Genomic DNA, 56824 nt, shown 5'->3' with positions numbered 1-56824 from the left:
TGAAGCCGCGGCGCGTGAGTGAAGCGGCGCTCGTCGAGTTGGTCATGGGAATTCCTCCGCTAAGCCGACCGAGGTCGGCGCTCGTCATTGAACTGTGGCGGCGGGATGGCAATGACTTTGCGAAAACTTCCCGCGATTTGTTCAAGTGTCGAGCATATCCTGACAGCGGATGAAACGGATTTCAAGCTCGACGCCCCTGCTGATTTGCGCAAAGTCCGCCGCCAGATATGCTCATGACGTGACGGGTGAAGCCGAGGGGCATCGCGGCCCGCGACCGACGCTGTCGACGGTCGCGGAGGTGGCCGGAACGAGCGTGCCGACCGTCTCCAAGGTGCTTCGCGGCGGAACGGACGTCTCCCCTGCCACTCGCATGCGCGTTCTGGATGCCGTGCGCGCCGTCGGGTACTCGCGCAGGGCATCCGCAGCTCTTGCCGCACCGCAGCAGACCGCCCACCGCCCAGGCATGGTCGACCTGGTCGTCAACCACGTCGAGGGCTCGTGGGCCAATCGCGTGCTGACCGGCGTGGAGCGCGTCGCATCCGAAGCCGACGTCGATGTGGTCATCACGCTCGCCAGGGATGGGAGCGACTGGGTGTCGCGTCTGCTCAGGCGCCCGTCTAGCGGTGCCGTCGTGGTGCTGGTGGATCCCACGTCGAGCCAGTTCCAGGCGCTCGCGGCGGCGCACATTCCGGTCGTGCTCGTCGATCCCATGACGAAACCGGCCGTCGAGGTGCCGAGCGTCGGCGTGGCGAACTGGGATGGCGGTCGCCTCGCGGCCGAGCACCTCGTCTCGCTCGGCCATCGGCGAATGGGCCTGATCGCCGGCGGCAGGACCCATGTATACAGCCGGGCGCGAGTCGACGGGTTCCGCTCGGCCGTGGAGAGCGCCGAGGTCGCGGATGCCGCCATCCACGTCGGCTACGCGAACTGGGACCGCGGTCTCGCCGAACGGGAGACACGATCGATGCTCGAGCATCATCAGGACATCACGGCGGTGTTCGCGTGCTCGGACATCATGGCGCTCGGCGTGTACGACGCGCTGGCCTCTGCGGGGCGGAGCATCCCCGGTGACGTCAGCGTCGTGGGATTCGACGACGTGCCGGAGGCGGAGTGGGCCAGACCGACGCTCACGACCATCCGGCAGCCGAGCGCGGACATGGGCGGCGCCGCCATGCGGATGCTGCTCGGCCTGGTCGCTGCCGGACCGGGCGCTGCGGGCGCCGTGCCTCGCGTCGAGATGTCGACGGAGCTCGTGGTGCGTGACTCGACGGCGGCACCCGCGGCCTGAGCGGACTCGCGGCCGCCGGTGGTGCCCGCGCTCGGGATGCCCGCGCCGACCGGATGCCGCGCCGCACGCCCGGATGCCGGCGCGCGGCCGGATGCCTGCGCCGGCCTGATGCCTGCGCTCGAGAATTGAGGAAAACCTGAGGGTTTCCCGCGCTGGCACCGCTGCCGGCCCTGGCACCATGAGACGTGCTGCTTCCCCAGCAGCATGCCTCAACCCGAAGAGCGGGCGAGCGTCCCCGAAGCGACTCGCCCCACCCCCGGCGAACGGTTCAGTTCGGCCGACGCGGTTCAGCGCTCGATCCGCCCCACGTGCATTAGACAGTGGGGCGGATCCGAGCGCGAGGCACCGGACTTTCTTGCTCCCGGTCGCTTGACGTGCCGCATCGCGCTGCACCTACGCGTTTTCCCACACGAAGGCGCCCCAGTCGGCCGGCAGGCCTGGTCCGGATGACGAGACGGCTCGGACGACGAGACGGTTGCGGCTGGCGAGACGGCTACGGCGACGCTGCTCGTTACCGCCGACGCCGCTCAGTCCAGCATCACTGTTCTACGGGCGATCGCCGCTGACGATCAAAGTGTCGCCGTGCCGACGTGGGGGCGCCGCCCTCGCGCGACGTGTGGCCCGCGCGGCACCGTTGTCCACCGTCACCGCGCGAAGATGCGGTTCGCCGTCACGGCGATTCGGACTCCGCCGTCGTCACGACCAGGTCCCCGCCCGATGGGCTGACGTCGGTGATCGAGGTCGCGATCGTCCGGTCCCCCTGCACGAACGACGCGTGCATCCCGTGCGAGGTGAAGTCCGCCTCGATCGCCGTCTCGGCGCGCAGTTCGCCGAAGGAGGGGAACGACACCGTCAGGAATCGCGGCGGCTCTCCGAACGCATCCTCGTGCACGAGCGCGGAAGCGTGCAGCAGGAGCATCCCGGGCAAGTGGTCGACCTGGTGGTCGAAGAAGAACGGGTCGGCCTCGTTGATCGCCAGCCTGGCCTGCAGGTGCTCGTCGGTGCGATCGACCACCTCGATGAGCTCGGTGGGTGTCTCCCGGATCTCGTCGTCGAGGGCTTCCGCGTGACGGCGGATCGCCCGGTACTCGTGCTCCGCCAGCACGCGCGCGCCGACGTGACCCGACGCGACGCCCGGCAGCAGATAGTCGACCTCGAGGATGTAGGGCAGATCTTTGCGGTAGCGGATCTCGGCGAACGTCACCTCCAGCTGGCCCTGGAGAGCACCGAATCGTGGGAAGAACAGTGCGTCGGTCTCCACGCGCAGCGTCATGGTGGAGACGACGAACTGCACGGAGTTGCCCATGCCGAGACCCGCGACGCAGATGGCGAGCCCGGCCTGACGGAACGCCTCCGCCAGAAGTGTGACGGGAACGCGCGACGGAGCCGGGTGGCAGAGCCAATGGCTGCGCGGAATCTCGATCTCAGCGCACCAGGACTGCTCGGAGACCTGCTCGATGGCCCAGACGAGCGTCTCGGACCGAGTGGACCTGTGAGCGGCACTGCTGTCGATGAGAGGCAACGGAGGCACCCTTAACTTGTCAGGTTCGCGTGGAGGCAGCGTTCGAACGGCCCCACCGGCCCACGCCATCCCCTGGCCGCTTCGGGTACGGCCGCGCGAGGTTCTTCCACCCTAGCCGCGTGACATGTCGTAGCAGCGCTGTTCTGCCCCGAAACCACCCCAATGGGTTACGGCTGCATCGGCAGGGTGGGCAACGGAGTGGCCTCTGCACGGGCCGGGAGGTGCACGAAGAAGCTCGAGCCCACGCCCGGCTCGCTCTCGACGGTAACCGAGCCGCCGTGGGCATCCACGATCGTCTTCACGATCGTCAGCCCGATGCCGACTCCCTGGATTGCCGCCTCGCGGGCATCCCGCGCCCGGAAGAAGCGGTCGAACAGCCGCGACTGGTCGCTCTTGCTGATGCCGCGGCCGTTGTCGCTCACGACGATGAGGATGCCGTCGTCGTCGCGTTCGAGCGTGACCGTGATGGTGCCGCCCTCCGGCGTGTACTTGGCCGCGTTCGAGATCAGGTTGTCGACCACCTGCTTGACCCGGCCCCCGTCCAGATGGGCGAGCACCGTCGACGACGGCATCCGGAGCTCCAGCGTCTGGTGTGCGGCGTCGACCGTAGGCCGGAACGTGGAGACGCACTGCGACAGCATCGAGCTGACGTCGACGGGCTCGACCCTCAGCGCCAGTTCCCGTGTGCTCGTGCTCAGCAGGTCGCGGATCAGCGCGAGCATCTGCGCCGCGCTGCGCTGAATCGTGCGGAACTCCTTGCCGAAGCCGAGTGCCTCCACGTCGTACCCGTCATCGATCAGGTCGAGATAGCCCACGATCGAGGTCAACGGCGTGCGCAGCTCGTGAGACACCGTCGCGAGGTATTCCTCCCGGATCTCGATCGCGTTGGCGAGGTCGGTCACGTCGTAGGTCACGGCGGCGGATCCCAACGCCTCCCCGTTGGGTCGCGTGATGCGGTGGGCCTCGGTGACGACAGCCCTCTGCTCGCCATCCGGCGGACCGACCCAGTAGATGAGCCCTCTCTGATCGCCTTCCAGCGTCTCCGAGATGATGTTCTTGTCCTGTTTGACCCTGGTGCGACGGTCGGATGCGTAGACGTGCTTGCTGAGCCCGGTCGCCGGATCGAATCCCGTGAGGCTCAGCAACCGCTCCACCATGCGGTTGTGGAGCACGGGCTTGTTGCCGGTGTCGTAGAAGATCACGCCGACGTTCACCGCGTCGGCGATGGAGCGCACGACGACGCTGAGGTCGCCCATCTCGTTCACCAGCCGCTGCAGTTCCGCCGACGTGCGCTGCAGCTCCTTCTCGGATCGCTCCTGCCTGTCGCGCAGCCACAGCTCGGAGACGGCGCGACCGACCTGCATGCCCACGTAGGCGATGAGCGAACGTTCGAAGGTGGTGCGCCGCGCCGGTGCCACGCCATCCGCGAAGTACAACGCGCCGGTCGCCGAGTCCTCGAACCTGATCGGTACGAGCATGGCGCGCCCGACGGTGTCGTGGAACAGCGCCTGGAGCAGGTCGGCATCCTTCTCGCACGACAGGTCGGCCATCCGCTTCTCGGTCGACCACGGTGACGGCGTGGCCCACACCTCGGCCGGGTTCACACGCTCTCGCGTCCGCGACGCGACGAAATCGTAGACATCCGGCAGTTCGCCGCCGGGTGACGCCAGCAGAAGCGGCACGGCCGAGTCCTTCTCTGCCGCGGGATCCGGCGGAAGCAGGAGGGCGACGGCCTGCGCGCCGAAGATCGCCCGGATCCCGTCCGTCGCGGTCTGCGTCACGGCCGCCACGGTCTCCGCCGTGTGGATGGCCCAGGTCAGCTCGATCGTCTCCTTGCGCAGCCGCTCGGCCTCCTGGAGCCTCACCCGCTTGCGCATCACGCGTTCTCTCAGCAGCCGCGCGCGCAGAGCGAGCTGCTCGGGAACCTCGCCAACGAGAAGGAAGTCCCGGTCGATCGACGAGACGAGCATGTCCTGCTCGAGCTGCGACACCGACTCGGCGACCACGAGCAGAGGACCGGCGATGACCTGACCGTCCGCGCCAGGAGACCCACCCAGGTGCTTCTGGTCTGCACTCACCTGCACGACGCCGATCTCGGAGGCGAGCCCCGCGTCATCCAGTGCCGCCCGTGCCAGGTCGGCCGATGCCGGCGTGAAGGCGAGAACCGTCACCCGGAACGGGTCGACCGCCTCGCTGCCTCGATGCTCCCGAAAACCACTAGGAACGGATGACCCGTACATGGCGCTCCTCTCCCGACCCCGCTCGGGACGACCGCTGTCTCGTCTCATGATGTCTGCCCCCATGCAGCCACCGAGCGCTCGGCGGTGCCGAATCGCAGCGATACCTCAAGTGTGACATGCGCGCGCCGATTGTCCTGAGGGTTGTCCTGAGGGACTCTTGAGCAGTCGCTGCGCTGAATCGGTGGACTCGGACGGCAGACTGGCCATGCCGCCGAGACGAGAACGATGGTGGAGGCGCCCTCAAACCCGAATGAAGGCGCCCCCTCTCCCCGGTCCGAAACGTGCCTCAACCCGAATGTGGCCCGTCGGCACACGGCGCGTCCTTGACGACAGCAGTGTGTGGAGAACTACAGACTATCCGGCCCAGCTGCAGTTCTCCACACCATTCGCACTATCGCGGTCCAATGCCGCGCAGGGAACTACCGAGCGGAGGTACCGGGATCGACAGCTTGTTCCCGTCGCGCGGCGAGCCGATAGCCGACTCCGCGCACCGTCTCGATGAGATACGGGGACGCCGCGTTGTCCGCGAGCTTCTTGCGCAGGTTCCCGATGTGCACCTCGACGCCTCGCCTGTCGGCATCCCCGACGTACGGGTTCGCGACGTATCCCTCACCGCGCAGCAGCCGGGCGAGGTCGTCCTTGGTGCGCACCGAGCGGCCCGATTGAAGCAGCGCCTGCAACAGCTCGAACTCGCTTCGCGTGAGCTCGAGCTCTTGCCCGTCGCGCTCCACGATGCGCGAGTCGGGGTCGAGCACGACGCCGTTGTGCTCGAGCAGGCCGCTCCTGCCGGGAACCGCCTGGGCGGCATCCGGTGCCTGCGCGGGTCGGTTCGCCCCGGCGGACACCGCAGGCCCCGCGAGTCCGGCGACGGGCGGCTCCACAGTGCGCGGCCTGCGCAACATCGCCTCGGCACGCGCGCGCAGCTCTCTCGGACGGAACGGCTTCAGAACGTAGTCGTCCGCGCCGACCCCGAGCCCCTGCAGCGCATCGATCTCCTCGTCACGCGCGGTCACCATCATGATGTACGCGTTGCTGATGGCCCGGATGCGTTTCGCCGTCTCGAATCCGTCGATTCCGGGCATGCTGACATCCACCGTCACCAGCACCGGCGCACGCTCGGACACCATGGCCACGCCGTCGATGCCGTTCGAGACGGCGATGACGTCGAGACCCATCTGCTTCAGTACTGTGCCGATCAGTTCGCGGATGCCATCGTCGTCTTCGATGACGACCGCGCACTCCCCCTCGATCGCTCCCATGTGCGAAGCGTAGCAACGCAGGGCGCAGACCATTCTGTGCGCCGCCGTGCGGAATCACGCGCGACCGACGCGGGACAACGCACATCGGTCCTAGGCCGTACCCCCATCGGGGGACCTAGGCTGGTAGCACGATGAAACAGGCGCGAGCCGCTGCCCGGCGCGATCAGATCCTCCACGCCGCTGCCGCCGAGTTCGACGAGGTGGGCTATGCCGCCGCCTCGTTGTCGAGCATCGCCGCGCGGTTGGGCAGAACCAAGGGCGCCATGAGCTACCACTTCTCGTCGAAGGCGTCCCTCGCCCAGGAAGTGGCGGCCAATCAGTACGAGCACTGGGGCGAGGTCATCGAGCGCGTGCGAGCGGATGGCTACGACGGCATCGACGCCCTCGTGATCCTCTCCTTCGTCGTCGCTGCCCGATTCCGGGACGACGTCGTGGTCCGCGCCGGCATCCGCCTGCAGCAGGATGCCGGGCTGCACGGCGTCGATCTCCCGACGCCGTTCGTCGGCTGGAACGACCTCACCCAGCAACTGCTGGAGAACGCATCAGACGCGCAACTGCCGCCGGGCCTCGACGCGGAGGGAGTGGCCGAGGTGATGGTGCAAGCCTTCGCCGGCCTGGAGCAGGTGTCGTATCGCCTCGCGCACGCGAAGGACATCAGCGATCGCGTGCGCCGGTACTGGCTGCTTCTGATGTCGAGTTTCCGTATCGACGATGCCGAGAACCGCATCGCGAGGCTCTCCGTGGAGGCCGAGCGGTACTAGCGTGAACCCCGAGTCGCGCGTCGATTTTGCGCGCATTCAGACGATCGTCTAGATTGAGCCAGGATTCAACCGGCGACGAAGGGGAGGCGACCGCATGAGCATGCCCGTGGATGCGCGCCTGACCCCGCCACCGGCACGTCGGGCGCCTGCAGTCACCGGAATGCGATGAGCCCGCGCGACCAGCGCAACGCGGTCGTCATCGAGGACGACGCCGGAATCCGCGGCCTCATCGCCGCGGTGCTCGAGCGCGCCGGCCTTCGTGTCGTGACCGCGGCGAACGGGCGCGACGGAGTGGCCGCCGTCCGTGGCTCGAACCCCGTCGTCATCACGGTGGACATGCGGATGCCCGGCATCGACGGAATCGAGACGATCAAGCGCATTCGCGCGATCAGCGACGCCCTCATCGTGGTGGTGAGCGCTGTCACCGCCGCGCACCAGGAAGACGAGAGTCTCGCGGCCGGCGCCGATCTCTACATGACGAAACCGTTCCGCCCACGCGACCTTCAGAAGTGCGTCGACGAACGGCTGGAAGCGCTGCGGGACGCCTGAGCCCGCGCCGGATCCGCACGAAGGCCGCTCCTACCGCGATATACCCGCGACGTGAAGACCTCTCTTACCTCGGGACGACGCCGACCCGAAGACGGCGCTCACTCGCTGAGGGGGCGGGACAGCTCCTCGAGAGAACCGAATCGGCCATCTTCCGCCACCTCGGCGAAGACGTACACCTCCTGGCCGACGACCGAGCCGTCGCGGCCCGTGACGCGGATGACGTGCCGCTCGGCATACCGCGAACCTTGCGACAGCTCGTCGAGAACCGTGATCTCCACGGCATCCACGAAACCCCGGAGCTGCTCCATCTGCTGCGCGAACGTCGCGCGGTCGATCCACTCGCCGTCCGTGCTCTGCCGGTAGTCGTCCGTGAAGTGCCGGGTGAGGGCATCCTCGACGGCGAGGTCGCGGGTGGCGAGCAGGTCGTGGAGCGCCGCGGAGATCGATGCCATGGGGGTCCTTCGTGGTCGAGTCTGAGCAGTAGCCATACCGTACCTGTTAGGAGGCCGAAGAACCAGGGCCGTCGTCGTACGCGGCGGCGGCACCATCCGCCCACTTCTGCGCGGTGTCAGGCTCGAGGCGCGAGGTCCCCTTCGATGGGCATGACCGGCCAGCCGCGCTCCTCGGCCACGTCGAGCATCACGGGGTCGGAACCCACGACGACGGGATGCCGCACGGATTCCAGCAACGGCAGATCACTGGAGTGGTCGCCGTAGCCCCAGCTCTCCGCATCCGAGGGGAAACGGTCGAGGTAGGCCTCGACCGCCCGCTTCTTGTCGTCGCCGATCATCGGGCGAGCGATCCGGCCGGTGTAGAGGCCGCCCTCGGTCTCCAGCTCGGTTCGATACAGCGTCTCGATTCCCAGGTCGTCGGCGAGCGGACGCAGCGGCGCATCGAACGAGCCGGACACGAGCACCACCTCGTCGCCGTCGGCCTGATGACGCCGCAGCCGCTCGAGCAGGTTCGGACGATAGAACCCGGGCTCAGCGGATGTCTCCGCGTACCACCGACGGCCGGCCTCGCGGACGGCGTCCTCCGGCTGCCCCGCCCACACGCTGAAGTAGAGCCGGTTGAACTCCGCGCGATCCAGTTGCACCACCTGTGCGGCGAGGTCACGCAAGCCCTCCTGCGAGATCATCGAGGGCACGAGACGCAGGTAATAGAGGAGGAACGACTCCAGGGTGCGCACCGACACCAGCGTTTCGTCGACGTCGAAGAAGGCAACGCCCCGGCGGTCGGTCACTGTCTCGCTCCTCACTGTCCCGGACTGCCTGAGCGGGACACGACGAATCCGAAGCTAACACGCCAGGCGAGCGACGGCATCCGGCCCGATAGGAGGCGCCCAGAGCACGCTCACGCCGTGAAACCGTGCGGATGCTATGCCTGCGGAGCGTCCTGGCAACCCCTTTGCGACATCCGCCTTCTCGCGTTGGCTTGCAGCACAAACGAAGGAGGAAGTCATGGCTCAGATCACCGAGAGCATCGACGTTTCCGTGCCGGTCACGACCGCCTACAACCAGTGGACGCAGTTCGAGTCGTTCCCGGAGTTCCTCGACGAGGTCGACTCGATCACGCAGACCGACGAGACGCACACGCACTGGAAGGTCACAGTAGGCGGCGTCACGCGCGAGTTCGACGCCGAGATCACCGAACAGCATCCGGATGAGCGGGTGGCATGGAACAGCGTCGGAGGCGACACGGAGCACGCGGGTGTCGTCACGTTCCACAAGCTGACCGACAACAGCTCCAGGGTCACCGTGCAGCTCGACTGGGAGCCGCAGGGGTTGGTCGAGAAGGCCGGGTCGATGCTCGGCATGGCGTCGCATGCGGTCAAGAAGGATCTCGAGAACTTCAAGAAGCTGATCGAAGCTCAAGGCACGTCGACGGGCGGCTGGCGAGGCGATGTCTCGAAGTGATCCGGCCGGCGCCGACGTATCGGCGCTGCAGGATCAGGCGAAACGCCCGCGCACGCCGATCGCCGGACCGTACGGGCATCCGTTCCATCCGTTTCTCGTCACGATCCCGATCGGCACCTGGCTGGCGAGCGTCGTCTTCGACATCGTCGCGCTGTGCGGGGTGGAGCCGAGGGCGTTCGCTCTCACGTCGCAGTGGCTGATCGCCATCGGCGTGATCGGCGCCGTCATCGCCGCCTGCTTCGGCCTCATCGACCTGTCGGGCATCCCGGCCCGCACGCGCGCCAAGCGGACGGGGCTGATGCACCTCACGTTCAACACGATCGCGCTGATCCTGTTCGTCGTGAGCTTCATCATCCGCGCGGTGCAGGGTCCCCAGCCTTCGGTGGCCGGCTTCGTGCTCTCCATCATCGGGCTGCTCGTGGTGGGAGTCTCGGGATTCCTCGGCGGAGAGCTCGCCTACCGCTACGGCGTTCGCGTCGCCGACGAGGAGACGCAGCGGACCGGATACTACGGATGACGGCGCGCTGAGAGCCGATCGAGCGCGGCGCGACGCGTCCAGACCGAGAACAGGAGGGGCCGGACATCAGTCCGGCCCCTCCTGTTCTCGGTCTCGGTGCCTCAGTTCAGCCCGACCTGGCTGGCAGCGTATTCAGCCTGCGGCTCCGTGAACTGGCTGCCATACGCGCTCGTCAGCTGATCGATCAGGCTTTGCCTGGAGAAGCCCATTCCCGTTGCGATGTACGCCTTCGCAGCCTCGACCGCTTGGGCATTCCAGTCGGCTCCCGCGTTGTCGACGCCATATTGCGCCTGATCCTGCGTGAACCCATTGCCGGACGTCGAGGTCAGTTGAGCGATGAGTCCTGCTTGCGAAAATCCCTGGCCATCCGAGAGATAGCCCTTGGCCGCAACCAAGGCCTGCGCATTCCAGTCCGCGCCGGAGTTGTCGATCGCCCACTGCGCGTCCGCTTGGGCAAAACCGTTCCCGTACTGCGACGTGAGCTGTTGAAGGAGGCCTGCTTGCGAGAAGCCTTGCCCGTCGGCGAGGTAGCTCTTGGCTGCCAGCAGCGCCTGTAGCTGCTCGGCGGTTCCCTTCGGCGCGGGCGGCTTAGTCGGTGTGACGCGGCTCGACGTCGCCTGGCTCTCCTTCGCCGGCACGGTTTCCGAAGGAGCCGACGAAGCCAGACCGACGGGAGCCGCAACCGGAGACGACGAGCCCGACAAGACGACGCCGTAAGCGCTCGCGAAAACGATTCCGAAGAGGAGCGCCACCCCTCCGAGGATCGTCCCGGCGAGAGAGCGCGTCCCCTTCCGTGCCAGACCGATGATGCCGAGCACGAGTGCGACGACACCGAGGGTGATCCCGAATCCCGAGACGGTGGGAATGAACGCGAAGACGGTGCCGGTGATGCCGAGCACCGAGGCCCATGTTCCGAGCGCGGCGCTCCGAGGCTTTGCGCCGCCCTGCAGCTGTTCCGAGGGAGCTGCCTGGGGCTCGACGGGCGCAGGCGGTCGATCGTATGACGGACCGCTCATGGCGGCCGCGGCTGGCGGCACCCGCGTGGGCGGGGCCACGCGAGTCTCGGCCCATCTCTGTCCGTCCCAGTACCGCTGCTGGCCGGTTCCGTCGTCGTAGTAGCCGGCCGGTGGTGGTGGAGGTACGGAATTCCCGCTCATTCGATGCTTCCTCTGGTTTCTGTGAACGTTGACACGTTAGTGAGCGGCACTCAAAAACCACGAGCTTGAGCGCCCTGCGAACCCGTTTTGGGGGTGGGACGCACCCGGGCCGACTCAGAGCCTCCGAGAGCCGACTCAGAGCCTCCGAGACGCGAGCGTGACGGATCAGCCGATCGTGATGGGCGTTCCGGTCGTGAACGCGTTGTCGCTGACCAGGAGCGTGGTCGGCTTCGTGCCGGCCGGCAGGTCGAAGAGCACGGGGCCCTGCACCGCGTTGCCGGGGTTGATCGCCGCAAGCCATGTGCTGGCATCTCCCGACGCATAGAGCGTCGCCGAGTCGTCTGCGCTGAAGGTCTTGCCCGAGGCATCCTTCAGCTTCAGATCGTCGGCGATGAAGGTCTGGGAGCTGCTGCCCACGTTCGCGACCTTCAGGTCGACCTGGAAGAAGGATCCCTGCGCCGTCTTCGTGAGAGGGCCAGAGCCCGCCGTCGTGCCGGCATCCTTCACGTCGAGCACGGTGAACTCGAAGGAGCCGGACTTCACCGGCGTGTTCATGCCAGGGGCCGACGGTGACGACGACTGGGACGAGGACTTCGTGTCCCCGGGCCCGGGTGACGCGGTCACGGCCGTGCCTGCCGAGCATCCGGTGAGGCCGAAAGCGAGGGCGGATGCCGCTGCCGCCATGACGAGTGCGGTGCGTGCTGTGCGAGAGAACATGCGTGTCGTTCCAATCCGATGAGTGCGGTGGGAGTGGTGCAGCCGGAGCGGCCGACATCAGAACACCAGGCAGTGGCCGGACGCCCCACGTCGGATCCGGCACGATGCGCCGACCGAAAGGAGGGGATCCGTCCTCGAGATCCCGCACGTTCGGGCGGCACGGATGCGGCCGGTGACTCCGTAGCATCGACGCATGAGCCAGCCGCCGAACTCACCACCGAGTGGTGTCGCGGCTGCGCCCGTCCAGTCCCACTCGGCGGCGACGACGCCTGTTCGCCGGGCATGGGGGCTGGTCGGATCCATCGCCCTCGCTGTGCTCTGCGGACTGCTGACGCTGTCTTCCGCCGGCCAGCACGGGGCAGGTGACTCGACCTTCCCGCCCGTCCTCCTATCATTGTCGATGCTCGGCGCGTTCCCGATGATCGCGGTCTCGGTTCTGCTGATCTGGCGCCATCGTCACCCGGTGCTCGTGTCCGCCATCGCCGCGGGTCTGACGCTGGTCATCCCGACGTCGCCGCTGCCGGCGATGGTCGCGCTCGCAGCCGTGACGTTCGCGCGCAAGGGATGGCTGCGCTGGGGGCTCATCGTCGGCGTGTATGCCGCGACCGTCGTGTCGTTCAGCTGGGATGTTGCGACGCACGAGTCGTTCACGGCCGACCTGTTCGGCAACCCGGCCGAGGGCACACCTGCGCGGTTGGCCCTGTTCTGGGTGGTGCCGCTTCTGGCCGCTCTCGCCGTCGCGCCCTTCGCCGCATACGGCATCGGACGGCGGCTGCTAGCGGAGCGCAACAGCGCCCGGCAGGACACCGCCACCGCCAACCGCACGGTCACCGCGCTGCAACGTCAGGTGGAACAGCAGCTCCAGCGACAGGAGATCGCCAGGGAGCTGCACGACACGCTCGCCGCCGACCTCAGTCAGGTCGCCCTGCACGCCGGCGCGCTGGAGCTCATCGTGGGCACCGCGGATCCGAGAGCCGTCTCCGCCGCCCGGACCGTGCGCGAAGCCACCCAGCACTCCCTCGACGACCTGCGCACCATGGTCAAGTCGCTGCGCGACCACGATCGGCCGGGAAGCAACGAGAAGGGCCTCGGCGACCTGCCCGAGCTCATCGACGAGGCATCCCGCAGCGGAGTCGACGTTCGCACGCTGCTCATGCTGAGCGATACGGCATCCTGCTCCCCTCCCGTCGGCCATGCGTGCTACCGCATCATTCAGGAGTCGATCTCGAACGTGCGACGGCACGCCCCCGGAGCAGCGCTCTACCTGGATGTGCGAGGCGGGCCCTCGTTCGGGCTGACCATCCGCGCCACCAACTGGCTCGTCCCTGGCGCCCTGCCGACCAGCCGTGGCAGCGGGCTCGGCTTGCAGGGGATGCAAGAGCGCGCCCTGCTCGTCGGCGGCACGTTCCAGGCAGGGGCGACGCAGGAGGGCGCCTTCGCGATCACCGCCTGGCTTCCCTGGACGACGCGCTGAACCGGTGCCGGGACGCCATCCCGGCCGACCGCCCAGCCCTAGACTGGCGCGGTGAGCAAGCCCGACCGCATCCGCGTTCTGGTAGTGGATGACGACAGGATGGCCGCGGCCGGCATCTCCGCGATTCTGGGCACCACCGCGGACATCGAGGTCGTCGGAACGTGCGCCGACGGCACGGAGGTGCGATCAGCGGTCGACGCGCACCACCCCGACGTGGTGCTGTGCGACGTGCGGATGCCGTCGATGGACGGCGTCGCCGTCGTTCGCCGGCTGCACGGCTCGAACCCCGACGTGCACTTCCTCATGATGACGGCGTTCGACGAAGACGGTCGCGTGCTCGAGGCGATCGGTGCGGGCGCCGACGGGTTCCTGCTGAAGGACGACGATCCGACGCGCATCATCGACGCCATCCGGGCCGTCGCCGCGGGAGACGCCGCGTTCAGCCCCCGTGCCGCCCGGCAGCTGACCGAGTGGGTGCAGGACTCGCGCACCGCCGATCTCCGGCGAGACGCCCAGGCCAAGCTGGCCATGCTGACCGAACGCGAACGGGAGTACGCCCTCGCGACGGTCACCGGAGCATCCGATAGCGAGCTGGCGAGCAGGTTCTTCGTGAGCGAGACCACGATCAAGTCGGCCCTCACCAGCATCAGGACGAAATGGGGCGTCCGCACGAGAACGGATGTCGCCGTGGTCGTCGCTCGCGCCGGCAACTGAGCCGCGACAGCCTGCTGGCCGCGCTGCGCAGCACCGGCGTCGGCGCAAATTCTGAAGCGGACCCCGGCCTCTCAAGGTCTCCGATGGGCTCAGTGAGATCCTGTGAGCGCTCGCGCGCTGCGCAGGAATGACGACGCCACCCGCTCCGGGTCGTCCAGGTATCCGGCGACCATCGCGCCGTCGCGGATGAGCATGAGGTCGTCGGCGAGTCCGCTCGGATCCTCGAGCTTCCACGGCTCCACGATCGACAGGAACGCCTCCCGCCACCACGTCCTGTGCGTGTCGACCGTCTTGCGTACCGAGCTCTCCCGGTCCGGATACTCGGCCGCCGCGTTGATGAACGGGCATCCTCGGAAGCCCTGCTCGCACGCGAGCGCCCCCAAGCCGCCTGCGAGCAGTTGGAAGACCCGGTCGGGATCCCCGCCCCCCGCCTCGATGGCGCCGTTGACCGCATCGCGCTCCTGCTGCGCCCGCAGTTCCAGGTGCGCCACGACGAGATCGTCCTTGCTCTTGAACTGCCGGTAGAAGGTGACCTTCGTCGTGCCGGCGCGTTCGATGACCTTGTCGACGCTGACGGCGCGCAGACCCTCGGCGTAGAACAGCTCGGTCGCTGCGTCGACGAGCCGATCGCGCATCGACGTCTTCACGCTCCCGATCATAGGTGCTTCCTTTCGCGTCTCTTGCGCCCGCCGACGCTTCGTGAGTAGGGTGTCATCCATGTAGAGTGACTAGTCATTCTACATATCGACCACCGATGAAGGGAACCTCATGACCACGACCGCGACCGAGGCGGCACCGGCGACCATCGTCGCGCCTTTGCGCGTCCTGTACTTCGTACGCTTCGGCTTCGCGCTAGCATGGGCGATCCTCGTCGCCCTCACCGCGGCCGCCATCACTCCGCTGAGTGCGACGTTGCTCGTCATCTACCCCGTCTTCGACGTGATCGCCGCCGTCGTCGATCACCGGACCTCGCGCGGCACGCGGCCATCGACGCTTCTGTATGTGAACATGGCGCTGAGCATCCTCGCCGCCATCGGCCTCGCGGTCGCAGCGGCATCGGGCGGGCGCACAGTGCTGCTCGTCTGGGGACTGTGGGCGATCACGGCTGGCGCGGTGCAGCTCATCGTGGGCGTCTTGCGGCGGTCGCTCGGCGGCCAGTGGCCCATGATCCTCAGTGGCGGCATCTCCGTGCTCGCCGGCGTTGTGTTCGCTCTGCAGTCCGGAAGCGCCTCGGCCTCGCTCGTCGGACTCGCCGGCTACGCGACACTCGGCGGCGTCTTCTTCCTGGTGTCGGCCATCCGGCTCGGCCGTTCCGTCACGGTGCGCGAGCGCCGAGCGTCCGACTCCCCCTCCTGACCCATCCCCTCCCACCAGCTCCTCGCGAGCAACCGACAACGAAAGAGAACCGACATGTCCACGAAGATCACCCTCATCATCGACAACCCCGCCGACGCCGCGGCGTTCGAGGATGCCTACCCCGAGATCGAGGCGGCCGCGCGGCGGCTTCCGCAGCTCCGCCGAGTCGAGGCCGCGAAGGTTTGGCCGAAGGAGGATGGCACCCCGACCCCGGCCCACCGCACGCTAGACCTGTACTTCGACAGCTACGAGGACGCCTCTGCTGCGGTCGCCACGCAGGAGGCGGGCGAGTTCTTCCAGCACCTGGCCGGCACCGGCGTCTCCTTCACCGGACTGTTCTCCGACATCGGGTCCTAACGCGGACGGCACGAAGGGCCAGAGCCGTATCCCGCGAGGGATCGGCTCCGGCCCCTTCGAGTTCGGCTTGATCCTCGCTGTCAGCCACGCCACTCTCGAAGCAGCTCCCTCCACGTGCACCACGGACACCGCCGAGACTGTTGCGTTCCTCGCGGGGCCGGGGCGCTGGGTGAACGGGCAGATCCTCTACGTGAACGGCGGGCGATCTGACGGCCGGGACCCTCGTTCGAGCAGGGCGCCGGCCCGTCTCAAAACCGCGGCTGACGGAATTGCCTGAGGAAGCGGCCGCGCCAGAATCCTCAGCTGTCGGCGTCGTTACGCCTCCGCTTTCTGCGCCGCAGCGGCGTCGCATCCGGTCGCAAGTGCAGAGCCAGCGCAAGGCAGATGAATCCGAAACCCAGCCAGTTGTCGACGATCGCCAGGCCGACGGCGACGACGAACAGCAGGAACGCGAATAAGGAGCGGCGTCGTGCAGCGCGATACGACTCTGCTGAGAACTCGGCGGCGTGCTTAAGGATCTCCGCCTCGAAGAGGTTGTACATGCCGTCGGTCGCGACGAAGAGCACGGCATAGAAGATGACCGGCACCTGTGCCAGTTCGGATTCTGCAAGCCACGCCGTCGCGAAGGGCAGGAACGAGACACAGAACAGGTGGCCGAAGTTGAGCCAGAGGAGCTTGAGCGATGGTGTGGTGATGTAGGTCATCAGGTAGTGATGGTTCATCCAGATGATCGCCACGAAGGCATAGCTGACCACGTAACTCACGACGGTCGGCCAAAGGTCCAGGAACCCTGCCCAGGTGGGCTCGGCAGGCGGCCGCAGCTCCAGGACCATGATCGTGATGATCACGGCGAAAACCGCGTCGGTGTACGCGGCAAGGCGAGAGGGCGTGCTCGGGGCCATTCTGCTCATGCGGCTCGCTCCACTTCCCGACGCGCGGTCTCCCATCGACGGCGGCCCGTCAATTGTGCTCTCTTGAGCGGACGCCCGCTCTGACGGGCTAGCCGAGCCGGAACAGCCTCGTCGCGTTCCCTGCGGCGAACGCTGCACGCTCGTCCACATCGCCGAACTCCCCGAGGAAGCTCGAGATGTCGGAAGAGGACGGCGACTGGAACGGATAGTCCGTCGAGAACATCAGCCGGTCCACGGTAGTGATTTCCAGTGCATGCCACAGAAGCGTCGGATTCAGCATTCCCGAGCAGGTGAGGTAGAAGTTCGACCGGATCACCTCGGATACGGCGCGCTGCAGGCCGGCAACGCGGGCGAGGCTGTTCGTGCGATCCGACCAGAACGGCAAGAGTTCGCCCCAGTGCCCTAGCACGATCTGCAGTCCAGGATGCCGATCGAATGTCCCGCGCACGATCAGGCGCAGCGCCGAGATCGCGGCTTCGAGATGCCAGCCCCATCCGAACGTGGCGAGCGCCAGCTCAGTCGCGTCGTCGAAGCCGGAATACGACGCGGCGCGCACCTCGCGGGGCGGAATCTGCGGGTGGATGAAGATCGGCACCCCGAGCGCGACCGCCGCCTCCCACAATTCCTCGAACGCGGGGTCGTCGAGCTGCCTGCCTCCGGCGCGGCCGTAGACCATGGCACCGACGAAGCCCGCGCCGACGCAGCGCTCCAGCTCGGCAGCGCACGCGGACGGTTCCGCAAGCGGAAGCGTCGCCATCGCGCGCAACCGATCGGGATGCCGGCCGACGGCAGCCGCCGCCGTGTCGTTCAGATCCCGGCTCAGGGGCACAGCGTCACACGGATCGAGAGGGCCCGTTCCCGGTGGGGCCAGCGAGACGATCTGCAGGTCGATCCCCTGCGCATCCATGGCCGCGATGCGTGCTGTGCCGAGGTCGAGCAGCCGCTCCAGCGCTCCGCCGTGGTCGTTGAGAGCGAGGCTGTCGTCGCGGCGCTCGGCCGGCAACGCGCCGAGTGCGTCCGCGAGTTCCGTTGTGGTCCAGTGCTCCTCGATCGCCACGAGTCTCATCACATTCCTTTCCTGAACGGGCGCACAACCAGCCGAGGAGATCGCGATGTCGGCCGCACCATCGTGCCACGCCTTCCGAGATCGACGTGCAGCCTTTCGCCCGACGCGCTCAACGGGCCAGGCTCTCGAGCACGCGGCGGGCACGAGCGGCGACGGCCTCGCTCTGCGTCATCACGGCATCCGAGAGCGCCGACGCTTCGGATGCGCCGATGTCGGCGTCGCGGAGACGCAGAGCGGCGAACACGAGCGGTCGCGCGCGCAGCAGCCCGGGTAGACGCGCAAGCTCATCGGCCTGAAGCGTCACCCGAGGTGCGTAGCCCGCGAGCACGAGGTCCGCGCGGCGCGCATCCTTCCTGGCCTCGGTCCACAGCAGGAACGCCAGCGGCCACGCACGCGGCCCGCGACCGGCACCCGTCCAGTCGACAATGACCATGGCTGGATCCGGAGTCGCAACCACGTTCGCGAGAACGAAGTCCGGGTGCACAAACGCCTCGGGCAATCCCTCACCATCGTCGGCCGTGTCGAGTGCGGCACGCAGCGCATCGATGTGGCGGCGGGATCCCCCGGGTTCAGCTGAACCGAGGTCGTCGAGGAGCACTCGAGCTGCGCCCAGCTCTTCGCGCGGATGCCCCTCCGCCAGGTGATGCCAAGCTCCGCCCGGCCGCGCGAAGGGTTCTGGCGCGCACTCGAAGGCACCCATGCGCCCGAGGAGATCGCCGAGTGATCGTAGTCCGCCCGCCGCTTTGATCGTGTCTCTGCGCGGGTCTCGAGGCGCTGCCTCCACATACCCCGTGACCAGCACGGGATGCCCGGCCACCTGCGAGACAGGCATGCGATCGATCGGCCGTTCGGCAGGGAAATCCAGCTCACCGAGCCGGCGCAGAATCGCCGCGTCCCCCTCGGCCTCAGCCATCGCCCTATCGCGCGGAAACACTCGCATGACCCAGTCCGGGCTCGCCGCGCGTCCGATGCGGAACACACCGGCGTCCAGTTCGTCGACAGAGACGACCTGTGCATCGAGTACCCGGTCGAGGTGGTCCAACAGCACCGAAAGGCCCGGGAGGGCCTGCCCGTCACCCGTCTCAGCCGCCGCCACATCGGAAGGGTACGCCGCCGCGGCGCCGAGCGGGGCCGGCGTGATCACCCGCGGCCGCCCCGTCGCTATGCCGGTCACGAAAGCAAAGCTGGACAGTCGCGCCCGGCAGGTTCACACTGATGCCGATGAGGACCGTTCTGGTTGCACTTTCCATCGGAGGCCTCAGATGTCTTGGTTCAGCAACGATTTGACGGCGCGAAGCCGCGGGCCGGTCGCCATCTTCAGCCCATCCGCGTACGCATTCGAGCGTCAGAGAACGCAGCACGTTCTCTTCCAGGGGTTCGGAGACGGAGCGGGCGACGGTCACATCCACGAACTGTGGTGGGACGGGAACTGGCACCTCAACGATCTGACCTCGCAGGCCGGAGGTCCTCTGATATCCGGCGAGATCAGCGGGTACGTCTACGAGAACCAGCCTGGTGGGTGGACTCAACACGCGGTGTTCCAGGGCCTTCGATCGGGCACCGGGCCGGATGGCCGCGTTCAGGAGTTGTGGTGGGATGAGGACGACAAGCATCATCATCAACTCACCGACGGCACACCGCGACTGATCGACCAGCCCTTCGGCTACAGCTTCGAGACCGGGCAGCACATCGTCTACCGCGCGGACAACACGTTGCGCTATCTCGACATGGAAGAGGACTTCGGGTGGCTCGACAGCGACCTGACCCCCTACATGGCCGGGACGATTCCACGGCTGTCTCCCACCGCGTACGGCTTCACGTCGCAAAGAACGCACCACATCCTGTACGCCGGCTCGGACCAGCACGTCCACGAACTGTGGAAGGGCCCCCAAGGCGGGTTCCACCACAATGACCTCACGCTCGCATCCGGCACGGCGGCTCGCACGGAGGGTCGGCCCGTCGGGTTCGCCAACGATCCCGGCAACCAACAGGTCGTCGCGTTCGCGGGCACCGACGGTCACCTGCATCTGCTGACCTGGGACGGAGCATGGCACGAACGGGACCTCACCGTGACCGCCGGCGGGGTAGCGCCCGCATCGGGAACCACACCGACCGGCTATCTGTACCCGAGCGAAGCCACGCTCCATTTCGACTACGTGGGCGTGGACAGCCACATCCACGAGTACTGGGAAGACGGCTCCGGCTGGCACCCGAATGACCTGACCGCCGCCACCGGGGTGATGCCCAGTCGCAGCTATCCGTCGGCGTACGTGATGCCCGACAACACCCAGCACGTGGTGTTCGTCGACGACAACAGGCATGTGATGGAGCTGTACTGGCTTCCGTAGTCGTCGGCATCGATCTGGTGGCTGGCGACCGGCTCGGGCTTACCTCACCCGTATGGTCGAAATGCCATGTCCTCGCGCGGTCGTCATCGAGCGAAGAAGCCGCGGTAGTACTCGTAGACCCAGCCGACGAGGCAGACGACTGCGAAACCTCCGCCGATGAATGCGAGCCAGATACCGACGACGAAGCCCAGAAAGACAAGGAAGCAGGCGGCCGCGAGGGCGAACGGCCACCAGCTCCACGGGCTGAAGTGACCCATCTCCGGGTCACCGTCGTCGACGTTGGCGGTGCCGACGTCTTCGGGAAGTTCACGTGTTTGCGACCGGTGCGTGCGGTTCAGGAAGAACGCGATCATCACGCACAGAAGCACGCAGAGTCCGAGCGGCGTGCCACCGGCCCAGTCGATGTGTCCCTGCTGCAGCAGCCCCCAGCCCGCGTAGAGGTTTCCGACGACGAAGAAGTAGCCGGCCAGCACCCAGAACATGGTCGCGTTGATCTTCATCTCAGCCAGCCCTCCCGGTGGCGGCATCGGCTGTCGCGACATCCCCCGTGTCGCTTCCCGGACCGAGCCCGATCGGCATCCCCACCTCCGGATGGTTGATGTCGAAGGCGGGCGACTCGCTGCGGATGCGCGGGATCGACGTGAAGTTGTGCCGCGGCGGCGGGCAGCTGGTGGCCCACTCCAGCGACCGTCCATAGCCCCATGGATCGTTCACCTTCACTCGAGCCCCGGAACGGGCCGTGATGTACACGTTCAGCAGGAACGGGATCATCGAGACGGCCAGGATGCCGGCACCGACCGTGGACACCTGGTTCATCCATGTGAAGCCGTCCTGCGGCAGATAGGTGTAGTACCGCCGCGGCATCCCGACGACACCGAGCCAGTGCTGGATCAGGAACGTGGTGTGGAAGCCGATGAACAGCAGCCAGAAATGCCACTTGCCCAGGCGGTCGTTCAGCATCTTGCCCGTCATCTTCGGCCACCAGAAGTAGAAGCCGGAGAACATGGCGAAGACCACGGTGCCGAACACGACGTAGTGGAAATGCGCCACGACGAAGTACGTGTCGGAGACATGGAAGTCCAGCGGCGGCGACGCGAGGATCACACCGGTGAGGCCGCCGAACGTGAAGGTGACGATGAACCCGACCGCCCACAGCATCGGGGACTCGAAGGTGAGCGACCCACGCCACATCGTGCCGATCCAGTTGAAGATCTTCACGCCCGTCGGCACCGCGATGAGCATCGTCATCAAAGAGAAGAATGGCAGAAGGACCATGCCCGTGACATACATGTGGTGCGCCCACACGGTCACGGAGAGCGCCGCGATGGCAAGCGTCGCGTACACCAGGCTCTTGTAGCCGAAGATCGGCTTCCGGCTGAACACCGGGAAGACCTCGGTCACGATGCCGAAGAACGGCAGGGCGATGATGTAGACCTCGGGATGCCCGAAGAACCAGAACAAGTGCTGCCAGAGAAGCGCGCCACCCGTTGAGGCGTCGAACACGTGCGCGCCCAGCAGTCGGTCCGCGACGGCCGCAAGCAGTGCAGCGGCGAGCACCGGGAACGCCATCAGCACGAGGATCGACGTGACGAGCGCATTCCAGGTGAAGATCGGCACCCGGAACATCGTCATCCCCGGTGCCCGCAACGTGATGATCGTCGTGATGAAGTTGACCGCGCCGAGGATCGTGCCGAACCCCGACAGCGCGAGGCCGAGCATCCACAGCGTGCCGCCGAATCCGGGCGAGAACGTGGAGGTCGCCAACGGCTGATAGGCCGTCCAGCCGAACGCGGCGGCGCCGTCGGGCGTCAGGCATCCGCCTACCACCATCGCGGCCCCGAAGAAGTAGGTCCAGAACGAGAACGCGTTCAAGCGCGGGAAGGCCACGTCCGGCGAACCGATCTGCAACGGCATGACCACGTTCGTGAACCCTGCGAACAACGGCGTGGCGAACAACAGCAGCATGATCGTGCCGTGAATCGTGAACAACTCGTTGTACTGCTCCCGGGTCTGCACGACGGCCAAGCCCGGCGCGAACAACTGGGCGCGCATGACGAGCGCCATGACGCCGCCGACACAGAAATAGAAGAACGTGGTGACCAGGTACAGGTAGCCGATCACTTTGTGATCGGTCGAGGTCAGCCAAGAGACGAGGATGTTCCCCTTGCGGCGCGCAGACGTGGTTGCGCCGGGTCGCCGCTCGGTAGACAGATCAACCGCGACCATAGAGACCTCCTCACTGACGCCCTACGGTAAGGACGGACGAGAGGCGGCCCCAAGGGGCTGACACGCGCGCACGACCGGAGTTAACTTGTCGATAGCGGCTGGTTCTCGCGCTCGAGCGCGGAGTTCCGGGCGCGGAGTTCCGGTTTCACGGCGGCGACGGGGAAAACGGCTTCTCGACTTCTCGACGGCGCGTGTTCGCGCACGACTGTCGTCACATCCGCGCCCGGCTGCCCCGCCGAAGTCGAGGCGAGACGGACGAAGCGACTGCCGAGGTCAGAAGCCTTCCGGCTCGCGCGGAGTGTAGGGCCCCTCCAGCTGGGCCAACTCGTCAGGCGTCAGCACGAGATCGACGGAAGCGATCGCATCGCTCAGGTGGGATGTCTTCGTCGCACCCACGATGGGCGCGGTCACGGCCTTCTGCTGCCGTACCCAGGCAAGTGCGACCTGGGCGGCTGAAACACCGCGCGCGCCCGCGACCGTCGCGACGGCATCCACGATCCGGCGGTTGGCATCCTGCTGCGAACGATAGAGCGTCTGCCCGAAGGCGTCGTTTGCCGTGCGGGCGGTTTCCGTGCCCCACGGCCGGGTGAGCATGCCTCGCGCAAGCGGAGACCACGGCAGCACGCCGACGCCCTGATCGAGGCAGAGCGGATGCATCTCCCGCTCCTCCTCGCGCTGCAGCAGGTTGTACTGGTCCTGCATGGAGACGAAACGCGCCCAGCCGTTCGACGCGGCGACGTGCTGCGCCTTCGCGAACTGCCACGCCCACATCGAGGATGCACCGATGTAGCGCACCTTGCCGGCCCGGACGACGTCGTTCAGTGCCTCCATCGTCTCTTCGATGGGGGTGTTCGGATCCCAACGGTGGATCTGATAGAGGTCGACATAGTCGGTGCCGAGGCGGCGAAGGCTCGCGTCGATGGCAGACAGGATGTGCGAACGCGACAGGCCTGCCTGATTCGGTCCGGGGCCCATCCGCCCGTGCACCTTGGTCGCGATGACGACCTCGTCCCGGGTGGCGTACTCCTTGAGCGCACGGCCCACGATCTCTTCGCTGGTGCCGTCGGAGTAGACGTCGGCTGTGTCGAACGTGGTGATACCCGCCTCGAGCGCCTGCTTGATGAACGGCTTGCTCTCCTCTTCGGGCAACGTCCAGGCGTGATTCCCACGCTCTGGCGTTCCGTAGCTCATGCAGCCGAGAACGACCGCCGAGACCTCGAGACCAGTACCGCCCAGCCGTACATACTCCACGCGCGCTTCCTCTCGTCAGACCCGCGTTCACCCTACCGTCGCGGCCAAGTGCGGGCAGCGGGATTTCGAGGCTCGTCGATCACATCGCATCGTCCTCGATGACTGCGATTGTTGGACCTTTGCGGGGCTCGGCGGACACGGAGTAAACAGCGGGTCATCAACGGCATCTCCCGATTCGACCAACAGGACCGAAAGAACAAGCTGATCAGCCGGCCACCACGGGCCCGGACTGAGGCCACCCAGGCCAGTTCCCCCATTTCTCAGACGAACCCGGATAAGAGAGAACCCCCGGATCCCTTGTAAACGCTGGGATCGCGGGGGTTCTTCGTGGCGGTACCGGTGGGATTTGAACCCACGGTGGAGTTGCCCCCACACATGTTTTCGAGACATGCTCCTTCGGCCGCTCGGACACGGTACCGCCGTCTACTGTACGCGACGCCCGGTCGCCGAGCCAATCCGCGGCATCTCGCTGACGGGGTCGGCAGACGTCCCTAACGCCCAATGGACGGCGATCGTGCGATGACCGGTTTCACCCGCATACGCTGGGGCGGTGCGTAGTCGTGGGGCGATGCACGCGACGCGTGTGGCGAAGCTCGTCGCGGCATCCTGTGCAGTCGTCGCCGCGGTCGGCATCGCGCTCGTGCGGTCGCTGACCAAGCGGCGCACGCTCGCGGCCGCGGCGCTGAACGAGACCCTTCCCGTGAACTCGGCGTGGTGGCGCGCACGCGCGAAGGCGCACGGCGAGCTGCTGTACGTCGCCCTCGGCGACAGCGTGGCGCAAGGGATCGGGGCGAGCGAGCCCGCACGCGGATACGTCGGCATCCTGGCCGAGCGCATCGCTCATCGAAGCGGACTCACCGTGCGCACGGTCAACCTCAGTGTGTCGGGGGCTACCGTGACGCAGGCTGTCGGCTATCAACTGCCACGGTTGGCCAAAGTGCGGCCCGACATCGTGACGGTCTCGATCGGGGCCAACGACATTGCCTCGTGGGATGCCCGGACGTTCGAGACCGGGTTGACCACAGTCTTCGACGCCCTGCCGCCGCACGCCATCGTCGCCGACCTGCCTTACTTCTATCTGCCGGGCAATGAGCGCAAAGTCGCTGAGGCCAACGCCATCGTTCAACGCCTGGCGGCCCGACGTGGACTGACCGTCGCGCCACTGCATGCATCGACGAAGCGCCCGGGCATCCTCGGCGCCCTCACGCTTTTCGCGGGCGACCGCTTTCACCCGAATGACCGGGGATACGAGGTGTGGGCCTCGGCGTTCGCGCCGCTGGTCGACGAGCGCGTCGATGAAGTCGTCACTGAGCGGGCGGCTGCGTCCGGTCAGTGAGGAACTCGAGCACGCGAGCCCACGCGGGCACGATCACGAGGTGGCCGATTCCGTCGACGTCGTGCCGAGAGACGTTCGCGAGCTGCGACGCGTACCAGTCGCCGTGTTCGGGTCCGATCTCGTCGGCACGCCCGTAGACGAGAAGCGTCTCGGCCCGCACGTCGCTCAGGTCGAATCCCCACGGATGCGCCGTGTACGCGAGCAGGTCCGTCACCTGCCCGATCGGCCCCTGACGCACGGCATCCTCGAGCATCATCTCCAGTCGGTCACGCGCACCGGGAGCGAGCAGCACCTGCTCGTCCACGTCGCGGATGCCGAGCATGGCAAGGGGCGGCGGGTCGGACGGCCGAAGGCCGGCGGCCGTTGCCTGGTGCGCGAAGGCATCCGTCAGCATCTCGAAGGCCCGGTCGGCCGGGAGCTGCGACAACGCGTCGCTCTGCTCAGCGAGCGGCTTCGGAATCCACTCCACTGCATCGTTCGGCGCCGGCGTGCCGACCACCGCCACGCGCGAAATGAGCTGCGGATGTCTCGCGGCGAGCGCCAGCGCGACCCTGCCCCCGGCAGACCACCCCACCGCGCAGACGCCCTTCTCGGCGCCCTCGCCGAGCGACATGCCGGCTTCGGACCTGGCACGCAAGAACTCCGCGATGTCGTCGGCTGCTCTCGCCACCGAGGGCCACACCCCCGGCGGAAGCGGGTCTGAGGAACCGTATCCGGGCCGGTCGATGGCGACGATGTGCGCATCCGATGACTCGGACACCGTGGGATCCGGATCGAACACACCGCTCCCCGGTGCTGGGTGGCAGAAGACGACGACGTGATCCGCCACCGGATTGCCATGGGTGGAGACGCCGAGACGGCGCCCGTCGGCCAGGGTGAAGAGCTGATCAGCCATGCGCTCATTGTGCGACCCACGACCGACAGTGCCCAGGCCTTGCGCTTCCTGGCGAGCCCGTCGAGTTGTCCACAGCGCCCCGGCATTCCACAACACAGGGAGCGGCGGCCGTCGCCGTCCGCGGTGCCGCATAACCTGAACCCGTATCGAACGCAGTTTCGAAGCGGCGGCAAGGGCTCGGAGGATTCATGGCGAAAGCGCAGGGCGGATATCGCTGCACGGTGTGCGGATGGACCACCGCCAAGTGGGTGGGCAAGTGCGGCGACTGCCAGGCGTGGGACACCATGGGCGAGGTGATGCAGACATCCGCTCGTGTCACGCCGGTCCGCATCGCCGATGATCGCACAGCTACGCCGATCACCGAGATCGGAACGGATGCCGCCTATCACTGGCCCAGCGGGATCGGCGAGTTCGACCGCGTGCTGGGCGGCGGCATCGTGCCTGGGGCGGCCATCCTGCTCTCCGGCGAGCCCGGTGTCGGCAAGTCGACGCTCCTGCTCGAGGTCGCGTCCCGTACGGCCGCGGCGAAGTCCCGGGTGCTGTACATCTCGGCCGAGGAATCGGCGGGCCAGGTGCGACTGCGTGCCGAGCGGACGGGCGCGTTGCATCCGAACCTGTTCTTGGCAGCGGAGACCGACCTGGCATCGGTGATCGGGCAGATCGACGCTGTCGACCCGCAGCTCGTGATCGTCGACTCCGTGCAGACGGTGGCCAGTGCGTCGATCGACGGCATCGCCGGCGGCCCGAGTCAGGTACGCGAGGTGGCGTCCTCGCTCATCCGGGTGGCCAAAGATCGCAGCCTGCCGATCCTGCTCGTCGGACATGTCACCAAGGACGGCCAGGTCGCGGGTCCTCGCGTGCTCGAGCACCTCGTGGACGTCGTGTGCCAGTTCGAGGGCGACAGACAGACGGCCCTCCGGTTCGTTCGGGCGTTGAAGAACCGGTTCGGGCCGACGGACGAGGTGGGATGCTTCGAGATGTCCGGCGACGGCATCGTCGAGGTTCCCGATCCGAGCGGTCTCTTCCTCAGCCGCTCGTCCACGCCGGTGTCTGGCACGTGCGTGACCGTCGCCATGGAGGGTAAGCGCGCCATCCCGGTGGAGGTGCAAGCGCTCGTGGTCGACACGTCGGCGCCGAACCCGCGCCGCGTCACGAGCGGAGTGGATGCGGCCCGCCTCGCGATGCTCCTGGCCGTGCTCGAGAAGCGGGCGGGCATCCGCGTCTCCGACAAGGACGTGTACGTGTCGACTGTGGGTGGCGTGAGGCTCAGCGAGCCGGCGGCCGACCTGGCGATCGCGATCGCCGTGGCGTCGGCTGTGCGGGAGCGAGCGATCGGGCACTCGACCGTCGCGTTCGGCGAGATCAGCCTTGCGGGCGAAGTGCGCAACGTCACGGCGTCCCGGCAGCGCACGGCGGAGGCCAGTCGCATGGGCTTCCGCGAACGGATCGACGGTGACGTCGGCAGTATCGGCGCTGCGCTTCGTCTCGCCTTCGCGAGCGGGTTGAGCGATCGGGAACGGGAGCTCGATGCAGCGTTCTGAAGGTCGACAGCGGGATGGCGCTCCGCTGCGGGTCAGCCACGCGTTCCGGGCGCGCCCATCTCCTCCTGCACCCACGCGGCGTTCAACACGATGTTGTCCGTCACGAGCAGGAGCTGTTCGCGAATGTCGGTATGCGGACTCGAGAAGCTCAGCAGGCAGAGCCCGCGCTTGTCGGGAAACTCCAGCCAGTAGTCGGCGACCAGAAGCGTGGTTCCCTCTCCGCCTACCTCGGCTGCCCCTGACACCTGCCGGGTGTGCCTGACGAAAGGCCCTGCTTCGGTCTCCGCACCGAGGAGTTCACCGTCGCCGAGTTCGCCGCGGAGCTTCCTGGTCATGGCATCCAGATGCCTGTCACCGAGCGGCGGACCGAGGTCCTGCCAGTACATGGTCAGACTCAACGCGAGAGCAGTCTTCTCGTTGCGCTGCAGCAGATATGCCTGGAAGCGTCCACCGGCGCTCGCCGCGCGAGCACAGCTCGCGCGAAGCCACTTGGCGAGTTCTTGCCTGAGCACGGGGGCGGCGCCGATCGTCTTCAGCTGTCGCGAGACGAGTTCGTCGATCTCGCGATTTCGCTTCTGCTCGTCGTTCAGCGTGATCACGAACCACTCGCGCGAGAGCGGAACATCCATGCCCACTGTGCGCAGGTCGTCCTGGACCGGCGCTGCGACCTCACCGGCAGACCACGCCACCTCGTCGTCCGACGGTGTCGGCTGCAGGGACCAGAGAACATCCTCTGGGCTCGCCTGCATCGGGTGCGGTCCGGCGGGATCGAAGTAGACCCGTTCCAACGACGAGAGGTTCGTGCGCAGGAACGGCTCCAGCGATGTTCCGCGGCGAAGATCGAACTCCCGCACGGGACTGTCGGCGAGGTAAGCGGCGAGGGTTGCAGTCGAGGAGAAGAGCGCCAGCACGTAGGGCTTCTCCGCGTTCGCCTCGTGTGGCGGAAACACCCGCACCTGCCGCTCACGGGAGCCCTCAGCAGCGTCCGACGAAGACGCCGGCACCATCGGAACGACCACGAAATCATGTCTCAGCGCCTGACCGATGGCCGCGACATCGTGCGCCGCGAGTGCCGCCGCGAGACGCTCCGAGCCGACCTCTGTCGTCGCGTCGACGACGATGCGGTCGACGTGCTCCGCGTCAGCCATGCTCACTCCTCACCGATCTCCTCACCGAGGATGTCTCGACGGGAACCCACCGTGAGTCTCATCGCGGGTCTTCGTCTGCGGCTCAGGATGTCGTGCCGAACGCGCTCGGGATCCGACCCGGAGAGCGCGTAGACGTCAACGATAACGGGCGGTCGTTCCGGCGACGGCGCGGGGTGCGCGTCGTCGAACGGCACAAGGGCGAACGATGTGCCGGCCGCCACCCCCGGTCCGTCGCCCAGCACCACGAGGTCGGGCAGCCCGAGCGGAACGGAATTGCCGATCGAGACCGGGAAGACGGGTCCCGTTCCGGCGCTGGCCCAGAGCCGTGGGCGCGCACGCGGAGCCGGTTCGGCAGAGGCCCGATAGGCGTCATGCTCGGCCACCGCGCGTTCGATCGTCTCGACGGCTTCGAACTCGCCCAGCGGCCGGAACCGCTTGTCGCCGCCAGGCAGTCGCTTCACGGCTGTGACCGGCGTATCGCCGTCGACGGCGTAGACCAGCACGCTCGACCAGAGCGACCCCTTCCACTCCGCCGCCACCATCGAGCGAACGTAGTAGTAGCCGGCGCTCCAGCCCTGAACATCGGAGTCGAGCGCGGCGAAGGTCGTGAACGATTCCGCACTCGGTGCGGTCTGCGCACGCATCAGCACGGCAGGGGACCCTCCCCCGGCGCCGTACACGGCGACCGAGTGGTCGAAGTCGAGGTCGCGGACGCGGGTCTTCATCGCACCTGGAACGGCGTATCCGTCAGCAGCTGGACACCCTTTCCGGGTCCGAACTCGCCCGGGAAGATGTACTCAGGAGCGCCGCCCGGGTTTCCGTCGAGCGGAAGAGCGTGCCGCGTGACAACGGCCTTGCTCGGGTCGGTCACCTCGCCGACGATGAGGCGATCGGCGGCGTTCTGGTCGGGAAGCCCCAGCACCTCCCGTGGGTTCGCGACGGCCCGCGGGTCCATGGTGCCGTAGGAGGCGCCCGTCGCCTTGGCTGCGTCCTCTCCCGCCCCGCCGTACAAGCGATAAACGGTGGAGTCCTCCGTGATGGTCGCCACCGGCTTCGCCCAGAGCTTCTCGGATTGCACCAGCACCGACGGGCGCAACCTGATGGCCTGGGACGCCGTGAGTCGCGTCGCATCCGTCGCGCCCACTTCAAGAGCCGCCCTTGCGTTGATGCGAGCTGCGGCCGCGACATTGCCCACGACGCGCACAGCGCCGCCCAGCCCGACGACGGCGAGCACCGCGCCCGCGATGCTGATGAGGGCGGTCGTCCAGGATCGGTCACCCGTGGCGGCCAGCACCACGTTGCCGATCGCGTTGACGATGGCAGCGACCCCGGCCACGATCAACAGGGCGGCGGCCAGCGCCTGACCCACGACGGGGATCCAACATACACACAACGCAAGCACGCCCGCGATCGACGAGACCCAGCCCGCGATATCCGTGATGGCCTCGACCAGGTTCTTGCCCCAGTTGTCCCACCAGCTGTCGTGAAGTCCGTCGTGCTCGGTGATCGCGTGGATGCCGTCGATCGCGCTCTCGGCAGCACGGTCTCGGGCGGATGTCGCCTGCGAGAGCTGATCCTGGGCCGCGGTGAGCGTGCGCTGCGCATCGGCGGCATCGGATTCGCTCGTGTCCGCGAGGTTCTTGTACTGCAGAGCCTGCGCGGGATCGGTCTCGGTCGTCGACAGATGCAGATAGTGGCGACGCTGCTGGTCTGCACCGTCGGCTGCTTCCGTCGCGGAGCGTGCGAGTGCGAGTGCCGACGCCGAGTCGGTCTGCGCCTGTTCGAGCACCGGCGCATACGCGATCAACGCTTCGCCGGCCGCACGGTAGCGTGCCTCCGCCTTGCCGATGGAGTCGGCCACCTTGTGCGCGGTGTCCTGCAGGGCGTCGACAGCCTCGGAGACCACGAAGTCGCCAAGGTCGATGGTGTGCAGGGTGTTCTTCGCGGAGCCGATGGCGTCGGCGACGTCGAGATAGTCGCGCCCACCGGCCGCCACCGTGCTCGGATCGCCGGGTATGGGATCGGACGACAATCCGAGTGGGCTCCAGTCGCCCGGTCTCACTGCGCCACCGGACCCATGCCGTGAACCGGAGGCTGTGCATGGCCGGTGCTCGCCGGCTGCTCCAATGCTTTCGCGAGACCGTCATCGGTCTGCTCGAAGCCGTCGGCGATCACGCCGGCAGACTGCGACAGCGCCTTGATGTCCGACACCATGCCCTCCCGGGTGTCGTCCCACTCGTGGGCGAAGTCGTGAATCGTGTCGTGCAATCCGGGATGCCCGACGGCGGCAGCGATCTTGTCGCTATGCGCATTCGCGTCGGAGAACTCGGTCGCCACGTGCTTCAGGCGTGACGAAAGGTCGCGAATGGCGCCGATGTCGACGTACAGATCGGCCACGTACACCCCCTCGATCGTGCGGCGTGGACTCGATCCTATGAGACGCGTGCAACCTCGACGATGGGGACCGGTCCCCATCGATGCTGCGGAGGTCTCGGATCAGTTCAGCAGGAACTGCTTCGTCGTCTTCGAAGTGACGCCGTCGACCTGCACTTTCAGGTGATACGAGGCGCCCGCGCCAGGGACGGCCTGCCGCTGCTTGTCGCCGCACGTCGCGGGATCCGATCGCGTGCGGTCCCACGCGATGGGGTTCGACGTCAGAGTCTTGCCCGGCTCGAGCAACACGACCGTGTCGACCGGCCCGGTCTGGCAGTCGGTCGACTTCCAGTAGACCTCGGTGCCGCTCGTCACGGTGAACACCTGCTTGGCCGTGCCCACATCGAACGTGCAGGCCTTGGCGCCGGTGTTGGTGATGGAGAACGCGAGCTGGGGCTGCACCCCGGCTCCGTAGCTGTTCGAGTCTGTGATCGCCTCGATGTCGATGGCGGATGCCGCGCACGCCTTCCCGCTCGCCGTCGCCTTCGTGGTCGGCACGGTCGTGGGGTTCGTCGTGGACTTCGGCGTCGCAGTGGTCGCCGTGTGGGTGGCGACGGGCGCGGAGGCATCCGATTTGCCGCGCGGCGCGAACACGATCAAGAGAATGACGACGATCACCGCGAGCAGCGCCAGCCCCACGACGAGGCGGCGCCGCCAATACACCCTGCCAGACTGCGGTCCGACCGGATGCTTCAGGCTCGACATGCCATCAGGCTAAGCGGCACTCTGGCGGCACCTGAGGCAACTCGCCGTACGCGTGCGGCATTCTCCCCTCGCTCCGTGATATCGGAGCGGGCCGCGCTACAGGTGCTTGATCATCCGGGTGTTGCCCAGCGTGTTCGGCTTCACGCGAGCGAGATCGAGGAACTCGGCGACGCCCTCGTCACGGCTGCGCAGGAGCTCGTTGTAGACATCCGGATCGACCGTCGCATGCCCCATGTCTTCGAAGCCGTGACGCGAGAAGAACCGCACCTCGAAGGTGAGGCAGAACAACCGGCTCAGTCCGAGACCCGTGGCGTCGTGTTCGAGGCGCTCGAGAATGGCGTGCCCCACTCCGCGGCCCCGCCATTCGTCCGCGACCGCGAGCGTGCGGACCTCGCCGAGGTCTTCCCACAGCACGTGCAGGCCCCCGCACCCGATCAGTCGACCCTCGAGGTCTTCGGCGACGCGGAACTCCTGCAGCGATTCGTACAGCGCGACACGCTCCTTGCCGAGCAGGATGCGCCGCTCGACCAGGGGCTGCACGAGTTGCTGCACGCCGGGAACGTCGCTCGTGCGGGCTCGGCGCACGCGGAACCCGCGTAGTTCGGTCGTCGAGATCGGCTCGGTGAGGAGGTCTGCCACGCCGTTCAGCCTAAGGGCGATTGAGGCTCGGTGGGTGGGAGCTTGCTTCCACCCACCGAGCCGATTGAGTCCGTGAGCGACGCAGTCGCGATAGAGGCGATTGAGGTGAGAGGGGTGGGAGCGTGCTCACATCCCCGAACCGATTGAGCCTCTGAGCGACGCAGTCGCGATACGGGCGATTGAGGTGAGTGGGGTGGGAGCGTGCTCACACCCCCGAACCGATTGAGTCCGTGAGCGACGCAGTCGCGATACGGGCGATTGAGTCCGCGAGCCGGCGCGCCCACGTCGACGGCACCCGCCGCCCGACAAGGCACAAGACCTCGGATCCGCTGTCGCACACTCCCCCACGTCCGCCGCAAGGGGATGACAGCAGGCGCGCGGGGCAGGATGCTGGAACCAACGTGCGTCCCCTGGCGCGCGTTCTCACAGAAGGGGACTGCGATGAAGGCCATCATCTTCGCAGCCGGCGTCGTCGTCGGCTACATCATCGGCGCGCGAGCCGGCCGCAAGGGCTACGAGCGACTGCGCGAAACCGCACGGAAGGTCGTGAACTCGGCGCCCGTTCAGAACGTGACGAGCAGCGTGAGTGATCTGGCCGGCTCGGCGGCGAACCTTGCCGGAGACAAGATCTCGGATGCCCTCGGCACGGCCGAGAAGAAGATCGACGAAGTAGGGAACTGACCTCCGCCCACTGCGGCCGCGCTACGACGGTCCGGCGCACAAGATCCGGCGGAGCCTAGCGGCCGCGGCATCCCGATGAACGCCGGGCAGCGGCGGAGACGCAGTGAAACGCGAACGCGGGGCCGACCATCGAAGGTCGGCCCCGCGTTCGCGTTCTCGCCAGGTCTTACAGTCCTGCCGCCAGGTCGGGCGTAGCCGCGCCCGTTCCGACCGGTCCGGCGGAGATCGCACCCACCGGATCCTTCCTGGCCGCCGTCGCGAACACGAACTCGCCGTTCTGGAAGTCGACCGTGACGTGGTCGCCCGCGTTGAGTTCGCCGTGCAGGATCTTCTCGCTGAGGCGGTCCTCCACTTCGTGCTGCACTGCGCGACGCAACGGGCGGGCACCGAGCGCCGGGTCGAACCCGATCTCGATGAGGCGCTCCTTGGCGGGCGTGGTGAGCTCGATCGTCATGTCGCGGTCGAGCATCCGCTCGCCCAGGCGCTTCGTGAATAGGTCGACGATCTGCAGCAGCTCGTTCTTGTCGAGCTGCGGGAACACGATGATCTCGTCGACGCGGTTCAGGAACTCGGGCTTGAAGTTCTTCTTCAGCTCCTCGTTCACCTTGCCGCGCATGCGGTCGTAACCGGACTGGTTCCCGGCGTCGCCCTCGGCCTGGAAGCCGACGGGTCCACCGGAGATCGCGGCCGTTCCGAGGTTGGTCGTCATGATGATGACCGTGTTCTTGAAGTCGACGACGCGGCCCTGGCCATCCGTCAGACGTCCCTCCTCCAGAATCTGCAGGAGCGAGTTGAAGATGTCGGGGTGCGCCTTCTCGATCTCGTCGAAGAGCACGACGCTGAACGGCTTGCGGCGCACCTTCTCGGTGAGCTGGCCGCCCTCTTCGAAGCCGACGAACCCGGGAGGGGCGCCGAACAGACGCGAGACCGTGTGCTTCTCGCCGTACTCCGACATGTCGAGCGAGATCATCGCCGACTCGTCGTCGAACAGGAACTCCGCGAGCGCCTTGGCCAGCTCCGTCTTTCCGACGCCGGTGGGGCCGGCGAAGATGAACGAGCCACTCGGGCGGTGCGGGTCCTTCAGACCGGCACGCTGGCGGCGGATCGTGCGGGAGAGGGCCGAGATGGCCTCCTCCTGGCCGATGACCCGCTGGTGCAGCGCCTTCTCCATGAAGACCAGCCGGCTGGACTCCTCCTCGGTGAGCTTGAACACGGGGATGCCCGTGGCCTGAGCCAGAACCTCGGCGATGAGCCCCTCATCCACCTCGGCCGTCGTCTTGACGTCGCCGCTCCTCCACTGCTTCTCCAGACGCAGCCGCTCGCCGAGCAGGTTCTTCTCCTCGTCGCGCAACGACGCGGCCTTCTCGAAGTCCTGCTCCTCGATCGCGCCTTCCTTGCGCTCGCGCACCTTGGCGATCTTGTCGTCGAACTCGCGCAGCTCGGGAGGGGCCGAAAGGATCGACAGCCGCAGGCGTGCGCCGGCCTCGTCGATCAGGTCGATCGCCTTGTCGGGAAGGAACCGGTCGCTGATGTAGCGGTCGGAGAGGTTCGCGGCAGCGACGATCGCGCCGTCCGTGATCGACACCTTGTGATGTGCCTCGTAACGGTCGCGCAGCCCCTTGAGGATGTTGATCGCGTGGGGCAGCGACGGCTCCGCCACCTGGATGGGCTGGAAGCGGCGCTCGAGCGCGGCATCCTTCTCGAAGTGCTTGCGGTACTCGTCGAGAGTGGTCGCACCGATGGTCTGCAGCTCGCCGCGGGCCAGAAGCGGCTTCAGGATGCTCGCAGCGTCGATCGCGCCCTCGGCGGCACCCGCACCCACCAGGGTATGGATCTCGTCGATGAACGTGATGATGTCGCCGCGGGTGCGGATCTCCTTGGTGACCTTCTTGAGGCGCTCCTCGAAGTCACCGCGGTAGCGCGACCCGGCGATGAGCGAGCCGAGGTCGAGCGTGTACAGCTGCTTGTCCTTCAGCGTCTCCGGCACGTCACCGCGCACGATGGCCTGGGCGAGCCCCTCCACGACGGCGGTCTTGCCCACGCCAGGCTCCCCGATGAGCACCGGGTTGTTCTTGGACCGGCGAGACAAGATCTGCATAACGCGCTCGATCTCTTTCTCGCGGCCGATCACCGGATCGAGTTTGTTCTCGCGCGCAGCCTGAGTGAGGTTGCGGCCGAACTGGTCGAGGATCTGGCTGCCGCCCTGAGCGGCTTGCTGCTCGTTCGCCCCCACCTGTACCTGCTCCTTGCCCTGGTAGCCGGAGAGCAACTGGATGACCTGCTGGCGCACCCGGTTGAGGTCCGCGCCGAGCTTGACGAGCACCTGTGCGGCCACGCCCTCGCCCTCGCGGATGAGTCCGAGCAGGATGTGCTCGGTTCCGATGTAGTTGTGTCCGAGCTGCAGCGCCTCGCGCAACGACAACTCGAGCACCTTCTTGGCACGCGGAGTGAAGGGGATGTGGCCGGTCGGCTGCTGCTGGCCCTGGCCGATGATGTCCTGCACCTGCTCGCGGACGGCATCCAGGGAGATCCCCAGCGACTCCAACGCCTTCGCCGCGACGCCTTCACCCTCGTGGATCAGGCCGAGCAGGATGTGCTCGGTGCCGATGTAGTTGTGGTTGAGCATCTTGGCCTCTTCTTGGGCCAGAACGACGACTCGGCGAGCTCGGTCGGTGAATCTCTCAAACATATGGTCGCTCCTCGCGGGGCCGCTGGTGGAGTACCGGCGGGATGCTCGAACTGCTTGCTCGGGAGCATCCGGATGCCTGCACGTCGGCCTCGATACTTCGAGGTTAGTGAGCGGTTCGAGCCGTGTGGCCGGTGTTCGCCGTCGGCGTTAAGGTGAGCCGCACCGCGCGTGCAGGCGCATACTGTGCCGTCGCCCGGCGGAGCTGGCGGGTGCAGGGGGAAGGGATGCTGACGGGACGCGCCGGAGCGAGCGTCGGCCGCCGCTACTTCGAGGACATGCCGCGCAGCGTCCAGGTGAGGCCCTGGCCCGTGACGGCGACATCACTGTGGCGATCGATGGTGTTCGGCGTCGCGAACACCGTGGTGTGCGGCACGTAGTCCATCGTGCAGACCTTGCCCTTGCTGCCGGGCTTCGGCACTGTCAGCTCGACCTTGTTGTGTCCGGTGAGCTTGAAGCGCGTCGCCACCGGTGGACACGTCGAGCTGCCGTACAGGGTGACGGTGAACTGATCGCCGCCCTTGAGCCATACCGAGAACGGTGCGCCGCCCGCACTGCTGGCCGGTGCCTCCACGCCCTTTGGCTCCCCCTTGTAGTCCGTGACGGGCTTGGTCGAGTTCTGCGCGCATCCCGCGAGCGCGAGCACCGTGAGCCCGGCGACCAAGGAGGCGACGGCGACGCGAGAGCGGCGACGTGGACGGGCGAGGGGGCGCGACATGCCTCCATGGTAGGTGCGGCCGGAGCGCTTTCACGCTGCCGTCCGACGCAAGTCGTGCCTGCCATGCGACAACGACGCTCGCGAACGTAGGATGCCGCACATGAGCAACCTCGAGCGGCGTCCGGCAGAGCTCGTCGCGGACTGCGAGGCGACATCCCGCGGCGTCGGAGCCGACGGCGTCGTGCTGCTGGAGCCACGGGATGTGCCGCTGGGCGGACCTCGAGCGATGCCTGTTCATCGCACGCTGCCGCAACGCGCCAAGTCGACGATCGGCGGCTGGTGCTTCCTGGATCACTACGGGCCCGACGATGTCTCGGTGACCGGAGGGATGCGCGTTCCGCCGCATCCGCACACGGGGTTGCAGACCGTGAGCTGGCTCTTCCAAGGCGAGATCGAGCACCGTGACAGCGTCGGTTCGCACGCGCTCGTGCGCCCCGGCGAGCTGAACCTGATGACGGCGGGGCACGGCATCAGCCACTCCGAGGACTCCACCCCAGAGACGACGGTGCTGCACGGCGCTCAGCTGTGGCTCGCCCTGCCTGACGCGTGGCGCGAACAGGATCCGTTCTTCGAGCGCACGGTCCCGATTCCGACGCGCATCGGCGGGGCGGTCGCCCGGGTGTTCATCGGGGAGCTGGCGGGAGCATCCGCGCAGTCCACCGTCTTCAGTCCGCTCTTGGGCGCGCAGCTCGACCTGGATGCCGGCGCAACCCTCGAACTCGAGGTGCGGCCGGAGTTCGAGCACGGCATCCTGCTCGACCTCGGCGATGTGACAGTGGAGGGCGTCGAGGTGCCCCATCGCCACCTTGCTTATGTTCCGGCCGGGGGTGACCTGCTGCGGCTGTCTTCGGTCGGCGGAGCACGCATCCTGCTGCTCGGCGGCGAACCGCTCGGCGAGCAGATCGTCATGTGGTGGAACTTCATCGGCCGCAGCCATGAGGATGTGGCCGCGTCGCGCGAACAGTGGCAGAACGAGGTGATCGAGGGCGCGGATGCCTCGGGCCGCTTCGGCACGGTGGCGGACTACCCCGGATCGCCGCTGCCTGCTCCCGTCATGCCGACCGTGCGACTGAAGCCCCGGCAGTAGCGCGCCACGCAGCACCGCGTCACTCGTCGAGACAACCCGATGGCCGCCGCGCAAGGGGTGCGAACAGCGGCCATCGTGAGAGCACGTCAGCGGTAGAGGGGGCTCCCCTCCGGCGTCGCGGGCACGGGCGTTCCGTCGATGAACGTCGGCCAGGCCAGCGGCGCGCCGGCGACCGCCGAGAAGTCCGGTGCTCCCGAGGCGCCGGCCGGCACCGGAGCGCCGTTCGCGAGGCGCGGCCAGGCCAGCGGCGGGTGGTCCGTCGGCGAAGACGCGCTCGAGGCGGTCTGAGCAGGCGGCACCGGCGGGACCGGAGCCGCGGCTTGGGCGTGTCCGGGGGCGGGCGGAACGGGCGGGATGCCGGGTGCTCCTGCCGGTGCGACCGCGGGCTGGTAGCCACCCGTGTATCCCGCACCGGGATTGCCTGCACCCGGATTGCCAGCACCTGGATTGCTCACACCCGGATACCCGGCGCCGTAGCCGGCCCCGGGGTGGGCCCCGGCGACGAAGCCGTAGCCGCCTGGGCGCCGGCCACCGCGATTGCGGTTGATGAGCAGTCCCCACAACGGGATCAGCACGAGGGCGACGCCCGCGATCACCGCGAGCGATGCGACGATGCGGCCGTAGAAGTCGTAATCCCAGAGGTGGTTGAACGGGGCCGGCGCTGGAATGGTGACCATCACCCCGATGACGGCGAAAGCGCATCCGGAGACATACGCGAGCACCCGCGTCACCAGGGTGACCCACCTCGAATACAGGAAGCGCACGAGGTCGACGAGCGCGAGCATCCCGCGCACGAAGATGAGGCACAGGATGCCGCGCCAGATGTCGATCCAGAGCGTGAAGCCGCCTGAGCCGTTCTCGGTCCAGATCGTGACGATCCAGAGCAGGAGCAGATAGGCATCCGTTGCCAACGATGCGAACTCGAACCACTCTGGCCGGTACGCACCGATGACGGTGTCGAGCCAGACCAGCAGTGCGAAGACGATGAGCGCGATGTCGGTGGTGACGACCCGCCCGAGCGTGTCGCCGCCTGCGCCGAACAGGATGAACGCCACAGAGACCAGCGCGCACGCCGCGACCACGATGAGCACGATGCGCGCTCCCCATGCACCGAGCACGCTGGTGCGCTTGCCCGCCGCGCCTGGCCCGCTGCCCGGCGCAGACACCACCCCGGGCGGAACGTCAGCGTGCTGCGGCAGCCCGTCTGGCTGGTTCGGGTACTCGTGGCTCATGAACGCCTCCTCGTGATCGCGCCGCCAGCGTATCGAAGGCGTTGCCGCACGGCGACCGCTTTCCACAGTGCGCCGCGGCTCTGCACAGCCTCAGCTGGCGACACGCGCACGTCCGCACGCACTCGCGGACAACGTCACTGCAGAGCGGATGTCAGCCGCGCAAGGTTGTCGAGCACCGTCGCCCGCAGCGGCTGACGCATCCACTCGTCGAGGGTCAGCCGCTTGCTGGCATCGCGGTAGCCCTGCTCGACCTCGCGCAGACCCGACACGAACGACTTGCCACGCACCATCAACGAGATCTCCGCGTTGAGCAGGAACGAACGCATGTCCATGTTGCTGGAGCCGATCACGGCCACCTCGTCGTCGATCGTGAAGTGCTTGGCGTGCAGGATGTACGGGGCCTTGTACATCCAGATCGTCACGCCCGCGCGCAGCAGCTGCTCGTAGTACGAACGCTGCGCGTGGTAGACCAGCGCCTGGTCACCGATCTCCGACACGAACAGCTCGACGCGGATGCCGCGCTGGACCGCCGTCGTCAGGGCCGTCAGCATCGCCTCGTCCGGTACGAAGTAGGGCGAGGTGATGATGATCTGCTCCGTCGCGTAATAGAGCAGAGCGAGGAACAGCTTGAGGTTGTTCTCGTTGTCGAAGCCGGGGCCGCTCGGCACAAGCTGGCAGTCGAGCTCCTCATCCTGGGTGCGCGCGATCTCGATCGGATCCCGCTCGCGCTCGAGCAGCTCGCCCGTCTCGGAGTACCAGTCGGTGATGAAGATGGCGTTCAGTCCGGCCACGATCGGGCCCTCGAGCCGTGCGACGAGCTCTTTCCATTTCAGCCCGCGCCTGATGTTGCTGCGCTTGTTGTAGGTGCGGTCGATCACGTTCTGCGACCCCATGAATCCCACACGCCCGTCGACGACGACGAGTTTGCGGTGGTTGCGCAGATCAGGTCGCTGGTATTTGCCCTTGAACGGCTGAACGGGAAGCATGAGCTGCCACTGCGCGCCCATCGCCGTGAGCCGCTTGATGGTGCGTTTGTAGTCCCTGGTGCGAAGGGATGCGATGTGGTCAAGCAGCACTCGCACCGTCACGCCACGCTTCACCGCCGCCTCGAGGGCGTCGAAGAACGGGCCCGTCGTCTGGTCCCACGAGAGGATGTAGAACTCGACATGCGCATACCGGGTGGCGGAGTGGATGGCCTGGGTCATGGCATCCAGGGATGCCTCGTAGTCGCCGATGAGGTCGGCAGCATTGCCACCGACCAGCGGCATCGCACCGACGCTGCGGTTCAGCCGGACGACGGACTCCAGCCACGGCGGCCACGGGTGGTCGCGCCGCACGCGCTCGATGCCGTCGGTCGACTCGAGGATGAACTCGTTGATGCGCTGCTGACGAAGCCGGCGCTGTTTCGGAAGCTTGTAGCTGCCGATCAGGAGATAGAACAGCCAACCCACGTACGGGATGAAGTAGATCGCCAGCAACCATGCCGTCGCCGACGTGGGACGGCGGTTACGGGGAACCACGATGATGGCGACGATACGCAGGCCGAAGTCGACGACCAGGGCGACGACGATCGTGATCCACGTCAGGGTGCCGCTGTCCATGCCGTCCCCTCGTCAGCCGCCGTCTTCATCGCTTCGGGCAGTGCAGCCACCCGACCCGCGACCGTGCCGCGCCACGACGGTGCTCACCGACGGCACGGCTGCCGCTGACGCTAGCACCGGCAGGTGACGCCACGGGCCAGCGACAAGGGGTGAACGAGAGGTTTGCTCGGATGTCTGTCAGGACCTGGGCGAGAGGCCGCGCCGCATGCGCTCTTCCGCCTCGACCTTGGCGTACGCCTTGCGCTCACTGCGGTCCGCGTGCACGACGGCTCGCATCACGACCCAGAACACGAGCCCGACGAGAACGGTCGGCGCGAGCGCCCAGAGGATGCCTGTCCATACGCCGTCCATGATGAGTCAAGGATACGCGAGCCGGCCTGGGAGGGCGCACGGTCGGCGGCGGCGCGTGGACCACGTGCGGTTGACATTACTTAAGTGACTTACGAAAATGGACGTGCCCGGAGGCGCCGGGCGGCTATCCGCTGCCGGGAGGGCACATGGCTTACTTGTCACTCGACGGAGAGTGGACGTTGACGGCGACCGGCGGACCGGTCCCGGCGGATTTCCCGCATGGGCCCGTCCGCGCAGTCGTTCCCGGCTGCGTTCACACGGATCTGCTCCGAGCAGGACTCATCGACGACCCGTTCGACGGCGACAACGAGACCAGGCAGCAGTGGATCGGCAGCACCGTCTGGCGCTATGAACGCGAGTTCGAATGGAGTCCTGACGGGTCTGCGCGGTACGACATGGTCGCCGCCGGGCTCGACACCTTGGCCTCCCTCTCGGTCAACGGGTCTCCGGTGGGCACGACGGCCAATCAGCACCGCTCCTACCGCTTCGATATCGGGCATCTGCTGCGTCCGGGCCTCAACCGCGTCGCGATCGAGTTCGATGCTCCGGTCGACGCTGCGGAGCGCATCGCCGAGCAACACGGAGGCGCACTGCCGCACGTGAACCACCATCCGTACAACTCGCTGCGCAAGACCGCCTCGAACTTCGGCTGGGACTGGGGCATCGACGTCGCCACCAGCGGCATCTGGAAGTCCGTCGGCATCGAAGCATGGAGCGATGTGCGGATCGCCTCTGTGCGCCCGCTGGTCGACGTCGTCGGCGACTTCGGAGTGCTCACCGCGCACGTGTCACTCGAATCTCCGGCCCGAGCGAACACCGTCACCGTGACCGTTGCACGAGACGGCCACGAGCTGGGTCACGCCGAGGCGGTCGTGCACGAGAGCGGTGCGCTTCGCGTCATCGTGCCCGATGTCGAACTCTGGTGGCCGATCGGCCACGGTCACCAGCCCTTGTACGACGTCACCGTGACGGCGGGCGAATCGGTCTGGGCGGGCCGCGTGGGCTTCCGCACCGTCTCGCTCGACACCTCAACGGACGCCGACGGCAACCGATTCGTCATCAGCGTCAACGGCCGGCCGATCTGGATCAGGGGAGCCAACTGGATCCCCGACCACGCGTTCGCCACCGAGGTCACCGGCGCCCGGGTGGAGCGGCGCATCGCCGACGCCGTCGACGCCAACATGAATCTGCTCCGGGTGTGGGGCGGCGGAATGTACGAGTCCGAGGACTTCTACCGGATCTGCGACGAGCGCGGAGTGCTCGTCTGGCAGGACTTCCTTCTCGCCTGCGCGGCATACGCAGAGGAGCCGTGGCTGGCATCCGAGATCGAAGCAGAGGCACGCGAGGCCGTGACGAGGCTCTCCGCTCACGCGTCGCTCATCCTCTGGAACGGCAACAACGAGAACATCGTCGGGTTCGCGGAATGGGGTTGGCGTTCGACGCTCGCCGGGCGCACCTGGGGCAACGGGTATTACCGCTCGCTCTTCCCGTCCATCGTCGCCGAGCTCGACCCCACGCGGCCGTACACGCCTGGCAGCCCCTACTCGTTCGACGACTACCTGAGCCCGAACGACGACAAGAACGGCACCGTGCACATCTGGGACGTCTGGAACCAGAAGGACTACACGGCGTACCGCGAGTGGCGGCCGCGGTTCGTCGCCGAGTTCGGCTTTCAGGGGCCACCCGCGTGGACGACGCTCACCGACGCGGTGCACGATGCCCCGCTGGAGCCGCACGGCGAGCAGATGCTCGTTCACCAGAAGGCGGAACAGGGCAACCTCAAGCTCGAACACGGTTACCTCGGCCACCTGCCTGCACCCCGGTCGATCGAGGACTGGCACTTCACAACGCAGCTGAACCAGGCGAACGCGATGCGTTTCGGCATCGAGTACTTCCGTTCGCTGACTCCCTACAACACCGGAACCATCGTGTGGCAGTTGAACGACGACTGGCCGGTGATCTCCTGGGCGGCCGTGGATTTCGCCGAGCGTCGCAAACCGCTCTGGTATGCACTTCGCGCCGCCTACCGGCCACGGCTGCTGACCATCCAGCCGGCGCCCGACGGCCTCGACCTCGTCGTGATCAACGACTCGCCGGACGCCTGGACCGGATCGCTGGTCGTCGAGCGCAGATCGTTCGACGGCGCAGTTCTGCACTCGACGAGCATGAGCCTGGATGCCGCGGCCCGTTCCGTGCAGCGGCATCCTCTTGCCGTCGACTCGGTCACTCCCGGGGACGAAGGCACGGAACTGATCGTTGCGACCGTGGCCGGCGGAGCGCCCGAGGATCGCGCGTTCTGGAACTTCGCCGAAGCGATCGATCAGCAGCTCGATCCCGATCCGATCGAGGTGGAGGCCACAGCGACGGAAGAGGGCGCTCGCATCGTCGTCACGGCACGGTCGTACGTGCGCGACATCACGGTCCTCGCGGATCGAGCGGATGCCGCGGCGTCCGTCGATGCCTCATTGGTCACCCTGCTGCCCGGCGAGAGCGCCGAGTTCGAGCTTCGGTCCGGCCGGCCCATCGATCCTGCTGCCGCGTGCGACCCGACGGTGCTGCGTCATGCGAATCAGCTGGTCGGACAGGCGCGGGCGGCAGACGTGCCGTCTCCGGCCTGAAATCCGTAGGCGGGCGAATGAGCACGGAATCACATCAGCTGAGCTGGGGCAACGAGCTCGAGCTGACGTTCCTCATCGATTCGGATGGACCCGTCAGCCTCGTCCGGATCTCCCGCACGAGAGCCGGAGGCACCTCCTTCGCTCCGACCCGCCAGCGGTACGACCCCTGGCGGCACCAGCCGCTCGTCGAGCTGACGGCACACGGACACGGACGATTTCCCGGCGGGTTCCGTCACGTCGACACCGTGATCGGGCAGCGCCTTCGTTACGTCGAGCACCACGAATCGGTCGAGGAGGGTGCGCGCACCCTTCGCATCCACCAGGCCGACGCGGCAACGGGTCTTCACGTGGACAGCGTGTTCGCCATGACTGAGGGCGTCGCTGCGTTCCGCTCGTGGACCGAGGTGCACGCGGGCGGGTCCGAGGTGACGATCACCTTCGTGTCGTCGTTCGCCTCGGGCGCGCCGCTCGAAGCGACGTCACGCACCGTGGACGGTCTGTCGCTCGTCTCGGCGGGGAGCGACTGGGTTGCCGAGAGTCGCTGGCGCACGGCTCCGTTGCGCGAATCGGGCCTGGCACGCATCGACAGAGAACTGCAGCATCACCCGCCACGGAGCCGATGCGTGGTGCAGAACCGGGGATCATGGTCGACGGGAGAAGCGCTCCCCACCGGCGTGCTCGTCGCAACCGACGGCGAAGCGGATGCCACCCCCGTCGCATGGCAGGTGGAGCACAACGGCCCCTGGCTGTACGAGCTGGGCGAGACGCGGGCATCCGCGTACCTCGTGCTCTCCGGCCCCAGCGACGAGGAGCACCAGTGGTCCACTCGCCTTGCCCCGCACTCCACGTTCGCGTCCGTGCCGGTGTCTGTCGCGGTGGGCCGTCCGGGCTCCGGCCTGGATGGCGCCCTGGCGGCCATGACGGATCAGCGCAGGGCCATCAGGGTTCCTCGTGAGATCGACAGCACGTTGCCGGTGGTGTTCAACGACTACATGAACACGCTCATGGGCGACCCGACCACGGAGAAGCTGCTCCCGCTCATCGATGTCGCCGCACGGATCGGAGCGGACTGCTTCTGCATCGATGCCGGCTGGTATGCGGACGGGCACTGGTGGGACAACGTCGGCGAGTGGCGTCCATCGGCGCGGCGATTCCCCGGCGGCCTGGCAGAGGTGATCGATCGCATCCGTGGTCACGGGATGACGGCCGGCCTGTGGTTGGAGCCCGAGGTGATCGGCGTGAACTCACCGCTTGCGCGCACGTTGCCCGAGGACGCGTTCTTCTCGCGCGCGGGTGTGCGTGTGGCCGAGCACGGCAGGCACCTGCTGGATCTGAGGCATCCGGCCGCACGGGCGCATCTCGACGAGATGGTGGACAGGCTCATCGGCGACTACGGCGTGGGCTTCTTCAAGATGGATTACAACACCATGCCTGGGCCGGGCACCGACCGTGCCGCGAGCTCGGCCGGCGACGGGATGCTCGGCCACGCCCGCGCGCTCATCGACTGGATCGACGCCGTGCAGGAGCGACACCCGAGCCTCATCATCGAGAGTTGCGCATCGGGCGCGATGCGCATGGACTACGCGACGCTGTCGCGCCTCCACATGCAGTCGACGTCGGACCAGCAGGATCCGGTTCTGTACGCGACGATCGCCGCGGCCGCGCCGGCCAGCATCCTGCCCGAACAGGCGGGCCATTGGGCGTATCCGAACCCCCGGATGCACGACGAGCTCTTCGCGCTGTCACTCGTCAACGGGATTCTGGGCCGCATGTACCTCTCGGGCTACCTGAACAGGATGTCTGCACACCAGACCGACCTCGTTCGCGCGGCCATCGCCGCCCACCGCGAGGTGCTCGCGGCCGAGGCCACCGCGCATCCGAGATGGCCGCTCGGCCTGCCGGGCTGGAACGATGGCTGGGTGTGCAGCGGTCTCGCGGTCGGCGATCGCGAGCTCTACCTCTCGCTGTGGCGACGAAGCGCGGACGCGAGCGAATCGCTCTCGATCCCGCTTCCCGAGTTCCAGGGGCAGGACCTTGCCTGCCGGACCCTGTTCCCCGCATCCCTTCGGGCATGGAAGACCGAGTGGACGCCGAGCACCGGCGTCCTGACCGTGAGCGGCGTCGCCCAGGCTCCGGCGGCGAGGGTGCTGGCGCTCACGCTCGACTGACCGGGCGTTCAGCGTGCACGCCCCGAGGGATGCGACGGGAAGGGCCCCTGCACGTCGCTCGCGCGACTGACGTGCAGAGGCCGTTCCCGATGGTCACCTGGCCGAGGCGAGCTCGCTCTCGGACGCCGCCTTCGCGGCGTCGTCGATGGACACCCAGTCACCCAGGTAGTGGTCGAAGCACACGCTGTTGTCCAGCTGGGAACGATCGACGACCGCCTCGTCCGAGACCACCTTGCCGAGTCGTTCGGGGTCGGGCGCAGCGGCCGCGAGCAGCCGGGTGTAGTCGTGGCGGGGATCCAGGATGACGGCGTCAGACGGCCCGCGCTCGACCACTCGGCCCTTGTAGAGCACCAGGATCTCGTCTGAGAAGTGCCGTGCGGTCGCAAGGTCGTGCGTGATGTAGAGAACGGCCAGGTTGTCTTCACGCTGCAGCCGGCCGATCAGGTTGAGCACGCCCAGCCTGATGGACACGTCGAGCATCGACACCGGCTCGTCTGCGATGAGCACCTGCGCGCCGGGCGCGAGCGCCCTGGCGATGGCGACGCGCTGACGCTGTCCTCCGGACAACTCATGAGGTCTGCGCGATGCGAACGTCTCTGCCGGGGACAGATTGACGCGCTCCAGCATGCCGAGCACCCGCTCGTGGGTCTGCCGCTGGCCCTTCGTGCGTCCGTGGATGAGCAACGGCCGCGCGATGTGATGCTCGATCGAATGGAACGGATTGAGCGACGCGAACGGATCCTGAAAGACCATCTGCACGTGCCTGCGGTACAGCGATCCTTGCACGGGCGTTCGATCGTCGAGTTCGACGTCGATGGTGCCCGAGCTGGGCTTCTCGAGCCTCGCGAGCATGCGCGCGATGGTCGACTTGCCCGATCCCGACTCCCCCACGAGTGCCACCGTGCGCCCCGGGACCAGTTCGAAGCTCACCCGGTCGACGGCGCGGAACGGAGTGCGTCGCAGGCCCTTCCTGATCGAGAAGTCCTTGGTGAGATTGGTGATCCTTGCTGTCGTCATTGCGCGCGCCTTTGCTCGTCGATACCTGTGCGGATGAAGGCACCGCGCTCGCCGCTCAGGCTCGGGAAGGAGCCGAGCAGCTTCTGCGTGTAGGGATGCCGTGCCTCGGCGTAGATCTGCGCGGCGGGAGCCAGCTCCACGATCTCGCCCTGAAGCATGACCGCGATCCTGTCGCTGATCTCCAGCAGCAGCGGAAGGTCGTGGGTGATGAAGATGACGGCGAAGGAGAGCTCGTCCCTGAGTCGCACGATCTCGCGCAGGATGTCGCGCTGCACCACCACGTCGAGCGCCGTCGTCGGCTCGTCCATGATCATGAGCTGCGGCTCGAGCAGCATCGCCATCGCGATCATGACCCGCTGCCGCATGCCGCCGGAGAGCTCGTGCGGATAGGACGAGAGCCGGTTGGGATCGACCCCCACCCGGCGCAGCACGTCGGCCGACCGCTCGAGCCGTTCCTTGCGCTTCATGTGCGGACGGTGCGCGCGCAGCGTGTCATCCAGCTGCGCACGGATCGTCGTGACGGGGTTCAACGCATTCATCGCGCCCTGGAAGACCATGGAGAGCTTGTCCCAGCGGAAGCGTCGCATCGCCTCGTCGCCGAGCGACAGCACGTCGACGTCGGACCCGTCCCGATCATGGAACGTGACAGACCCCGAGGAGATGCGTGCCGGCGGGCGGTGCAGCCGGTTGATGGCGTAGGCCAGCGTGGTCTTGCCACAGCCCGATTCCCCGGCGAGGCCGAGGATCTCCCCCGGCGCGAGGGTGAAGGTGGCGTTCCGCACCGCGGTGACCGGATCCTCCACCTCGTACACGACCGAGAGGTCCTCGACCGTCAGGACTGCAGGGCGCCGACCGGAGGTCGAGGCATCGAGTGACTGCGTGTCTGCGATGGTCATGCTGCAGCCTTTCCACGATCGAGCTTGCGTGCCGCCTTGGCGCGCTTGCGGTGCAGCCGCACGTTCTTGAGCTTGGGGTTGATGATCTCGTCGATCGAGAAGTTGATGAGCGAGAGTCCCATTCCGAAGAGCGCGATCATCAGGCCTGGCGGAACGAACCACCACCACGCACCCAGTGAAAGGGCGAACCCGTTCTGTGCGTAGAACAGCATGGTGCCGAGCGTGGACGAGTTGGATGCCCCGAGCCCGAGGAACGAGAGCCCGGCCTCCCCGAGAATCGCGGCGATGACGGCGAAGACGAACTGCGAGGCCAAGACGGGAAGCAGATTGGGAAGGATCTCCACCGTGATGACCCGCCACGCCTTCTCACCGGCCACCTTCGACGCCGCGACGTAGTCCCTGCTCCGGAGGGACAGCGTCTGAGCTCGAAGCACCCGAGCGGATGCCGCCCAGCTCGTGATCGCGAGCACCACCGCGATCGTCCACAGACCACGGGACTGCTGCGGAACGAAACCCGAGATCACGATCACGAGCGGAAGGCCGGGGATCACCAGGAACACATTGGAGAAGAGGGAGAACGCCTCGTCGGCGAAGCCGCCGAGATACGAACCGAGGATGCCGAAGAGCGCCGAAAGCGCCGTGGCGAGGATGCCCACGAGGAACCCGATGGTGAGCGAGCCGCGGGTGGCGGTCGCCAGCTGCGCGAAGACATCCTGTCCGGTCTGAGTCGTGCCGAGGATGTTCGCTGCCGACGGCGGCATCAGTCCCGAATCGCGGATGGCGTTCGGATCGCCCGCGAAGAACGGTGTGATGAGGCCGAAGAGGATGATGCCCACGACCAGCACCAGACCGACCGCCAGCCACGGCGTCATGCTCGGAAGCATGCTGCGCCAGCGCGATCGCTCTCGGGGCGACTTCTCCGATGGTCTGCCGGCGGTGGCGATGGCCACCGTGGTCTGATCGACGGCAGGTTCTGTCAACGTGTCGATGTTTGTCATTTCTGGGGCCCTTTCCTATCGCCGCTCATCCACGCGCCCTGGTGCGCGGGTCGATGAGGCCGTAGAGGAGGTCGACGATGAGGTTGGCGCCGAGAACGGCGAGGGTGATGAACAGGAAGATGCCCTGCATGAGTGCGTAGTCGTTGTTCGTCACCGCAGAGAGCAGCTTCGAGCCGATGCCGGGGTATGAGAACACCTGCTCGGTCACGATCGACCCGGCGACCACGAAGCCGAGCGAGATCGCGAACCCGGCGACGGAGGGCAGCACCGCGTTTCGTGCGGCGTAGTTGCGCATGATGCGACCCTCGGTGAGTCCCTTCGCCCTTGCAGTGAGGATGTAGTCCTCCGAGAGGGTCGACACCATCATGTTGCGCATCCCGAGGAGCCAGCCGCCGATCGAGGCGATCACGATGGTGAGAGCAGGCAGCGTTCCGTAGCGGATGGCGGATCCGATGAACTCGGGGCTCCATCCGGGATCGAGGGTGACGTCGTATCCGCCCTGCGAGGGGAAGAGGTGCCATGTCGTCGCGAAGAGGTAGACCAGGATCAGCGCAAGCCAGAAGTACGGCACCGCCGCCAGCAGCGTGGTGGCCGGAACGAACGAGTCGAGCCACGTTCCGGGCTTCCACCCCACGAACGCGCCGAGGGCCACCCCGATCACCGCGGCGATCACGGTCGCGATGCCGACCAGTGTGATCGTCCACGGAAGCGAGGATGCGATGACGTCCGAGACCTTCGCAGGGAAGTAGCTCACGGAGACGCCCAGATCGCCCTGGGCCACGTGGACCAGGTAGTTCCAGTACTGAACGATGAGCGGGTCGCTGGTGTCCCCGCCGAGGAGGAGTTCATACGCCTTCCGCGTCGCCGGAGTGACGATGCCGCCACGCTGCTGGAGCTTGGCCAGCAGGATGTCGACGGGGTTGCCCGGCAAGAGACGCGGGATCAGAAAGTTGATGGTCAACGCCGCCCACAGTGCGATGACGTAGAACCCGATCTTTCGAGCGAAATACCTCATAGCGTTCCGTCCTTCTCGACGGTGAACTCCTCCTCGGCCATGGACCGGCCTACTTGCCCGTCGGCTTCAGCGACTTGTAGACCTGAGCGTTGTCAGGCGAGGCCCACACGGCCGGGAAGGCGTACAGGTCGCTCTTGGTCGGCCATCCGGTGAACTTGTTCGCGTGGAACTCGCTCGTCGTGCCGCCGGTGAGGATGGGGATGTACGGCATGTCGTCGGTGATCTTCTTCTGGATCACATCGAACTGCGCCTGGCGAGCCGCTTTGTCCGACGTGTTGATTCCGGCCAGGGCGTCGATGGCCTTGTCGACCTCGGGGTCGCTGAACCGCGCGATGTTCATCGGGGCAGCTGCGCCGACCTTCGCGGTGTTCTTGGTCGTGAAGTAGTTGTTGTAGAGGTAGTAAGGATCGGATGACGGCCCCTGGCCGAGCGAGTCGATCGCGAGCTCGAAGTTGCCCTTGGTCTTTTTGTCCGTCCACTCGTTCCATGACGACTGCGAGGCCGTGAGCTTGATGCCCGCCTTCTTGAGCTGCTGCGACAGGGTGTCGATCGCGGTGATGTAGTCGGTCCAGCCGGTGACGACCTCGACGGTGAGCGCGAGGTCTTGCCCGTCCTTCTGGTAGTAGCCGTCGGAGCCCTTGGTCCAGCCGGCTCCCTTGAGGAGCTCGTCGGACTTGGCGGTGTCAGGCGAATCCGACGTGACCGGCTCGGCGATGTCGGACGAGATCAGATCCTTCTGTCCTGGCAGCAGCGCGAACGTCGGGGAGATGTCGCTTGCCGTGTTCTGGAAGGCCAGCGAGTTCAGCTGCTTCCGGTTCATGGCGTAGTAGATCGCGTGGCGCACGGCGGGGTCCGTCTGAGGACCGGTGCAGCCCAGTGCCGCGCTGGAGCAGGTCAGGAGCGCCATCTGGTTCTGCGCGACCGTGATGGCCTGATAGCCGGGATACGTCTGCGCAACCTTGGCGATGTTCGGGACGGGCCCGGTCTGCCAGTCGATGCTGCCCGCGGCGAGCGCGTCGGCGCCTGCCGTGTTGCCGGAGAGCGAAAGATAACGGAGCTTCTTCACGGCCGGAGCGCCGCCCCAGTACTTGGTATTGGCGGAAAGCGTGTAGGCCTGCGCTTTGAAGTTGTCGAGCACATACGGTCCGGTGCCGACCGGCTTCGACATGACATCCTTCGTCGGGTCGATTCCGCTCCAGATGTGCTGGGGAACGATGGGAGTGCGCGCGAGCACGCTCGGGCCGGACACGAACGCCGGATGCGTCCACGTGAACTTCACGTGGGTGTCGTCGACCTTCTCGGCCTTCCCGTCGAACCCGCTCGTGTTGAGCGACGGGTACTTGCCGAACATGTCGAAGGTGAAGACCACGTCATCGGCAGTGAACGGCTTGCCGTCCGACCAGGTGACGCCCTTCCGCAGAGTCACGTCGAGCTGGGTTCCGTCGGTGTTCCAGGTGTACTTCGTGCCCAGGAGCGGCACGGGCGCCTTGTTGTTCACGTTCGTGATGAAGAACAGGCCCTCGTAGATCGTGCCGATGCCGCCGATCTGCGACGGCGAATACGGATTGAAGTTGATCTGGTAGTCGCCCGACTGCCCCGTGTAGGCGACCAGGGTGGAGGCGTCCGCCGATGCCGACGATGAGCCCGACGGACTCGTGCAGGCGCTCAGGGCGACCGCGGCAGCGAGAGCTATCGCGCCCGCCGTTGCCGCTCGGCGGACGTTCCGCCGTGCTGTGTTGAGGAACATCGTTGATCCTTTCCGGCACCGCTCAGTCTGGTGCGGCGGTGCATCACTGTTGCGGGCGTGGTCACGCCGTGCGGCCTATTCTTATGCCAGTAAATAAAGTAGGTCAAGTTATTGTTTTCGAAACCACCTGGACACTCGATGAAGACTGTGAGCGCTGTATGAAGAGCCCGGGCTCACCTCCCGCGGTACCGGCCATGGCCGCGGTGCTGGATGCCATCAGGGACCGCGTCACCGTCAGCCGCGTCGAGCTGGTGGGGGCGACAGGCCTGACGGCCGCGACGATCACGAACACCGTGCGACGCCTCATGTCGGTCGGATACGTGCGCGAGGTGGGGACGTTGCAGTCGGGCGCGGGAAGCCCTCGTCGCCTGATTCGCCTGGAACCGGACGCGTGTTACACGGTCGGGATCCAGTTCGATCGGTTCACGTCGACAGCTGTGATCGTCGACCTCGCGGGAGATGTGGTGGAGCGCAGCACGATGCCGGGAGCTGCCCTGCGGCATCCCGATTCCGTCGTCGCGTCCCTTGGGCACCACATCGAGGAGTTGCTGTCGTCCGCTGCGGTGCCCAGGTCGAAGGTGCTCGGCGTCGGCGTCACGACGCATGGACCGCAGGACCGCGACGCCGGCGTGCTGCTCACGTCGAATCCCTCGATCGACTGGCTGGGCTATCCGCTGGCGGCGTCGCTGTCCGATCTGATCGACCTGCCCGTGCTGATCGAGAACGATGCGACAGCGGCCGCGGTCGGCGAGGAGGGGCTCGGAAGCTCGGGGTCGAGTTTTGCGACCGTCTACATGTCGGGTGGAATCGGCTCGGGCGTCGTGCTCAACGGGCAGCCGTATCGTGGGGCGTCATCCAACGGAGTGGAGCTGGGCCACATCTCTGTCGACGCCTTCGGACCCCGGTGCACATGCGGCAACACCGGCTGCATCGAGAACCTGGCCGGGCCCACCGTGATCGTCGAGAAGGCAAGGAATACCGGCCTGCGCTCGCGGCTGCGTCTCGGCCAGGGAACCCTGGTCGACTTCAAGGCGATCGGAAGAGCGGCCATGGCGGGAGATCCCGACGCTCGTGCCCTCATCGAAGGCTCTGCGGCGGTGCTGGCCGTCGGCGTGGCGACCCTCGTGAACCTGTTCGACGTCGCCCGGGTCGTGTTCACGGGCGACGCGTTCACCGACGTCGGGCCGATCTACCGGCGCCATGCGCAGGATGCCGTGGACAAGGGCGCGTTCATGCGAGCGGTGCATCCCGTGCGGGTAGAGCAGTCGAGGCAGATGAGCGATGCGGCCGCCATCGGCGGCGCGGTGCTGGTGCTGCGGAGCCTTCTGGGGGCCGGAGAGTCGGCCATGCGCACGGCACGAGGTGCCGAGCGACTCAGCCTGCCGGCGGCGGTGCCGTAGTCCCGCGCTCGACCACCACGGCATCCGATGCCTTCACCACGCTGACCGCCCTGCCCGCGATGACATCGAGCAGCGCCGAGGCGGTGGCGTATCCGAGAGAGCGCACATCCCGATCCATGACGGACAGCGGCGGCTGCGTGACCTGACAGTCCGCGGAGTCATCCCAGGCCAGCAGCGACAGCTGCTGAGGCAGTGCCACACCGAGCGACTTCGCGGCCTCCAGGCCCGCAACGGCGGCCTCCGCGTTGTCGTAGATGATGGCCGTCGGAGGCTCGGCCGCTGTCAGCAGGTCGCGGGTGGCCGCAGCTCCGCCACCCTCGCCGTAGTCCCCATCAGCCGTCGCGCCTTGCACGCCGTACACATCGAGCGCCCTGACGAAGGCGACCGTGCGCTCCTTCGTGTGCACCAGCTCCTCCGGTCCGGCGACGCGTCCGATCCTGCGATGACCGAGGCCGACCAGGTAGGCGACGGCGTCGTTCATCGCTTGCACGTTGTCCACGTCGATCGTCGGGAGCCCGGATGAGGCATCCCCGCCGAGCAGCACGGCCGCAAGCCCCAGCTCCCGCACGATGGCGACCCTCGAGTCGTCCGCCACGAAATCATGGAGGACCACCCCGTCGATGCGACGGTCAGCAGCCCAGCGGCGGTAGTCGGCGATCTCCTCGTGCACATCGTCGACCATGCGCAGAAGAGCGGAGCCGCGCGCGCTGCGCAGGCGGTCCTCCATCCCGGTGACGAAGTCGTTGTAGAAGGGGTCGACGCCGAGCCTTCCCTCTTGCCGCTGCACCGCGATCGAGAGCGTGACAGAACCCGGCTCCGAACCTTGCACGAATGTAGTATGACCCATCGGCGGTCAGGATCCGCCGGGCGAGGGGAGGGATGTGCGCGTGGTGCATCCGAAGCCTGATCTCGGCGGGGTGACGAGCCGCAGCATCGTCCTCGATCTGATCCGGTCGCGCGGGCCCATCAGCCGCGTGCAGTTGGCAACCATCTCCGGATTCACTCAGGCCACCATCTCCACCGTGGTGCGGCAACTGACACAGGACGGCCTGGTGGTCGAGTCAGGGCAGCGCGAGTACACGGGCGGCAAGCCGCGCGTCATGATCACTCTGAATCCTCGCGCCCGCTATGCCCTCGGCATCCAGCTCGGGATCGACTCGACCACCTACGTCGTCACTGACGTGATGGGCGATGTCATCGGCAGAGTGAGGGCGCCCGGCCTTCGCGATGACCCCCCGGAGACCGTCGTACCCGTACTCGTGGCGCGGGCAGAGGATCTGCTGGAGACGCTCGCCATTCCCCGCGCCGAAGTGGTCGGCGTCGGTGTGGCAGCGCCCGGCCCGCTCGACCTCGAGCGGGGGAGCATCGAGGGCGACGAGCCGGACGCCTGGTCGGGGTATCCGCTCCGGGCCGCGGTCGAGCAGGGCATCGGGCTGCCGACGGTGCTCGACAATGACGCAACAGCGGCGAGCGTCGGCGAGTTCTGGGGTGGGCGCCGCTCCGATTCCACGGCGCACTGCACCGTCTACATGGGCGCAGGCATCGGCGCAGGCATCGCCATCGGCGGCTCCGTCTACCGGGGGGCGAGTTCGAACACGGGCGAGATCGGAAGGATGCGCTTCGTGACAGGCACGGGCGAGCCACGGCAGACCCTCGAGGAGCTGGCTGCGCCTCGCGCCGTCTCGATCGCGGCGCGCGACTCGATCGCGCGCGGGCGTTCGACCGCCATCTCGCTCGGAGACGAAGGAGACCCGTTCGAGGACTTCACCCGCGTCGCGACGGCGGCCGCGCACGGCGATGCGCTGGCGAACGAGCTGATCGGAGCATCCGCTGACCTGCTCTCCGAAGCGGTGCTGTCGCTGGCCGACATCCTCGACCTCGACTCGATCGCCCTGGCCGGGCCGGCCTTCGCAATCGCGGGTCCGATCTACCTCATGTCGGTGCAGAACAAGCTGGCGGCGAACCGGGGAGCGAGGCGCTTGCATCGCATCGACGTCAACCTCTCGCACCACGTCGTCGATGCGGCGGCCGTAGGGGCGGCCACGATCGTGCTGCAGCGCGAGCTCGCGCCTCGCAGCATCAGCGCGCCGTCATTCGCCCTCGACTGATTTCGCGCACTCTCTGACAGGGTGGCTCGTATTTCGTAAGTGACTGAAGTAAGGTCGAGCGGGGCGCCACTTCCAGCCCTCCCTGATCCCCCTCCCCTTCACGGAAGCGGACGCATGCCTGATCGTCACGACCTCGTCTCCTGGCCCATCTCGGCCCTGTCGTTCGGAGGTGACTACAACCCGGAGCAATGGTCTCCGGAGGTGGTCGCGGAAGACATGCGACTCATGAAGCGTGCGGGCGTGAACCTCGTCACGCTCGGCGTCTTCTCGTGGGTCCGCTACGAGCCGCGAGACGGGCAGTTCGACTTCAGCTGGCTCGACGCCATGCTGGACCTGCTGCACGAGAACGACGTGCGCGTCGACCTGGCGACACCAACGGCCGCGGTGCCCATGTGGTTGCATCGCCTGCACCCGGAGATCCTTCCCCAGGACGAGTTCGGGCATCCTCTCGCTCCCGGCGGACGGCTGGGCTGGTGCCCCTCCTCTCCCGTGTTCCGCGAGTACTCGCTCCGCGTGGTCGAGCGCCTCGCCGAGCACGTCAGCGGGCATCCGGCCGTTGCGATGTGGCATGTGAGCAATGAGCTCGGTGGCGGCAACGCCCGCTGCCACTGCCCGGTGTCGCGGGACCACTTCCAGCACTGGGTGCGCGAGCGCTACGGTTCCATCGACGCCGTCAATGCCGCATGGGGCATGTCCTTCTGGGGCAACACGTACTCGTCGTTCGAAGAGATCACGACTCCGGCGGGCAAGACGGCGCACAATCCGGGTCAGCTTCTCGATTTCGAACGGTTCTCCTCCGACGCGCTCCTCGAGCAGTACCGGGCAGAGCGAGCGGTGCTCAAGCGCCACACGCCCGCCGTGCCCGTGACGACGAACTTCATGGTCGGCCTCGGTCCCGACGTGGTCGATTACAGCAGGTGGGCCGACGAGATGGACATCGTCGCCAACGATCACTACACCTACGGCCCCGATCCGCTGCGCCACCAGGAGCTCGCCTTCAGCGCCGACCGCATGCGTGGAATGTCGCCCGGCCGGCCATGGATGCTGATGGAGCACGCTGCCGGGGCTGCCAGCTGGCATCCGATCAATCAACCCAAGAAGCGCGGCGAGCTCGCCAGGCACGCACTGTCGCACGTTGCACGCGGGTCGGACAGCGTGATGTTCTTCCAGTGGCGGGCATCCGTCTTCGGCACGGAGCAGTTCCACTCGGCGATGGTGCCGCATGCAGGCGAGAACAGCAGGATGTTCTCGGACGTCGTGGCGCTGGGCGACTCTGTCGCCAAGCTCTCGGATGTCGCGGGCAGCGAGGTGGCGGGCGTCCAGGTCGCGCTGCTGCACGACAACGAAGCAGGCTGGGCGGTCAAGAGCGGACTGAAGCCCGTCAACCGTCCGTCGTACGCAGACGCGGCCCGCGCATACCATCACGCCTTCTTCGACCGCGCGGTGACCACTGACGTGGTGGCCCCCTGGACGGATCTTCATCGGTATCGCCTTGTCGTCGTTCCCGGCCTGTTCCTCATCACGCCGGAGCATGCGAAGGCGATCACCGACTATGCGAACGCCGGCGGCACAGTGATCGTGACCTGGTTCTCCGGGATCGTCGACGAGCACAACACCGTGCTCGCCGGAGGATACCCGGGTGCATTCCGCGAGCTGCTTGGGGTGCGGGGCGAAGAGTTCCACCCGCTCACGACGGACGAGCGCGTCGCGCTCGACAACGGCTGGAGCGGCCATCGGTGGAGCGAGCTGCTCGACGTTTCCGGTGACGGCGACACCGAGGTGGTCGCGCGATACGACGGCGGAGATCTGCATGGCCGTCCCGCCATCACCAAGCGCCGGGTCGGCGCCGGTTGGGCCTGGTACGTGTCCACCGACCTGGACGATTCAGACCTCGATGCGCTCCTCGAGCGTGTCATCGAAGAATCTGGAGTCACGCCCGTCGCCGAGGTCTCCCCCGGTGTCGAGGCAGTGCGCCGCACATCCGCGTCGGGGTCGTACCTCTTTCTCATCAACCATTCGAGCGAGGAAGGCTGGGCGAGCGTCGCAGGCACGGATCTCCTCAGCGGCATCGAGCATGCCGACCGCGTGACGCTCGCGCCCGGCTCGGTGGCGGTGATCGAGGAGCGCTAGCGCCTGTCGCACAAAGGTGGCGGGCGGATAATGGCCGAGGTCATC

General features: G+C 67.1%; 52 protein-coding genes and 1 tRNA gene (1 of these 53 cut by a window edge). 19 read left to right on the top strand and 34 right to left on the bottom strand.

Annotated features, from left to right (window positions below; translation table 11 throughout):
- On the bottom strand, positions 1–46 hold the 5' portion of the coding sequence (locus VHB92_RS07075; protein ID WP_325452812.1) for an ABC transporter substrate-binding protein. 1262 nt of this gene lie to the left of the window's left edge; the window shows 46 of its 1308 coding nt (coding positions 1–46); its start codon is at positions 44–46; its stop codon lies beyond the left edge, outside the window.
- 192 nt (positions 47–238) lie between these two features.
- Here VHB92_RS07075 and VHB92_RS07070 point away from each other — a divergent pair, with 192 nt between their 5' ends.
- Positions 239–1288 (top strand): LacI family DNA-binding transcriptional regulator, encoded by a 1050-nt coding sequence (locus VHB92_RS07070; RefSeq protein WP_325452810.1) that lies wholly within the window; start codon positions 239–241, stop codon positions 1286–1288.
- Positions 1289–1958: 670 nt separating this feature from the next.
- Here the strand turns inward: VHB92_RS07070 and VHB92_RS07065 are convergent.
- From VHB92_RS07065 to VHB92_RS07055, 3 genes are all read right to left on the bottom strand, one after another.
- Complete coding sequence (locus VHB92_RS07065) at positions 1959–2810, bottom strand: AfsA-related hotdog domain-containing protein (protein WP_325452808.1); 852 nt, start codon at positions 2808–2810, stop codon at positions 1959–1961.
- Between the two features lie 167 nt (positions 2811–2977).
- Positions 2978–5050: a sensor histidine kinase gene (locus tag VHB92_RS07060; protein WP_325452806.1), complete on the bottom strand. Its 2073-nt coding sequence runs from the start codon at positions 5048–5050 to the stop codon at positions 2978–2980.
- A gap of 419 nt (positions 5051–5469) precedes the next feature.
- Complete coding sequence (locus tag VHB92_RS07055; RefSeq protein WP_325452804.1) at positions 5470–6309, bottom strand: response regulator transcription factor; 840 nt, start codon at positions 6307–6309, stop codon at positions 5470–5472.
- 131 nt (positions 6310–6440) lie between these two features.
- Between VHB92_RS07055 and VHB92_RS07050 the strand changes: the two genes are divergently transcribed.
- Positions 6441–7070 (top strand): ScbR family autoregulator-binding transcription factor, encoded by a 630-nt coding sequence (locus VHB92_RS07050; protein WP_325452801.1) that lies wholly within the window; start codon positions 6441–6443, stop codon positions 7068–7070.
- Between the two features lie 165 nt (positions 7071–7235).
- Positions 7236–7619, top strand: coding sequence for a response regulator (locus VHB92_RS07045; protein WP_325452799.1), 384 nt, complete (start codon positions 7236–7238; stop codon positions 7617–7619).
- Between the two features lie 98 nt (positions 7620–7717).
- Here VHB92_RS07045 and VHB92_RS07040 read toward each other — a convergent pair whose 3' ends face one another.
- Complete coding sequence (locus VHB92_RS07040; protein WP_325452797.1) at positions 7718–8071, bottom strand: hypothetical protein; 354 nt, start codon at positions 8069–8071, stop codon at positions 7718–7720.
- A gap of 116 nt (positions 8072–8187) precedes the next feature.
- Complete coding sequence (locus VHB92_RS07035) at positions 8188–8862, bottom strand: HAD-IB family hydrolase (protein WP_325452795.1); 675 nt, start codon at positions 8860–8862, stop codon at positions 8188–8190.
- A gap of 217 nt (positions 8863–9079) precedes the next feature.
- Between VHB92_RS07035 and VHB92_RS07030 the strand changes: the two genes are divergently transcribed.
- Together VHB92_RS07030 and VHB92_RS07025 are read left to right on the top strand one after the other, a co-directional pair.
- Positions 9080–9535 (top strand): SRPBCC family protein, encoded by a 456-nt coding sequence (locus VHB92_RS07030; RefSeq protein WP_325452793.1) that lies wholly within the window; start codon positions 9080–9082, stop codon positions 9533–9535.
- Positions 9522–10052: a DUF2231 domain-containing protein gene (locus tag VHB92_RS07025; protein ID WP_325452791.1), complete on the top strand. Its 531-nt coding sequence runs from the start codon at positions 9522–9524 to the stop codon at positions 10050–10052. The genes VHB92_RS07030 and VHB92_RS07025 overlap by 14 nt, the downstream gene beginning before the upstream one ends.
- A 101-nt stretch (positions 10053–10153) precedes the next feature.
- Here the strand turns inward: VHB92_RS07025 and VHB92_RS07020 are convergent, their stop codons facing one another.
- Both VHB92_RS07020 and VHB92_RS07015 read right to left on the bottom strand, forming a co-directional pair.
- Positions 10154–10951 (bottom strand): Ltp family lipoprotein, encoded by a 798-nt coding sequence (locus VHB92_RS07020; RefSeq protein ID WP_325452789.1) that lies wholly within the window; start codon positions 10949–10951, stop codon positions 10154–10156.
- 423 nt (positions 10952–11374) lie between these two features.
- Entirely contained in the window at positions 11375–11926 is a 552-nt protein-coding gene (locus tag VHB92_RS07015; RefSeq protein WP_325452787.1) for a DUF4352 domain-containing protein, read from the bottom strand.
- Positions 11927–12119: 193 nt separating this feature from the next.
- Here VHB92_RS07015 and VHB92_RS07010 point away from each other — a divergent pair, with 193 nt between their 5' ends.
- Entirely contained in the window at positions 12120–13400 is a 1281-nt protein-coding gene (locus VHB92_RS07010; protein ID WP_325452785.1) for a sensor histidine kinase, read from the top strand.
- A 51-nt stretch (positions 13401–13451) separates the two neighbouring features.
- Positions 13452–14114, top strand: coding sequence for a response regulator transcription factor (locus VHB92_RS07005; protein WP_325452783.1), 663 nt, complete (start codon positions 13452–13454; stop codon positions 14112–14114).
- 89 nt (positions 14115–14203) lie between these two features.
- Here VHB92_RS07005 and VHB92_RS07000 read toward each other — a convergent pair whose 3' ends face one another.
- Positions 14204–14773 (bottom strand): TetR/AcrR family transcriptional regulator, encoded by a 570-nt coding sequence (locus VHB92_RS07000; RefSeq protein ID WP_325452782.1) that lies wholly within the window; start codon positions 14771–14773, stop codon positions 14204–14206.
- Positions 14774–14882: 109 nt separating this feature from the next.
- On the opposite strand from VHB92_RS07000, the gene VHB92_RS06995 reads away from it, so the two are divergent.
- Entirely contained in the window at positions 14883–15470 is a 588-nt protein-coding gene (locus VHB92_RS06995; RefSeq protein WP_325452780.1) for a hypothetical protein, read from the top strand.
- A gap of 54 nt (positions 15471–15524) precedes the next feature.
- Positions 15525–15827: an EthD family reductase gene (locus VHB92_RS06990; protein ID WP_325452778.1), complete on the top strand. Its 303-nt coding sequence runs from the start codon at positions 15525–15527 to the stop codon at positions 15825–15827.
- A gap of 299 nt (positions 15828–16126) precedes the next feature.
- On the opposite strand, the gene VHB92_RS06985 is transcribed toward VHB92_RS06990, so the two are convergent.
- The 3 genes from VHB92_RS06985 to VHB92_RS06975 all read right to left on the bottom strand — a co-directional run bounded on the left by VHB92_RS06985 (position 16127) and on the right by VHB92_RS06975 (position 18900).
- Positions 16127–16738 carry a TMEM175 family protein gene (locus VHB92_RS06985; RefSeq protein WP_325452776.1) on the bottom strand — a complete coding sequence of 204 codons (612 nt, stop codon included), beginning with the start codon at positions 16736–16738 and terminating at the stop codon, positions 16127–16129.
- 88 nt (positions 16739–16826) lie between these two features.
- On the bottom strand, positions 16827–17804 hold the full coding sequence (locus tag VHB92_RS06980) for an amidohydrolase family protein (protein ID WP_325452774.1): 978 nt from the start codon (positions 17802–17804) through the stop codon (positions 16827–16829).
- A gap of 109 nt (positions 17805–17913) precedes the next feature.
- On the bottom strand, positions 17914–18900 hold the full coding sequence (locus VHB92_RS06975) for a phosphotransferase enzyme family protein (RefSeq protein WP_325452772.1): 987 nt from the start codon (positions 18898–18900) through the stop codon (positions 17914–17916).
- Positions 18901–19066: 166 nt separating this feature from the next.
- Between VHB92_RS06975 and VHB92_RS06970 the strand changes: the two genes are divergently transcribed.
- Positions 19067–20152, top strand: a complete 1086-nt coding sequence (locus tag VHB92_RS06970; RefSeq protein ID WP_325452770.1) for a hypothetical protein — start codon at positions 19067–19069, stop codon at positions 20150–20152.
- Between the two features lie 83 nt (positions 20153–20235).
- Here VHB92_RS06970 and VHB92_RS06965 read toward each other — a convergent pair whose 3' ends face one another.
- From VHB92_RS06965 to VHB92_RS06950, 4 genes are all read right to left on the bottom strand, one after another.
- Positions 20236–20652, bottom strand: coding sequence for a cytochrome c oxidase subunit 4 (locus VHB92_RS06965; protein WP_325452769.1), 417 nt, complete (start codon positions 20650–20652; stop codon positions 20236–20238).
- Position 20653: 1 nt separating this feature from the next.
- Positions 20654–22378, bottom strand: a complete 1725-nt coding sequence (gene ctaD, locus VHB92_RS06960; RefSeq protein ID WP_325452768.1) for a cytochrome c oxidase subunit I — start codon at positions 22376–22378, stop codon at positions 20654–20656.
- A gap of 273 nt (positions 22379–22651) precedes the next feature.
- The gene (locus VHB92_RS06955) at positions 22652–23629 is read right to left on the bottom strand and encodes an aldo/keto reductase (protein ID WP_325452767.1); all 978 of its coding nucleotides are present in this window, start codon (positions 23627–23629) and stop codon (positions 22652–22654) included.
- 328 nt (positions 23630–23957) lie between these two features.
- Positions 23958–24047 (bottom strand) — tRNA-Ser (locus tag VHB92_RS06950).
- Between the two features lie 222 nt (positions 24048–24269).
- Here VHB92_RS06950 and VHB92_RS06945 point away from each other — a divergent pair.
- Positions 24270–24965, top strand: coding sequence for an SGNH/GDSL hydrolase family protein (locus VHB92_RS06945; RefSeq protein ID WP_325452766.1), 696 nt, complete (start codon positions 24270–24272; stop codon positions 24963–24965).
- Here VHB92_RS06945 and VHB92_RS06940 read toward each other — a convergent pair.
- Entirely contained in the window at positions 24934–25860 is a 927-nt protein-coding gene (locus tag VHB92_RS06940; RefSeq protein WP_325452765.1) for an alpha/beta hydrolase, read from the bottom strand. The two genes, VHB92_RS06945 and VHB92_RS06940, sit on opposite strands and share 32 nt — an antisense overlap.
- Before the next feature lie 188 nt (positions 25861–26048).
- On the opposite strand from VHB92_RS06940, the gene radA reads away from it, so the two are divergent.
- Positions 26049–27401, top strand: a complete 1353-nt coding sequence (gene radA, locus VHB92_RS06935; RefSeq protein ID WP_325452764.1) for a DNA repair protein RadA — start codon at positions 26049–26051, stop codon at positions 27399–27401.
- 32 nt (positions 27402–27433) lie between these two features.
- On the opposite strand, the gene VHB92_RS06930 is transcribed toward radA, so the two are convergent.
- The 6 genes from VHB92_RS06930 to VHB92_RS06905 form a co-directional block, all read right to left on the bottom strand.
- Positions 27434–28549, bottom strand: a complete 1116-nt coding sequence (locus VHB92_RS06930; RefSeq protein ID WP_325452763.1) for a hypothetical protein — start codon at positions 28547–28549, stop codon at positions 27434–27436.
- A gap of 2 nt (positions 28550–28551) precedes the next feature.
- Positions 28552–29274, bottom strand: a complete 723-nt coding sequence (locus VHB92_RS06925; protein WP_325452761.1) for a hypothetical protein — start codon at positions 29272–29274, stop codon at positions 28552–28554.
- Positions 29271–30611, bottom strand: coding sequence for a putative T7SS-secreted protein (locus VHB92_RS06920; protein ID WP_325452759.1), 1341 nt, complete (start codon positions 30609–30611; stop codon positions 29271–29273). Before VHB92_RS06920 ends, VHB92_RS06925 begins: the two co-directional genes overlap by 4 nt.
- Positions 30608–30946 carry a hypothetical protein gene (locus tag VHB92_RS06915; protein ID WP_325452757.1) on the bottom strand — a complete coding sequence of 113 codons (339 nt, stop codon included), beginning with the start codon at positions 30944–30946 and terminating at the stop codon, positions 30608–30610. Before VHB92_RS06915 ends, VHB92_RS06920 begins: the two co-directional genes overlap by 4 nt.
- A gap of 99 nt (positions 30947–31045) precedes the next feature.
- Entirely contained in the window at positions 31046–31687 is a 642-nt protein-coding gene (locus VHB92_RS06910) for a hypothetical protein (protein WP_325452755.1), read from the bottom strand.
- A 96-nt stretch (positions 31688–31783) separates the two neighbouring features.
- A complete protein-coding gene (locus VHB92_RS06905; RefSeq protein ID WP_325452753.1) occupies positions 31784–32326 on the bottom strand; it encodes an amino-acid N-acetyltransferase in 543 nt (180 codons plus the stop codon).
- Between the two features lie 441 nt (positions 32327–32767).
- Between VHB92_RS06905 and VHB92_RS06900 the strand changes: the two genes are divergently transcribed.
- The gene (locus VHB92_RS06900; RefSeq protein WP_325452751.1) at positions 32768–33007 is read left to right on the top strand and encodes a hypothetical protein; all 240 of its coding nucleotides are present in this window, start codon (positions 32768–32770) and stop codon (positions 33005–33007) included.
- A 166-nt stretch (positions 33008–33173) separates the two neighbouring features.
- On the opposite strand, the gene VHB92_RS06895 is transcribed toward VHB92_RS06900, so the two are convergent.
- Complete coding sequence (locus tag VHB92_RS06895) at positions 33174–35696, bottom strand: ATP-dependent Clp protease ATP-binding subunit (RefSeq protein WP_325452749.1); 2523 nt, start codon at positions 35694–35696, stop codon at positions 33174–33176.
- 262 nt (positions 35697–35958) lie between these two features.
- Entirely contained in the window at positions 35959–36411 is a 453-nt protein-coding gene (locus VHB92_RS06890; RefSeq protein WP_325452747.1) for a hypothetical protein, read from the bottom strand.
- 100 nt (positions 36412–36511) lie between these two features.
- Between VHB92_RS06890 and VHB92_RS06885 the strand changes: the two genes are divergently transcribed.
- Complete coding sequence (locus VHB92_RS06885) at positions 36512–37498, top strand: pirin family protein (RefSeq protein WP_325452745.1); 987 nt, start codon at positions 36512–36514, stop codon at positions 37496–37498.
- Between the two features lie 86 nt (positions 37499–37584).
- Here VHB92_RS06885 and VHB92_RS06880 read toward each other — a convergent pair whose 3' ends face one another.
- From VHB92_RS06880 to VHB92_RS06870, 3 genes are all read right to left on the bottom strand, one after another.
- Positions 37585–38730 carry a hypothetical protein gene (locus tag VHB92_RS06880; protein WP_325452743.1) on the bottom strand — a complete coding sequence of 382 codons (1146 nt, stop codon included), beginning with the start codon at positions 38728–38730 and terminating at the stop codon, positions 37585–37587.
- Between the two features lie 134 nt (positions 38731–38864).
- Positions 38865–40331 (bottom strand): cardiolipin synthase, encoded by a 1467-nt coding sequence (cls, locus tag VHB92_RS06875; protein ID WP_325452741.1) that lies wholly within the window; start codon positions 40329–40331, stop codon positions 38865–38867.
- 177 nt (positions 40332–40508) lie between these two features.
- Positions 40509–40682 (bottom strand): hypothetical protein, encoded by a 174-nt coding sequence (locus VHB92_RS06870; RefSeq protein WP_325452739.1) that lies wholly within the window; start codon positions 40680–40682, stop codon positions 40509–40511.
- Positions 40683–40828: 146 nt separating this feature from the next.
- Between VHB92_RS06870 and VHB92_RS06865 the strand changes: the two genes are divergently transcribed.
- The gene (locus VHB92_RS06865) at positions 40829–43300 is read left to right on the top strand and encodes a glycoside hydrolase family 2 protein (protein WP_325452737.1); all 2472 of its coding nucleotides are present in this window, start codon (positions 40829–40831) and stop codon (positions 43298–43300) included.
- 17 nt (positions 43301–43317) lie between these two features.
- Positions 43318–45468 (top strand): glycoside hydrolase family 36 protein, encoded by a 2151-nt coding sequence (locus tag VHB92_RS06860; RefSeq protein ID WP_325452735.1) that lies wholly within the window; start codon positions 43318–43320, stop codon positions 45466–45468.
- 93 nt (positions 45469–45561) lie between these two features.
- Here VHB92_RS06860 and VHB92_RS06855 read toward each other — a convergent pair whose 3' ends face one another.
- The 5 genes from VHB92_RS06855 to VHB92_RS06835 are packed head-to-tail and all read right to left on the bottom strand — an operon-like array spanning position 45562 to position 51141.
- Positions 45562–46485, bottom strand: a complete 924-nt coding sequence (locus VHB92_RS06855) for an ABC transporter ATP-binding protein (protein ID WP_325452732.1) — start codon at positions 46483–46485, stop codon at positions 45562–45564.
- The gene (locus VHB92_RS06850; RefSeq protein ID WP_325452729.1) at positions 46482–47381 is read right to left on the bottom strand and encodes an ABC transporter ATP-binding protein; all 900 of its coding nucleotides are present in this window, start codon (positions 47379–47381) and stop codon (positions 46482–46484) included. The genes VHB92_RS06855 and VHB92_RS06850 overlap by 4 nt, the downstream gene beginning before the upstream one ends.
- Entirely contained in the window at positions 47378–48379 is a 1002-nt protein-coding gene (locus tag VHB92_RS06845) for an ABC transporter permease (RefSeq protein WP_325452728.1), read from the bottom strand. Before VHB92_RS06845 ends, VHB92_RS06850 begins: the two co-directional genes overlap by 4 nt.
- A 25-nt stretch (positions 48380–48404) precedes the next feature.
- Positions 48405–49394, bottom strand: coding sequence for an ABC transporter permease (locus VHB92_RS06840; protein WP_325452727.1), 990 nt, complete (start codon positions 49392–49394; stop codon positions 48405–48407).
- 49 nt (positions 49395–49443) lie between these two features.
- The gene (locus tag VHB92_RS06835) at positions 49444–51141 is read right to left on the bottom strand and encodes an ABC transporter substrate-binding protein (RefSeq protein ID WP_325452725.1); all 1698 of its coding nucleotides are present in this window, start codon (positions 51139–51141) and stop codon (positions 49444–49446) included.
- Between the two features lie 158 nt (positions 51142–51299).
- On the opposite strand from VHB92_RS06835, the gene VHB92_RS06830 reads away from it, so the two are divergent.
- Positions 51300–52541 (top strand): ROK family protein, encoded by a 1242-nt coding sequence (locus VHB92_RS06830; protein WP_325452723.1) that lies wholly within the window; start codon positions 51300–51302, stop codon positions 52539–52541.
- Here VHB92_RS06830 and VHB92_RS06825 read toward each other — a convergent pair.
- The gene (locus VHB92_RS06825) at positions 52516–53370 is read right to left on the bottom strand and encodes a substrate-binding domain-containing protein (RefSeq protein ID WP_325452721.1); all 855 of its coding nucleotides are present in this window, start codon (positions 53368–53370) and stop codon (positions 52516–52518) included. The genes VHB92_RS06830 and VHB92_RS06825 overlap by 26 nt on opposite strands.
- 58 nt (positions 53371–53428) lie before the next feature.
- Between VHB92_RS06825 and VHB92_RS06820 the strand changes: the two genes are divergently transcribed.
- Together VHB92_RS06820 and VHB92_RS06815 are read left to right on the top strand one after the other, a co-directional pair.
- The gene (locus tag VHB92_RS06820; protein ID WP_325452719.1) at positions 53429–54649 is read left to right on the top strand and encodes an ROK family transcriptional regulator; all 1221 of its coding nucleotides are present in this window, start codon (positions 53429–53431) and stop codon (positions 54647–54649) included.
- 114 nt (positions 54650–54763) lie between these two features.
- The gene (locus VHB92_RS06815) at positions 54764–56779 is read left to right on the top strand and encodes a beta-galactosidase (protein ID WP_325452717.1); all 2016 of its coding nucleotides are present in this window, start codon (positions 54764–54766) and stop codon (positions 56777–56779) included.
- Positions 56780–56824: the final 45 nt, after the last annotated feature.

Origin of the sequence: Humibacter sp., from assembly GCF_035547335.1 — a bacterium.
Classification (GTDB): domain Bacteria; phylum Actinomycetota; class Actinomycetes; order Actinomycetales; family Microbacteriaceae; genus Humibacter.
This window is presented reverse-complemented; position numbering and strand designations above follow the sequence as displayed.

Bases quoted from the DNA above. Each gene is read 5' to 3' on its own strand.
- ctaD (WP_325452768.1), bottom strand. From the start codon at position 22,378: ATGGTCGCGGTTGATCTGTCTACCGAGCGGCGACCCGGCGCAACCACG.
- VHB92_RS07000 (WP_325452782.1), bottom strand. From the start codon at position 14,773: ATGATCGGGAGCGTGAAGACGTCGATGCGCGATCGGCTCGTCGACGCA.
- VHB92_RS06895 (WP_325452749.1), bottom strand. From the start codon at position 35,696: ATGTTTGAGAGATTCACCGACCGAGCTCGCCGAGTCGTCGTTCTGGCC.
- VHB92_RS07025 (WP_325452791.1), top strand. From the start codon at position 9,522: ATGTCTCGAAGTGATCCGGCCGGCGCCGACGTATCGGCGCTGCAGGAT.
- VHB92_RS06845 (WP_325452728.1), bottom strand. From the start codon at position 48,379: ATGACAAACATCGACACGTTGACAGAACCTGCCGTCGATCAGACCACG.
- VHB92_RS06850 (WP_325452729.1), bottom strand. From the start codon at position 47,381: ATGACCATCGCAGACACGCAGTCACTCGATGCCTCGACCTCCGGTCGG.
- VHB92_RS06860 (WP_325452735.1), top strand. From the start codon at position 43,318: ATGAGCACGGAATCACATCAGCTGAGCTGGGGCAACGAGCTCGAGCTG.
- VHB92_RS06910 (WP_325452755.1), bottom strand. From the start codon at position 31,687: ATGTCGAGCCTGAAGCATCCGGTCGGACCGCAGTCTGGCAGGGTGTAT.
- VHB92_RS06940 (WP_325452765.1), bottom strand. From the start codon at position 25,860: ATGGCTGATCAGCTCTTCACCCTGGCCGACGGGCGCCGTCTCGGCGTC.
- VHB92_RS07010 (WP_325452785.1), top strand. From the start codon at position 12,120: ATGAGCCAGCCGCCGAACTCACCACCGAGTGGTGTCGCGGCTGCGCCC.
- VHB92_RS07040 (WP_325452797.1), bottom strand. From the start codon at position 8,071: ATGGCATCGATCTCCGCGGCGCTCCACGACCTGCTCGCCACCCGCGAC.
- VHB92_RS06995 (WP_325452780.1), top strand. From the start codon at position 14,883: ATGACCACGACCGCGACCGAGGCGGCACCGGCGACCATCGTCGCGCCT.
- VHB92_RS06870 (WP_325452739.1), bottom strand. From the start codon at position 40,682: ATGGACGGCGTATGGACAGGCATCCTCTGGGCGCTCGCGCCGACCGTT.
- VHB92_RS06980 (WP_325452774.1), bottom strand. From the start codon at position 17,804: ATGAGACTCGTGGCGATCGAGGAGCACTGGACCACAACGGAACTCGCG.
- VHB92_RS06830 (WP_325452723.1), top strand. From the start codon at position 51,300: ATGAAGAGCCCGGGCTCACCTCCCGCGGTACCGGCCATGGCCGCGGTG.
- VHB92_RS06835 (WP_325452725.1), bottom strand. From the start codon at position 51,141: ATGTTCCTCAACACAGCACGGCGGAACGTCCGCCGAGCGGCAACGGCG.
- VHB92_RS06865 (WP_325452737.1), top strand. From the start codon at position 40,829: ATGGCTTACTTGTCACTCGACGGAGAGTGGACGTTGACGGCGACCGGC.
- VHB92_RS07015 (WP_325452787.1), bottom strand. From the start codon at position 11,926: ATGTTCTCTCGCACAGCACGCACCGCACTCGTCATGGCGGCAGCGGCA.
- VHB92_RS06985 (WP_325452776.1), bottom strand. From the start codon at position 16,738: ATGAGCAGAATGGCCCCGAGCACGCCCTCTCGCCTTGCCGCGTACACC.
- VHB92_RS07050 (WP_325452801.1), top strand. From the start codon at position 6,441: ATGAAACAGGCGCGAGCCGCTGCCCGGCGCGATCAGATCCTCCACGCC.
- VHB92_RS07055 (WP_325452804.1), bottom strand. From the start codon at position 6,309: ATGGGAGCGATCGAGGGGGAGTGCGCGGTCGTCATCGAAGACGACGAT.
- VHB92_RS06815 (WP_325452717.1), top strand. From the start codon at position 54,764: ATGCCTGATCGTCACGACCTCGTCTCCTGGCCCATCTCGGCCCTGTCG.
- VHB92_RS06900 (WP_325452751.1), top strand. From the start codon at position 32,768: ATGAAGGCCATCATCTTCGCAGCCGGCGTCGTCGTCGGCTACATCATC.
- VHB92_RS06965 (WP_325452769.1), bottom strand. From the start codon at position 20,652: ATGAAGATCAACGCGACCATGTTCTGGGTGCTGGCCGGCTACTTCTTC.
- VHB92_RS06885 (WP_325452745.1), top strand. From the start codon at position 36,512: ATGAGCAACCTCGAGCGGCGTCCGGCAGAGCTCGTCGCGGACTGCGAG.
- VHB92_RS06930 (WP_325452763.1), bottom strand. From the start codon at position 28,549: ATGGCTGACGCGGAGCACGTCGACCGCATCGTCGTCGACGCGACGACA.
- radA (WP_325452764.1), top strand. From the start codon at position 26,049: ATGGCGAAAGCGCAGGGCGGATATCGCTGCACGGTGTGCGGATGGACC.
- VHB92_RS06880 (WP_325452743.1), bottom strand. From the start codon at position 38,730: ATGAGCCACGAGTACCCGAACCAGCCAGACGGGCTGCCGCAGCACGCT.
- VHB92_RS06970 (WP_325452770.1), top strand. From the start codon at position 19,067: ATGTCTTGGTTCAGCAACGATTTGACGGCGCGAAGCCGCGGGCCGGTC.
- VHB92_RS07060 (WP_325452806.1), bottom strand. From the start codon at position 5,050: ATGTACGGGTCATCCGTTCCTAGTGGTTTTCGGGAGCATCGAGGCAGC.
- VHB92_RS06890 (WP_325452747.1), bottom strand. From the start codon at position 36,411: ATGTCGCGCCCCCTCGCCCGTCCACGTCGCCGCTCTCGCGTCGCCGTC.
- VHB92_RS06855 (WP_325452732.1), bottom strand. From the start codon at position 46,485: ATGACGACAGCAAGGATCACCAATCTCACCAAGGACTTCTCGATCAGG.
- VHB92_RS06925 (WP_325452761.1), bottom strand. From the start codon at position 29,274: ATGAAGACCCGCGTCCGCGACCTCGACTTCGACCACTCGGTCGCCGTG.
- VHB92_RS06990 (WP_325452778.1), top strand. From the start codon at position 15,525: ATGTCCACGAAGATCACCCTCATCATCGACAACCCCGCCGACGCCGCG.
- cls (WP_325452741.1), bottom strand. From the start codon at position 40,331: ATGGACAGCGGCACCCTGACGTGGATCACGATCGTCGTCGCCCTGGTC.
- VHB92_RS07030 (WP_325452793.1), top strand. From the start codon at position 9,080: ATGGCTCAGATCACCGAGAGCATCGACGTTTCCGTGCCGGTCACGACC.
- VHB92_RS07045 (WP_325452799.1), top strand. From the start codon at position 7,236: ATGAGCCCGCGCGACCAGCGCAACGCGGTCGTCATCGAGGACGACGCC.
- VHB92_RS06840 (WP_325452727.1), bottom strand. From the start codon at position 49,394: ATGAGGTATTTCGCTCGAAAGATCGGGTTCTACGTCATCGCACTGTGG.